A 57,671-nucleotide genomic window follows, 5' to 3' on the forward strand; every position below is an offset into this window, starting at 1 on the left:
AGGATAAAGAAAGCGATTTTTATCTTCATAATTAGGCTGTACCATTAATTTACTCCTGATAAAAAATCTGATTGGCTATTAGCTGATTGATTGCAGCGACCTGAAATAATCCCATTTGGCAATACTGTTTCACAAAGAGTCACAGAATTACGCTCCTGAATGTCGTTGTTTTTTGAAGCTTTGATGAAATTTGCATGGCTAAGATTGGCATTTCTCAAATCAGTTCCTTCTATGTTGGATGCTGACAAGTTCGCCTTTTGTAAATCAGCATTAGTTAGCAATGTATTCTTGAGGATAGCTCCAGTTAGATCGGCTCCTTGTAAATTTGCTTCCCGAATATCTGCCCACTGCAAATTTGCATACCGGAGATTAGCATTTTTGAGGTTAGCGCCCTGAAGATTTGCCGATCGCAAGTCAATTCTTTGTAAGTTTGCCCCTGATAAATTCACTCCCGATAAATTACAGCCAAAACATTTTCTTGTTTCTTGAAACTGTTGAATCAGATGCTCTCGAAGCCAATTATTACTTTGAGAAACTAAGGAGGGAGTAAGAACAAACGCCATCGGAATCAGGAGTCGGAAAAAGAAATTCATAAATACAAACTCAAGTCTCAAAGTGAGGAATTAAAAGTTATTTTCCTATAGCAATTTGGAAGGCTTCGGCAACTGGCCCTAAAACCAAAACAGGAAAAAATGTCAATGCTCCCAGAATCAAAATAGTGGCAGCAGTCACGCTAGCAAATAGTTTGGTATCTGTATTTAGGGTTGCAATTGAGGTGGGTACGGGTTGCTTGCACGACAGGCTATCTGCTAGGAGCAACAAAGCAATAATCGGAATAAACCGTCCCATCCAGAGGGTAAATGCTGTTGTCAAGTTCCACCACAAGGCTGTTGGGGCGGGTTGGGTGTCTGCCAAGCCTTCAAAACCGGAACCATTACCCGCAGCTGCCGAGGTATACTCATAAATCACCTGGGTAAAACCATGAAAGCCAGGATTGCTCATACCTGCAAGTTGGTCAGGAAAAGCTAAGGTAATAGCACTGGGGAGTAAAATCAATAGCGGGTGGATCAAAATAATTACGCTTGCGAGGGTAATTTCCCGTTTTTCGATTTTTCGTCCTAAAAACTCTGGGGTTCGTCCCACGATTAAGCCAGTCAGGAACACTGCCAAAAACATATACACTACCAAAGAAGCAGCCCCAGTGCCCATCGCTCCCCAGATTACTTGTAAAAATAGGTTGAGCAAAGCACAAAATCCACCGGATGGCATTAGTGAGTCGAACATTCCGTTAGCAGAACCAGTCATAGTTGCTGTTGTGGTGATGGCAAATAACGCAGTTTCCGCCCAGCCCAACCTGACTTCTTTACCCTCCAGATTGGGCTGCTGACTACCTAACAAGACATTGACGGTGGAATTGCCCTGATACTCGCCGATCGCAGTCACGCCAATTAAGACTACAAAAATGGTGAATACCATCCAGAACAGTAGGCGAGTCTGTTTTAAGTTACCAATGAAGATACCGTAGGTGTGGAGTAATGCTGTGGGAATCAGTAACATTAACACCACTTGCAGCAAATTCGTGCCACCATTAGGATTTTCAAAAGGATGAGCAGAGTTACCACCAAAGAAGGCTCCACCGTTTTCACCCAGCATTTTGATGCTTTCAAAGTGGGCAATGGGGCCACGAGCGATCGCCTGAGTTACTCTCTCTAAGGTGGTAATATTTACAGGCCCAGCAAGGGTTTCGGGAACACCTCCCAAGATTAACAATACCGTACTGCCAATAGCCAAGGGTAGCAATACTCGCGTTATCGAGCGAGTCAAATCTGCATAAAAGTTGCCCAAAGCTCTACCTGTTAAGCCGCGAATGAAGGCAATTCCCACCGCTAATCCGGTAGCAGGTGCAACAAACATCAAGAAGCCCAAAGCTGTTATTTGGCTCAGGTAGGACATTGTGGTTTCTGGCAGATAATGTTGCAAATCGGCAGCAACTAAAAAAGAAATGGTGGTGTGTAATGCTGTGTCCCAAGTGGGCATTCCTAAATCGGTGGGGTTCAACGGTAGTAAATTTTGAAACATCAGCAGTAGGAACACCAAAATTGCCATTGCTGTATTGCTGAATAAGACAGCGATCGCATATTCTCTGCCAGTCATGCTCTTTTGCGGTTCAATATCTATCAGGAGATAAATTAAGCGCTCCAATGGGTTGATTAGTGGATCGAGCCAGGTTTTGTGCATGAAAAAGACTTCAGCTAAGTAGTGTCCTAAGATGGGGACTGACACCACAACTAGGAACAGGGTGAGGAATATTTGCACAAAACCTTGGATCATAATTGGGAAGTATGGGATAAAGCGATCGCTTTATGTATAACGAGAAACTCACCTATTTAGGGCTGTAGTCAGAGCAATTGAGTGCTTGTTTTGTTAGAGCAGTGGTAGGATGTACTGCACACTTGAGAAAATAGTTATTGTTAAAAAATTGGCATTTTTTACAGGTATGTTCCTCTAAATCTTTGATGCTTACTATTTCGTCTTTATCTTGTGCCGCATTTTCTGGAGGATCTTCTAATGCCTTGCAGACAAATGAAACGAGAAAAACGACAATTGCCCAAATAAACATGAAGGAAATGTGAGCCAAAAACACTGCTACAAAGGGAATGTCTCCGTCATGTGGTTTTGTGTCAGTATGTGTTGCCTTTGACAGGTTAGCTTCAATCAGGGTAGACTGATTAACACTTTTTTGGGCGGATACATAAAGTCGGAAAAGCTCCGAAGTATGCATATTAAAAACCTTTAGTTAAGTCAAACTCAGATTCAGTAAAGTTAAGCAGGCAGGAGGCAGGAGGTAAAAACATATTTTCTTCCTCCTGTTGCAAGCTCGAACTGCCCTCTACCTTTCTTCGGTAAATATTCATCTGTCTAATAATATGTGGAATTGAAAGTAATTGATAGGTTTGAGTAATCTGAATTAACAGATTGGCTTTCTGTTGGTCGAGCTTCCAATAAGCAACTGTTGAGGGAATAGTAAACAGAATGGATTTTTTTAAGAGTAACTTTGAGAGCGGGAACCATCATGGGATGGGTTGCTATTGCTAAAATGTAATCTCCAGCGAAAATACTAGGATTATCTGTTGCTGAAATGACTTGGGTTTCTCTTAAAACTCCTAGAAAAACACATTGATTTGGCAACTTAATATCACTTAAATGAATGCCACAGTAAACGCTATTATCTTCGATTAAAGCACCAAACAGGCTTGGTTCTAAAGCTTTTTTGTTTTTTAACACAAAATATTTTTTTAACTCTAATAGTATTGTGCAATACTTTGCATAATAAATATGCTTTATTTAGGATATATTTTGAAGATATATAAAATGTATTAATTAAATAAAATATGTGTTTATTAATTAGCTAAACAGGTATATATTTAGAGATATAGATTTAATTTGTCTATCCTAAAAACAAGATTATCGACTTATTTAATAAATCGATAATCTAAGCCTTTCAATTTTAAGTAATCATAAAAGATTACTATAGATAACTATTCCAAATAAGAGGCATATTCACTATTTTCCAAGTCCTTATCCCTTAATCTTATCCAGAGCTAAATTCAGCTTTAACACATTAACTCCTGGTTCGCCAAAGATGCCGAGAAAGCGACCATCGGTGTTTTGAGCAATTAAAGTTTCGAGTTGGTTCAGTTGAACTCCCCGCGCCTTGGCTACTCGTGCAACTTGGGCGATCGCAGCTTCCGGGGTAATATGAGGGTCAAGGCTGGAACCGGAGGTGTAGACTAAATCGCCAGTCGGCTGCACACCTGCTTTTTTCAGACGATTGAAGTCACCCTCAACTTTTTTGCTGGGGTCTGGGTCATCTTTACCTTTAATGCGTTCCATTAATGCAGGATTACTGGGAGCCAAGTTACTAGCGCCAGAAACCCCAGTTCTCAAAACTCCCGCATCGTCCTTTTTGGGATCGGCTGTGCTGTAGCTCGTGGTACTGGGACGGCTGTTAAAATAGCGATCGCTACTAAAAGGTTGACCAATCAAAGCAGAACCGACAACTTGACCTGTGCTATTTTTCAGGAGACTACCGTTTGCTTGAAAGGGAAACACAATCTGCCCAATGGCAATCATCGCAAAAGGATAAATAATCGCTCCAATAACCCAGAGTACCAAGGTAGAACGAACAGCTCTACTAGCTTCACGTGCAAAACTCATTAGAATTTCTCCGGTACAAACATTACAAAAAATAAATAGATGGAAAGCCCTAGCGTCACCATTCCTAACAACCCCAATCCCCAAGATTGACTGCGGGAAAGTTGTTCATTAGTAGCGGCATAGACTAGAGGTGCAACCACTAGGTTGAAGCACATCGCCAAGAACAAATACAGTGGTAGCTTTTGTCTACGCCATTGACACCAGATTTCAGTTATTTCTTCTAATACTTGAGATGCAGGAATAGTGCGGCGGATCTGAATAGGTTTCATAGTAAATTAAGACAAAGGTAGGATAATATCTATTAGTTTGATGGCAATGAAAGGAGCAACGATACCGCCAAGACCAAAGATGAAGATGTTACGACGTAACAGTTGATCTGCTGTTAAAGGTAAGAACTTCACCCCTCTGAGTGCTAACGGAATTAGTGCTGGAATAATTAAGGCATTGTAAATCAGCGCTGAGATGATCGCAGATTGGGCACTCTTTAATCCCATAATATTAAGTGCACCGATTCCAGCAGCAGCAAAGATTGTGGGAATGATCGCAAAATACTTGGCAATATCGTTAGCGATGGAGAATGTTGTTAACGCTCCACGGGTAATTAGCAACTGTTTACCTATGGTTACTAGGTCAATTAGCTTCGTGGGATCTGAGTCTAAGTCCACCATGTTAGCAGCTTCTTTGGCAGCTTGCGTCCCTGAGTTCATTGCCACACCCACGTTTGCTTGAGCGAGAGCAGGTGCATCGTTCGTACCATCCCCGGTCATTGCCACCAGTTTACCCTCAGATTGTTCCGAGCGAATCACCTCAATTTTGTCTTCTGGAGTGGCTTCGGCAATGAAATCATCCACCCCAGCCTCTTCGGCAATTACTGAAGCGGTAATTCGATTGTCGCCTGTGAGCATGATGGTGCGAACACCCATACGGCGGAGTTGGTCAAATCGTTCCCGCAGACCAGGTTTGACAATATCTTTGAGGTAGATGACACCATAAATCTTGTCATCTTGGCAAACAGCCAAGGGTGTACCACCTAACCGAGAAACTCGCTCATAAGCTGCATCTATATCATCAGGAACGTTGCCACCACGGGAACGGACAAATCCCTTAATGGCATCCACTGCACCTTTGCGAATTTGTTTGCCATCGGGTAAATTTGTACCGCTCATCCGGGTTTTCGCGGAAAATTCTACACCTTCGGCTTTGTCAATGTTAAAGTCTACCCCAGCCTGAGATTTTTCTGCTAAAATCACAATCGATTTGCCTTCTGGCGTTTCGTCAAACAAGCTAGCAGCTAGGGAGACTCGCGCCACATCTATTATTGAGTGATTATCCAGGGGAATAAACTCGTCGGCCATCCGATTACCCAAGGTGATCGTGCCTGTTTTATCTAGCACTAGGGTGTTGATGTCGCCACAAGCTTCTACGGCTCGACCAGAGGTAGCAATGACGTTAAACTGGGCAACTCTGTCCATCCCTGCAATACCGATCGCACTGAGCAAACCACCGATAGTTGTGGGAATTAAAGCTACCAGTAGTGATATTAAAATAGCAACGCTAGCACCCGCTCGCAAACTGTTTCCCGCCTCAACTCCAAAGGCTGTGCTGATAAAGCTGGCGATGTAGCTCACAAAGGGAGGCATAGTTGCCACCACAATCAAGAACACCTGCGTTAACACTGCCAACAATACCGTCAAAGCAATCTCGTTGGGAGTCTTGCTGCGTTCTGCCCCTTCAACTAAGGCAATCATGCGATCAATAAAGCCTTGTCCGGGATCAGCACTAATGCGAATTGTTAACTCATCGGAGAGTAGGCGTGTACCACCTGTTACCGAACTGGCAATATCTGTACCTGGTTGCTTCAGTACCGGGGCGGATTCCCCAGTGATTGCCGACTCATCCACTGAGCCAATGCCTTTAATGACATCCCCATCGGCGGGAATCATATTATTTGCAACCACTTTTACCAAATCGCCCCGTCGCAGTTCTGTAGAATTGACTTTTACTATCGAACCATCGGGGAGGATTTTATTAGCGATCGTATCCGATCGCGTCGATCGCAGTGAATCAGCTTGTGCTTTACCGCGTCCTTCAGCTACGGCTTCGGCAAAGTTGGCAAAAATGAGGGTGAAAAAGAGAATAAAAGTAATCAACCCGTTTAACAAGCGTTGTTGGTTAACATCAGCCTGGATTGTGCCAAACAGATTTGGGTTAAGGGTAACAAGCAAGGTGACAATTGTCCCTACCCAAACAACAAACATAACTGGGTTTTTGACAGTAATTCGCGGATCGAGCTTGATAAATGACTCGCGAATTGCTCTTTGGTAAAGTCCCCGCATATCTGTTTTGGGGGTGTGTTTGCGCGAGTCACGAGTTCCAGATGGAATATGGGGAGAGGGAGAATCAGTAGTCATTGGCATAGATTAGATTTTAAGCATGAGTCTTTGAGGTGGATGAACGGAGTTCAAAGGTGGATGAACGGAGTTCAGAGGTGGATGAATCCAGTTCAAAGGTGGATGAACGGAGTTCAGAGGTGGATGAATCCAGTTCTAACTCTCCCCTGCTCCTCTGCCTCCCGTGCTCCCCTGCCTCCCCCACTACCTACCCAATACCTTTGGCGATAAAAAAGGCTTCACCAATGGGGCCTAATGCTAAGACTGGGAAGAATGTGAGTGCGCCCAGAATTAAAATTACGCCTGCGGTAACGCCTGTAAATAATCCGGTATCGGTTCGCAATGTACCAGTTGTGTAGGGAACAGCTTGCTTGCGAGACATACTATCTGCTAAAAACAGCAAACCGATGATGGGAATATAGCGTCCTGCAATTAAACTGAAGCAGGTACTCAAGTTCCACCACAAAGCAGTTGCAGTGGTTTTTGTACCCGTAGCGATCGCCAAAGGTGAAGGTTGTGAATCTCCTAAACCTTCAAAGCCAGAACCGTTGTTAGCAGCAGCTGAGGCGTATTCATAGATAACTTGAGCAAAGCCGTGGAAGCCCGGATTACTAATTCCTGATAGTTGATCGGGAAACGCTAGGGCGATACCTGCGGGAATCATAATTGCGATCGGGTGAACTAGCAGAATCAAAAAACTAGCAAGTACAACCTCGCGCTTCTCAATCTTGCGTCCGAGAAATTCTGGTGTACGTCCTACCATCAACCCTGTAGCGAACACAGCCAGAATTAGGTAAGCAAATAGATAAGCGGTTCCTGTACCCTGTCCACCCCAAATAATTTGCAAGAACATATTAGAAAGGGTGATAAAACCGCCGTTGGGCATGAAGGAGTCGTGTAAACTATTGACAGCGCCGCACATAGTACCAGTTGTACTGGTTGCAAATAGTGCAGATTGTGCCCAACCAAACCGGACTTCTTTACCTTCTAAATTCGGTTGCTGACTACCCAGCAGTCCATTCACAGCCGGATTACCGTTGTATTCACCAATAGCAGTGACGATGATAAATATTACATAGAGAATGCCCACCATACCGTAGACTAACCAAGCTTGCTTAGTGTTGTTTGCAAACAACCCGTAAGTGTAGATTAGGGAAGTCGGAATCGAAAGCATGGCGACAATCTGAATCAAGTTAGAAAATCCGTTGGGATTTTCAAAGGGGTGTGCTGAGTTGATGGCGAAAAAGCCGCCGCCGTTTTCTCCTAATTGCTTGATAATTTCAAAATGAGCAACTGGGCCACGAGCGATCGCCTGACTGATATTCGCATCTTCCAAGGTGGGGAATACAGCTGCACCCGCCAGTGTTTCGGGAACGCCAGATGCAATCAAGACAATGCTGCCCACAATACAAATAGGCAGTAAAATTCGGGTAATCGAGCGAATTAAATCTACATAAAAGTTGCCCAACGATCTACCCGTCAATCCGCGAATAAAGGCAATCCCCACTGCTAAACCAGTTGCAGCAGAGGTAAACATGTGATAACCAAGTCCCCACATTTGGCTGCCATAGCTCATGTAGGTTTCACCAGAATAGTGCTGCTGGTTAGTATTAGTAATAAAAGAAATAGTTGTATGCAGCACTGTATCCCAAGTTGGGGCATCTATCTTGGTTGGGTTTAATGGCAACCATCCTTGATTGATAATAATCAAGAAAATCAGTAACCCCATTGCTACGTTACTGTATAAGACTGCCCGCCCATACTGCCAGCCCGTCATATTTTCTTTGGTTTTAACGCCAACCAAAGCATAAAGCACTCGCTCAACCGGATTCAAAATCGGATCGAGAAAAGTCCTTTGTTCTAAGTAGACCCGCGCCATATAGCGCCCAAAAACCGGAGTAATTGCTACTACAATTAGTAGCGTTAATATAATTTGAATCCATCCTTCTAGCATGAGTTAATCAAACTCCAACCTAAGTAAATTTGAGATGTTTTCTTGTTAGCAATGGAAAATATTTATGAAGTATATTGGCATTCTTCTTAACTAACCAACTTATAGTTATGGGCTTTCTCAATCAATCATGGAGCTTTTTGTTAAAGAACACAAGGTATAAATTGATATTTGAACTAGGCTATATAAGAAATATATGTTTCTATGTATAAGAGCGTTTATCTCGATATATATCTGCAAATATAGAAGGATGGCTAAATACTAAACAAGTAGACATAGGAGTGAAAATTAATTCTGCGTTGCCCGAAATCCTTGGTAGGCACAATTCATGAATTGTGCCTACGTTATTTCTGGAGATGTCTAGTAGCTATTTGACACTAAAACTAGCTTGCTAATCAGGCATGGGAGGAGGTTGACGAGATTTACCCGAATCTGTCAAAAGAAGCAGGGGAGCAGGAAGAGAAATCAATTCAAAATTCAAAATTCAAAATTCAAAATTAAAGAACTCTGACTCCTGCCCCCTGCCTCTTCGGTGACAAACAAGGCTTGGGACGGGTAGGCTAAAAGTGATACATGTTATTCACGCTCTCAGATGCAACAATTGCGATCGCCACCGAAAAAAGCGGGTACACCATCGCGCTCTGTGGGCATGAGAAGAGTGCTATTATTTGCCGTGTTACACGGCAGTTGAGATGAAGAGTGCTGAGTAATTTTTCTTTCCCTCAGCACTCAGTACTGAGGACAGTAAACCTACTGTTCCAGGAATTGTGTAAAATAATTCCTCTGACCTGATGCAATAGCCCTTCATCCAAATGAAGGGTTTTGAAATCTTGAAACTTTGAGTTACCCTGAATAATCAAGCTTAAAGAGCGTTAGGTTAATTAATGACTAATAACTAATGATTCATAAGAGACATGAGTGAAAAAGAATGTAGAAATGTAGCATTGTTACGTCTCTATAAGAGTTCTGGATTAACACATATAGCAGTTCCCATGCAGATGCGGTACAACGTTATATCGCAAGTAGGGGCACGGCATACCATGCTCCTACGGCTGTACTCAGATAAATGAGAACCGCTATAGTTAATTTCACCAGATGTCTATTTGTTTTCAAGCTGTTAAGAGAGGAAAATTATGCAAAGTAATCGCAAACAAACGGCTCTTATTACTGGTGCATCTGGCGGCATCGGTTATGAATTTGTGAAATTATTTGCTCAGGATGGTTACAATCTTGTGTTAGTAGCTAGAAGCGTGGAAAAGCTGAATAAAATTGCCGATGAATTTAAAAATAAATTTGGCATTGATGTCAAAGTTATTTCCAAGGATTTATCTAACCCATCAGCCCCAGAAGAAATTTTCACGGAGCTAGAACAAGCATCGATCAATGTTGATGTGTTGGTGAACAATGCTGGGTTTGCTACCTACGGATTATTTAACGAAATTGACCTGAATGCTGAAATGCAATTGCTACAAGTCAATATTTTATGTCTGACACATTTAACCAAGTTATTCCTCAAGGGTATGGTTAAGCGGAGGTCTGGAAAAATATTAAACCTAGCCTCCACTGCTGCTTTTCAACCAGGGCCGCTGATGGCAGTATACTACGCGAGTAAAGCCTATGTCTTATCGTTCTCAGAAGCGATCGCTAATGAATTAGAAGGTACAGGCGTCTCGGTGACAGCACTTTGTCCAGGGCCTACAGAATCTGGTTTTCAACAAAGAGCCGCAATGGAAGACTCAAAGTTGGTAAGCGGTCAAAAAATTATGACTGCGGAAACAGTAGCTCAAATTGGCTATCGTGGTCTATTTGAAAACAAAACTGTTATTGTTCCTGGAATTAAAAATAAGCTCCTTGCTGAATCTGTAAGATTTACTCCCAGAAAGTTAGTGACTAAACTAGTCAGAAATATGCAGGAAAGCAAGTAGTAGGTCGGCGTAAATAATTAAGGCAGTTCTTGCTGGGGGCAGGGAAGAAGTTACAAACTGAGTAAAATTGCGAAAGCACCCTTGCTCCTTTTCTCACTAGAGTTATAGCAACAGCCTTAGTGGTTAGGACATCAAGAGATGATAAAACTTAGACACCAAAAGACTTTTCACCCAGTCCCCAGCTATAAGAATAATGATCTTTATGGGTGGTTTTTCTCCCCCTGCTCCCCTGCTCCCTGCTCCCCTGCTTTTTGACTAATCTCCCTGTGGATGCTCATCCCATAAGGTTGTCAGTTCCCGTAAACTTTGATGATTGCCATTGCCCAAAATCAGATGATCTAGTACCGGAATGCCCAAAAGCTGTGCCCCTGCTAACAACTGGCGCGTCAATTCTATATCTTCCTGGCTAGGTTCAAGGTTCCCAGAAGGATGGTTATGGGCAACTATTACCCGCGTTGCGCCTTGACGAATAACTTCCCGAAAAATATCACGGGGAGAGGCTAGGGTTTCGGTTGCGGTACCAATGGTAATTACTTGCGTACCCAATAAGCGATTCTTGACATCTAACAGCACCACTGCAAAACGTTCTTGTGTCTGCCACATCAAATCTTGACTGAGGGTAGCAGCAGCAGCAAGTGGGCTATCAATTAATGTGCGATCGTTAGGGCGAGATTGAAAGGCGCGTTTACCCAATTCGATTGCTGCTAAGATGCTTGTCGCCTTCGCTGGCCCAACACCAGAAATTTGCATTAACTCAGCAGGGCTAACTTCTCGCAGAACTACTAAAGGATCGCGTTGGTGTTTGGCTAGTTCGCTCAAGATATATTGTCCTAAACCCACAGCAGATAGTTTTCCTGGCCCTTGACCAGTGCCTAGAAGAATTGCGATTAACTCCGCTGTAGCTAAAATTTTTGCACCATGCGTCATTAATCGCTCACGCGGACGCTCATTTGTAGGTAGGTCGGCAATTCTGAGGCAATAGGTCATATTAATCTAAGAGAATAGCACCACACATAGAACTATCCTTAGTTATCCCTCGTTTGCTCTCAAAATCATCTTTATTTGACAAAATCTTTAATCTTTGGCAGTTTTCTTCTTTCGACACATCTTGCCTTCATAAGAATAACGGTTATCAATAGCAAGCTGTTACGTTTAGAGTTAGGCAGCTTTATCAATTGGTGAGGATGGGGCAATATCGGGCGAGAAGTCTATAAGTAAGTGAACATGATCTGATTCTCCACCAAACTCTATTAGCTCACTTTTCTAATTTTGGCATAGATGAGAAAATATATCTTTCAACCGATGAAGCATATCTGCTGTTATTACTTTTCGCCTGTATTTTGTTACAAACACTATATGTAAATTTATTTTATCAACACAGTGCCTATGAAAGTGTAGATTCGTTGACAAGGGTGTACACCATAGTTGAAATTATTGACATGAGTATAACGCGCCGCATTACAGCAACTAGCCGAATTGAAGCGTCAGAAACCTCGTCCATCTTCTTAGATGGGCGGGGTAGTTCATTTATTTAACTATTGACTTCTTCATCATGTTCAACAACTTCAGATTTATCTTGTAATGGCTTCACTACCCGTGCGATCGCTTCCTGAATAAAAACTTTAATAAACTCATCTCGGCGATTAATTTGAAACTGTCGCTGCACAACTTCCGTCATTCCACCATCACCCCAATCTTGGTCATGACGAAAATATTCAATAAAACTTTTACCGGCAATTCGCGTTAAATAAGCTGCTGTCACACCTTGAATCGCCCTACCAATAATAAAGGTAGCAACATTGAGTTGCAAAGCTGTAGATAATAATTGAATTGCTCCTTTGACAATGCCCAAACTAGCGATGGTTTTCGCTAAAGAAAGGGCTAATTCTCGTCCCCGTTCCATATTCAATTCGCAGCCATAAACTCTGCCAATTTCCACAACCATTTGAGCGTTGACAGCAGCTGTAGCCAATAAATCTACAACTGGTATCGGCGTGACTGATACCACACCAGCACCAATCCACTGAAAACGTTCCACGATTTTGTCAGCTTGACGGCGACGCTGCCCATCAATGAGTTTTCGCGCTTCATCTCCCAATCGCAGAGATTGCAAAAGAATATTATCTGCTACCAAATCTTCACCTTCAGCGCGTAAAACCGCAGCCGTGCGCCGCAGCAAAGGCACAATATCCGGTTCCGGTTGGAAGGTTTCGCCAGTTTCGAGTTGTGCAGGTTGAGGATTAGCAGCGATCGCTACCACATCATTAGTAGCAATAAATCCTCGTACCCGTTGACGTAACCTCGCGAGGATGGCTTCTTTATCTTCATCTGTATATAAATCAGTTTTGTTGAGAACTAGGAGCGATCGCTTCCCAATTTCTGCTAATCCCCGCAACGGCTCATATTCTGAGCGCCGTAAATCATTATCCACTACAAACAACAGTAAATCGGCTTCTGTCGCCAGTTCTCGCGCCATTTGTTCCCGTTCCGTTCCCGCCACCCCCGCTTCTAAAATTCCTGGCGTATCTGTAATTAAAATTTTGCGTTCTAATCCCTTCAACCGCAGACAATAGGTTTCTCCAACCTGAGTTGTACCCATTGGTGCATCTACTTGACCGACCATGCGCCCCATAATTGCATTCACTAGCGAAGTTTTGCCAGCACTCCCCGTACCAAATACCACTACTTGAATTTCCCCTCGTGCGAGGTTGGCTTCAATCTCTCGCGATCGACTTAATAAAGCTTGGCGTGTGACTTCATCTTGAATTTGCGCTACCTGTTGCCGCACAGCCTGGAGAGTTGTAGAAGCAGCGTCAGATTTAGCAGCCGGAATTTGTGCCGCAGTCACTCGCTTCGGGTTGCGACGCGATCGCTTTTCCCCAGATTGAATCACCAGTACATAATAAACGAAAGCGGCAACCAAGGCTCCAATCAAGACAATCAGCAGCAACAGCAGCAAATTCCCTAGCAACGGCGAATAGGACAATTGCCAGTAGAGGCGTGATAGGGAATCAATTAGCCATAGGGCTAGCCCCAAAATGACGATCAGACCAACAATCAGCGTTACTATGCGTGACAGAGGCATGGCTGGGAAAAATTAGTGAGTATTCAGTAGGCAGATGCTTCTAATCTTAATAGTTTCAGCATTTTTTACCAGAGTAGGAGACTTGCAAAGAGTCAACCGCCCCAGCCACTCTTGGGTTGGGGCTTGTAACTAACCGAAAGATTCGGCTGAAACGTACGGCATATTGACTGATGCCTGCTCCTCTGTCCCTTGGGTAGAGGAGAGAATATAGTCATCCCTGACATTTTTTGCAGCATTGAGATCCGCGTGTGTCCGATGTCCGCAGTTTTTGCAATGGAATCTGGACTTGTGGCGATTTGTCCTTTTGATGTGCTTGCAGATATTGCACTTTTGGGATGTGTAACGAGGATCTTGGTGTACCACTCGTTTGCCCAATGCTTCTGCTTTGTAAGTCAGGAATTGTTCTTGTTGGTAAAATGCCCAACTACCCAACCATTTATTCATTTTCTTGCCGCTTCGCTGAGTGCGAATACTTGACAAGTCCTCTAGCACAAAGACTGCAATTAAGGGTTGGTTGGCTAGTTTTTTACTTATTCAGCTTTGCGTCTAGCAAGTTCTTCTGGTGTTAAAGTACGTTCTGGAAAAATTCTGCCTCTGCGTGCAGGTTGTTTTGCAGTTGATTCAGTCATAGTAATTAATCCTATTTGTTAATGCTGCCTTAACTTTATTTTACAGGAAGACAAAGGCGATCGCTGGAATTTTCTATGTAATTATACTTTTTCTCAGTATTTAATACTACTTTAACTGTCCTCTCGTCTTCTCTAAAAAACGCTATACTTAGCTTTCTTCTCCGTAGGAGTATGCGGTTCATTTCAAAATAACTAAAGTACAGATTGCTTTACAATTAATTACTTCATAAATAATTAATACTATCTATTGACTTAATTTTATTTTATGATATTCAAATAAAAATCTTAGGTGCAGACCACCCCAAGGCATCGCAATCTTTCATCTTTTCCTCAGTAACTGTTATTTATAGTTATAAACTTTACACAACATTTATACTTAACCACTGTGTAACTTCATTTACATTATATCAAAGATTTAGTACTGTCGAAGAAACACATTATACTGACTACACTGGTGTTCATTAATTGCAAATCTCTACCAAGTTTACAACTTAGGCAAGATGACCCATGTATTATCAAATTTGGAATTTCTTTCTTAAAGAAGATAAATACATTTATTGGAAAGAACAAATAAAAGTTAACAAAAATTTTGACAAAGTTACATGGCAAAAGATTATTGATTTCTTGTCACTAGTAGAGCAAACTTTCCAGTTGAAAAGTCAACTAGCAGAAACCGATAGCCTTGAGCCGTTTCTCAAGTTAGCAAGAGAAAACGGTTACAATTTGACCGCAGAAGAACTTGGCTGGTTTCTAGTTACGAGAAGACAGATTTGGGATCTTTTTGATTTTGCACAAAAAACGCCATCTCTTAAAGAAGAATTGCTAATAGCTAAAGATCCACAGCAGTTCATAGATATCGCTACCGAAAATGGTTATTACTTTTCTGTAGATGAGTTAGCTTGGCTGCTAATTGATATCAAATCATCATCAGATTTAGTATCTATTAACAACAGCGTTGGAGAGATTCTCACAGTATCAAGCTACGGCAAAATTGAAACAGGATACTGGATTTGGCTAGCAGAACACTGGGGAATTGTGCCACCATTTTGTCATTTGGATAAACCCAGCACTTTCTTATGTCAAAATCTCAACAATCCTTTTTTACCCGATCGCTGTTTTTTACCCAAGAGTTACTTTAATCAACGCCTTATGGCAATTCATAATTAAAATAATTTGTAATTAGGCAAAGCAAGAAAAGAAAGCAATACTTAACCAAACGGTATTGAGTTATGAAACTTATAGCAAAGTGCTGAGTGCTGTTAGCGGAAGCGGGGCGTTTAGCCCGTGCTGAGTAAAAACCCAGTAATTTCAAGGTTTTGAGCAATCACCAATGTCCTAACTGCCTTGGCGGTTGCTATAACCCTCTTCTGTCACTCTCCGGGAGGGCAATCGCGCTTAAGCCTGATGAGGCAATAGATACAAGCTATACTATTAGAAAAAAAACGGTCTTGTATTTGTTATTAGAAAAGAATCGCGCGATGCCTGCGGTAAATGCTCGCCTACGCTTGCTATACAAAAGCTCTAGAATTCAGAAATGGTAAATGTTTTCGGAGAGTGACAGAAGAGGGATAATTACGAATTACGAATTATACAGTGAAGCATCCTAGATAGAAGATATATTTTCTATCTAGGATGCTTCACAATAAAAAATTGTTGCTGAGACAACAATTATGGACAAAATGTAAATTACCTACACCGTACCTGTACTCAGGTCGGTGTAACCTCTACTCAGGTCAGTGGGAGCCTCCTGCCGGAAATAGGTGAGATTTAGTAGACTAAAGCTATCAGCTAGCAGAAACGGTCAAACTACCGGGTTTATGAAGATCGCCTTGTAAAACTGCACCCCGTTGATTGGCATGAATGTGACGCAAAATCTTGTAAATTGCCTCAACTTGGTCTGATGCGCCTGCTTTCTCGGCGAGTTCGTCAAGAGTAAGGGGAGTTTTTTCTTTTTGTAGCACTGCTACCACTCGTGTTTGTAAATCAAGAATGGAAGCAGCAGCTTTTTTGCCAGCTTCTACGCCTGGTTGATGATAGGCGTTGATGTTGACCAAACTAGCATATAAACCAACAGCACGCTCATACAAAGCAATTAATGCCCCTACAATTCGGGGATTAACTTGGGGAATCGTGACCGTAATCGAATCGCGGTGATTTTCATAAAGCGCTTGTCGGGTTCCTTGGAGAAAACCGGAAAGATAATCGCCTGTTGTAACTCCTGGATCTATTTCAGTCGATGGGCCTTGACGATCTTCCAACACTTCGATGAAGGTAGCAAAGAAGTTCGCTACACCCTCGCGTAATTGCTGGACATAAGCGTGTTGATCTGTTGAGCCTTTGTTGCCATAAACGGCGATACCTTGATGGACAACGTTGCCGTCTAAGTCTTTCTCCTTGCCCAAGGATTCCATCACCAGCTGTTGCAAATAGCGACTGAATAAAAATAAGCTGTCCTTGTAAGGTAGAACAACCATATCTTTTTCGCCCTTTCCGTTACCTGCAAAGTACCAAGACAAAGCAAGCAAGGCTGCTGGGTTATTTTTCACATCTGGGACGCGGGTAGCGTCATCCATCTCTTTTGCACCATCTAGCATAGCGCGAACATCAATGCCCTGTAATGCTGCTGGTACTAGCCCCACAGCAGACATTTCTGAGGTGCGTCCTCCTACCCAGTCATACATCGGAAATCTCGCCAGCCAGCCTTCATCTTTGGCTAGTTTATCGAGGTTGCTATCAACGCTGGTAATTGCTACCGCATATTGAGCAAATTCCAAATTGTGTCCGGCGTAGGCTTTTTTAACTTCAATCATGCCGTTGCGAGGTTCCGGTGTTCCCCCAGATTTAGAGATCACCAATACCAAAGTGCTGGCGAGACTATTTCGGAGATGATTGAGAACGCGATCGATACCTGCCGGATCGTTGTTATCGATAAAGTGAATTTTCAGGGGCGGGAAATCAGGAGCGAGAGCTTCCGCGACGAATTGGGGGCCGAGAGCGGAACCACCAATGCCGATGGAGATAATATCCGTGAAGCGGCTTGCTCTAGGAGGATGAATAGCACCTGTTTGGACTTTTTCCGCAAAGGCTTCGATTTGTTCTAGAGTTTGGACTATTTCTTGTGTAAGTTCTGGAGCTGGCGCTAAATCAGGATTTCGCAGCCAGTAGTGTCCAACCATGCGGTTCTCGTCAGGATTTGCGATCGCACCCTTCTCTAGTTGAGCCATATCCGCAAACGCCTTGTCAAACTTCGGCTGCAACGATTCCACAAAGGCATCATCGAAGCGTATCCGACTCACGTCTAAGTACAGCCCCAATCCCTCGTGGAAATATAACCAGTTTTGGTATCGTTGCCAAAGTGCCCTAGCATCCATAGGGAAATCTCAAATAAAGTGTTTTTCAAAAACCAGTTTAATGTAAGGTTATAGCGATCCCTGCCTAGCCTTATACAGTTTACAGTTTTAAGTGTTCCCTTGACTCTTGACTTTAAACATCTGGCATAGGAATGACACGCAGAAATTTCACAATTTCACCCCTGATTTCTATACCAATCAGATAATTATCGAGGGTGAAGCGGTGAAAAATGCCTTCACTATCAAGCTGTCGTAGTTCTTTTAAATCACTCAGCTGCCACTTTTGGGCTAACTCAATAAAAACAAAATCATGCACCCGCTCGTAGGCGGCAGGTTCTAAATTTTTCAGGTCTAGTAAAAAAGACCTGGCATAGCGCATTTCCAGACTCACTGGGCGTTACCTTCACCAAAATTTGAGGGGCCACTGGCACAAGAGAAGAAAGCGCTGCTGAATCAGAAAAACATCAACAGTCTTACCGCTTCTTCATGGGTTAAAATATCCCACGGTTGCTGCGATCGCTTGACTTTTTGTATGGCTTTAAGCATATAAAAGTCATAATGTAAAGCTTCGAGAACATTCCAAATGTCTTGCAAATCGTCATCGCCTAACTGCTCGATTAAGTGATGCATTCTAAGCCGCAGCAAATTCATACGTTAATTATTCCCTACCACCAAACACCAACAATAAATAGTATTCCCATAAAATTAGTTACGCTCAAGCTACGCTAAAATTTATTCGCCCAGGGAGGAGGGCAGAGGGGCAGGGGAGCAGGGGAGGCAGGGGAGGCAGGGGAGAAAATAATTTTTAACTCCTAACTCCTAACTCCTAACTCCTAACTCAGCACTCAGCACTCGGAACTGTTTTGCCCAATTCCCAAATAATTTAATATGGTTGACTATCTAATTTTCTTAGCAATTTCTACAGCACTTTTTGCTCTATTCGGACTAGGACTGAATTTACAGTGGGGCTTTACGGGATTAATTAACTTTGGTCATATTGCTTTCATGACTCTGGGAGCATATACAACGGCATTGTTAAGCTTAAAGGGCGTACCCCTACTTGTATCGGCAGTGGCTGGGGCAATTGTCGCTGCTTTGTTGGGTTTGATAATTGGTTTTGTAACTCTCCGCTTACGGGAAGATTATCTAGGAATTGTCACCATTGGCACGGGCGAATTAATTCGTTTGGTGGTGAATAACCAGGATTTACCTGTGGGTGACACCTGGATATCTGGGACGTCTGGTGTACAAAGTTATCCCATACCCCTATCCACAGAGCCAATTTTGTTTGTCAGATTAGTAATGATTGGGCTTTTAACGCTGCTGGCTGCTGTAACTTTCTTTACGTTGTGGCGATGGATTCGTACCACCCAAATATCTCGGACTACTGATTTAGGCAAAAGGATGACTAGCAAGCAAGAATTTGCATCGCGCTTGGGTGTGGGAATTGTGCTAGCAGTTTTGGCAGCAGCGATTTATATTTCTGGGGTGATCCGACTGTACAACTACAACCCAAAAGCAGGTTTAATGCTGGTGTTGTTGTTGGTTTTAGCATTTGTATACTGGCGGTTAGAAATTTTGGTGCGATCGCCTTGGGGTAGAATTCTCAAAGCCATCCGCGAAGATGAAGAAATTCCCAAGGCACTGGGAAAAAATGTTTTTTGGTATAAATTACAATCTCTCATGCTTGGAGGTGCGATCGCGGGTATCGCTGGTGCATTCTTTGCTTGGCAACTCAGCGCTATTTACTCTGATAACTTCCAACCGCAACTAACCTTTGACACCTGGATAATGGTGATTTTAGGCGGTTCTGGGAATAATGTCGGCACCATCTTAGGCGCAGTAATTTTCTTTGCTTACGATGCGCTGACGCGAGAAGTCTTACCTAGAATCGTTCCCCTTGATGAAGCACGTTTGGGCGCATTTCGCATCATGGTAATCGGACTAATTTTGATGGTACTGATGATTTGGCGTCCTCAAGGTATCTTAGGGAAAAAGGAGGAACTCACCCTTGGTAAATAAGTATTCATCCCCACTTTCCCTTTTGGTAGCCACTGGACTTTCTAAAAGCTTTGGTGGTGTCAAAGCAGTAAATGAGGCCAGAATCGAAGTTGCTAAAGGCAGTATCACGGGTTTGATTGGCCCCAATGGTGCTGGTAAAACTACTTTATTTAACTTACTCTCAAACTTCATCCGCCCTGATAAGGGACGAGTGATTTTTGACGGCGAACCGATTCACAATTTGCAACCATATCAAATCGCCCAGCAAGGAGTAATCCGCACCTTTCAGGTTGCACGAACTCTCTCGCGGTTGTCGGTGTTAGAAAATATGCTACTGGCGGCGCAAAAACAAACTGGTGAAAATTTTTGGCAGGTGCAGCTACAACCGCACGTTGTCGCTAAGGAAGAAAAGGAACTCGAAGAACGAGCAATGTTCCTATTAGAATCAGTGGGGTTGGCAAAAAAAGCACACGATTATGCTGGTGGTTTGTCTGGTGGACAACGCAAGCTGCTGGAAATGGGGCGGGCGCTGATGACTAACCCCAAGTTAATTTTGTTGGATGAACCAGCTGCTGGGGTGAATCCGAAACTGATTGATGATATTTGCGATCGCATTATCACTTGGAACCGTCAAGATGGGATGACCTTTTTGATTATCGAACACAATATGGATGTGGTTATGTCCTTGTGCGATCGTGTTTGGGTGCTTGCTGAAGGGCAAAATTTGGCTGACGGTACACCAGCAGAAATTCAAACTAATCCCAAAGTTTTAGAGGCTTATTTAGGAAAATAAACTTATATGAAATGCCCAACTAATCTTGGCTAAAAGACAAATTAGTATATGCCCAAGAAAATTAGAGAACTGAAAAGTTTATTACTGCGATCGGGGTTTACTTATAAAGCTGCGAAGGGAAATCATAGCAAATGGATACATCCAAAATTATCTAAAGCTATTATCATTGCTGGTAAAGATGGTAGTGACGCTAAACTATATTTAGAAAAGCAGGTTAATGAAGCACTAGAAGAATTAAATAAGATAGAAACTGAGGAACAAGAGGAACCAGAACCATGAAATATACTATATTAATTCAATGGTCAAATGAAGATGGATGTTATGTAGTTTCATTACCTGATTTCCCAGATATTATGCAGCCTTGTACTCATGGAGACACTTATGAGGAGGCTTTAAAAAATGCTCAGGAAGTTTTAGAAATGTTAATCGAATCGTACTTAGAAGATGGTCAGCCTTTACCAGATCCACAAACATTAGATAAGTCTTTAAAAGTGGCTTAATGGCTCTTGTTAAAATTGAGTTGTATATCTCAGTGGAAAAAGCTTTTTATGTCAATGATGACAGTCAGAGATTTAGAGCAAGTTCAAACAGCTTTTACCGAAGCAGGTTTAGATTACCAGCTGGAACTCGAGAATGGGAAAATTTCCATAATAGGCCCGTCAGATATTGTATCCAGCGAAATCAGTAGTCGTCTCATCGCCTTTCTATTTGCTTGGATAAATCCTCGTCGTTGGGGAAGAGTATTTGATTCTGCAGGCGGCTTCATCATGCCAGATACAAACCTCAAAGCACCCGATGTTTCCTTTGTTCGAGCTTCCCGACTTCTCCAAAGTCCGCGTTACTTTGGAGAACTTGTCCCTGACTTGGTGGTGGAAATTAAATCTCAGAGTGATAAAATTAAACTTATAGTAGCCAAAATTCTGAAATTTATAGAACTAGGAGCGATCGTTGGGATTCTAATCGATCCTGATGAAGAGACAGTTACAATTTATCGCTCTACGGGCGAACCGACAGTTTTAGAAAATGGCGATATTTTAACTATACCAGAACTTTTTCCCGGTTGGGAATTGCCGATTACTGAATTGTGGCCTCCTATCTTTACAGAGGAAGAAACACAAATTTATTGAATAACTTTGGTAGCGACCGAACCTATCACTTGGAACCGTCCCAAACTATGAGAAACTCGAAGAGTGGAGACGTAGCATTATGGTAATCACTCCTAATACCGCATCTGAGGTCATCTACCTCGAAAGCGATGGAAAACCAATGGCGGATAATACCAAGCAATTTCGTTGGATAGTAACTATTAAAGAAAATTTAGAAATTTTATTTGCATCGCAATTAGATGTATTCATTGCTGGAGATTTATTTTGGTATCCAGTTAAAGATAATCCTAATATCAAACAAGCACCTGATACTCTGGTAGTGTTTGGCAGACCTAAGGGAGATAGGGGTTATTACAAGCAATTTGAAGAAGAGAATATTCCGCCACAGGTAGTGTTTGAAATATTATCTCCTGGTAATACAACTAAAGAAATGGCAAAGAAACTCCTGTTTTATCAACGCTATGGAGTTGAAGAATATTACATTTACGACCCAGACCGAAATGAATTAACAGGTTTTTTGCGCTCAGAAGATTGGTTGCAAGAAATTAACCAGATTTACGGGTGGATAAGTCCCCGTTTGGGAATCCGCTTTGAACTCACCCCACAAACTCTAGAAATATATCGCCTTGATGGATATAAATTTCTTACACCCGTTGAGCTTGACCAAATACGTACACAAGAACGTCAAGCCAAAGAAGCAGCTCTCCAACAATTGCAGGAAGAACGCCAACGATATCAAGATTTATTGACACGACTGCAAGAGCGGGGAATTGATCCAGAACAATTATTGTGAAAATCGAAAAGTTTCGATCTCCGACTTTTTACAGAAGTCGGGGATTTTGCTTGTTGTTGAGTTTAACTAAACTGCTCCCCTGCATCCAGATTAAATAGTATTGGCAGAGTTTGCATATCTTGCTGCGATCGCAATTACACCATTGTTTTAATCTTCATTATTTTCTGCAAAATTGACTTGCTCATAAAGGTCGCGCAATTCAATTTGAAAATCAACCGTTTGCAGTGATAAAGTTGCAGAATCATCTTCAAGTTCAGTAAATGACCATTGACTTTCCGCAGTTTTTATATACTGCATCACATGATACTGATATTGGTCAATTAAAATATATTCCTTGAATTCTGGAATAGACCGATAATAAAAAAACTTGTCGCCTTGGTCATAATTTTTAGTCGATTTAGATAAAACTTCAGCAATTAACATTGGATTCATCACCGTTGTTGTGCTGGTTCCTGTATAAATAGGTTGTCCCTCAATCACCATCACATTGGGATATGTATGCTGCCGATAACGAGGTATCCACAAACGCACATCACCAATATAGACATCATAATTTTTACGCCTGAAAGCAATTTTTAAGGATGCAGCTAAATTCAAAGCAATTTTATTATGATTTGTAGTGCCACCCGTCATCGGTACAATTTCTCCATCACGGTATTCGCTTTTATATTGAGCCTTTTCTTCAAGTTCTAAATACTCTTCAGGTGTGTAATAGAATTTTTGTGTTTCTAACTGCATAAAGATACGACCTATGGTTGTGCGGTTATTGCGCGGCTAAAATTTTTTGATTATATTTCCATTTTAAAATACTGTTTAAGTTCTTGGCTAATTTCTGCTGCTTCTGCATCACTTACCCACTTGCCTAAACCTAGCTGATTGAGTAACTTTTTTATTCGTAGATAAATTAACAGTTTGAGATTTCCTACAGGCATAGCTGATGAACGAGGAATAACGTGGAAGTGGATGTGGTTGACTTGTTCACCCCATGAACAAACATGAATTTTAGCTGGTTTAACTACTCGTGAAAGTGCTGAACAAGAGTTTTGAATAATTTCACCTAAAGCACTTGCTTCTTCTGATGTAAGTTCCGCTAAATGTTCACAATGTCGTTTGAGTTTGATAATTAAATATCCTGGCAATAAAACAGGATTCAATGAATGTTCTACAACCCAGTAATTATCTTCATAAATAACTCCACCAGGCGCTTGTACTTTTCCAGCCAGCACACTGCAAGCAAGGCATCCATCCACTAACATCCGTCATCTCCTTGTCACTGAAATCTAATACACAACTTTCATATAGCAATCCGATTTGATTTGTGAAAATTCTCGGTGTCCAGATCCCCGACTTCTCAAAAAAGTTGGGGATCTAACTTTTCACGAATGATTTAGGATTGCTATATGAAAGTTGTACGCCAATAAATCCCATTTTCTCGCTGCATTAACTGGCAAGCAATAAACTCCCGTCGCAGGGTGGCGCAGTCAGGATGGTAGCGTTTGAGAATGTCATTTAGAAGGCGTTCAGGGTAGTTGATTCCCACTTCAAACTGGTTTGCTAACCACTTAAGAATAACTAGACGCTTTTTCCGACTAGCAGGAATTTCTTTGAGGCGATTGTCCTCAAAATAGTTTTTCAACACTTTACTTTCCCAAGCTTCAGTATCCACATCCTCTATCAAGGATGCTATTTTCTCAGGTGTAAAAATTTCCTTGCTAATGCTTTGTAAAGCCTCGCTATCCAATTGATATAGACGGCTGTTACCATCAGGACGCATTGTCACCAAATTTAGCTCCTTAAGTTTCGCTAAATGATGGGATACTGTCGGTTCCTTGAGTTGCAGTAGCACCGCTAATTCTTCGACGCTGCATTCCTGATTCGCCAAAATACCTATAATCTTCAATCGGCTATCATCCGCTAATGCCTTGAAAAAGCGCAGTAAGATATTAAATTGCTCTGGTTGCATAACTAACTTCTAATTAGACATCTATCTAATTAGAAGTATATCTAATTTCAAAGCTCAGATTCCCGACTTCTTAAAAAAGTCGGGGATCTTGCTTGTTGTTCAATTTAACTAAACTGTTCCTCTGCATCGAGGTTGAACAGCATTTGCAGAGTTTGCATACAGCGCCGTCTAGCTTCCACATCTTGCTGCGATCGCAATTGCACCATCGGGTCATGTAAAATTTTATTGACAATTCCCCGCGTTAATGCTTCGATGACCTCTTGATGTTTTTCAGCGAATTCCGAACCCAATCTCGACAAAGCTTTTTCTAACTCTTGTTCGCGGATGGTTTCGACTTTATTTCGCAGACAGCTAATAGTGGTAACAGTTTCCAGAGAGCGCCACCAAATATCAAAGGCTTCCACTTCTTCCTCTAAAAGTTTCTCGGCTTCCTGTGCAATCTTGCGACGGCTTTCATAGTTTTGCGCTACTACTGCCTTCAAATCATCCACATTAAACGCTTGCACATTTTCCAATTCATTTACATCCGCATGAACATTACGCGGCACAGAAATATCAAATAACATTAAAGAGCGCTGAACTTCTAAAACCATTTCTAATTTGGCACGGTCAAGTATTGGCTCTGTTGCCGAAGTACTTGTAAATACCAAATCACTATCGGCAATTACTGCCATCATTTCTGATATTGGATGAATTTTGATCGGTTGTTGAGGGAACAGCTTTGCTAATTCATGGGCGCGATCGCGAGAGCGATTTACAATACTAATTTCCACAGCACCTTTAGAAAGTAGGTGTTGCACCAGCAGCCGCGACATTTTACCAGCACCCAAAATTACCACTCGGCAAGCAGCTAAATTTGCCACTTTTATCTGCGCTAACTCTACAGCCGCCGAACTGATAGAGACAGCGCCAGTACCAATACTAGTTTCAGTACGAACCCGCTTACCAGCTGTCAGTGCTTGTTTAAATAATCGATTCAAAATGGTTTTTATACCGCTATATTGCTGTCCCAGTTTGTGAGTAGTCTTCACCTGAGCCAGAATTTGACCTTCTCCAAGAACCAGACTATCTAAACCACCTGCTACCCGCATCACGTGCATCACTGCATCATCATGTAGCAGCATAAACAAGTGTTGTCGCAGAGAAAGCACGGGTAATTTGCTGTATTCCGCAAGAAACTGCGTTATTTCCCGGATACCTTGGTCTGCTTCACTGGTAACAATATAGATTTCCAGGCGGTTACAAGTACTAAGAATTGCAACTTCATCAATATGGGGATAACTGGCCAGATGAGCGATCGCACTTTCAATTTGTGGTTCTGGAATGCTCAGTTTCTCCCGGACTTCTACTGGGGCTGTTTTATGGCTTAACCCCACCACTGCTATATTCATTTGCTAAATCGTAGTTACTAATTGGTAGTTGGCAATCGGGCATTGAGTGAGAAATAGGGAATGGGGAATTACTATTTATTGGTTGATAGTTTTTTCAACCAACAAACAATAACTAATCACTAAATACTAACTACTAACTAGTGTAAGGATGAAACATTTGGGTGAATATTTTTCCATTTTATAGAAAGATTTATTTCCAAATGCTTTATCTTTACTTTTACATTTCCCATTCCCTAAAAATTAGTTCAGTTGGAGAACTTTTGGTTCACCAAACAAGTGAATTGTGTCAACAAATCGAGCAGTTTTCGACTGGTTGGAAATAACCAAGCTTTGAGTTCTTGCCCCGTCCTTGAAGAAACGTACACCTTGCATGAGATTACCACTGGTAATGCCGCTAGCAGCAAACAGAATAGTTTTACCAGATGCTAGTTCATGAGCATCATAGACCTTATCGGGGTCATTGATATTCATAGACTTTAAACGATCGAGGTTAGCTTCTTTGCTTTCTCCAATCAGACCTGTTTTTACTACTGCGGGGTCGTAGATCAGTTGACCTTGGAAATGTCCACCCAAAGCACGCATTGCAGCTGCCGAGATTACACCTTCAGGAGCCGCACCGATACCCATCAGCGCGTGGATATTAGTTCCAGCAAAACCGCAGCTTATAGCTGCACCCACATCACCATCTGAAATTAGGGCGACTCTCGCTCCAGCCTCACGGATTTCTTTAATTAAATCGTTATGGCGTTCGCGCTTCATGACTACTACTACAAGTTCATCAATACCCCGGTCTAAAACCTCAGAGAGAATCTTCAGGTTTTCCGTGGCTGACTTGTTGATGTCTACCTTGCCCTTAGCTGCGGGAGGTGCTGCTAACTTCTTCATGTAAAAGTCAGGAGCAGCAAATAATCCACCCTTTTCAGAAATTGCCAAGACAGCCATCGAACCAGGTTGTCCATAAGCTACCAAGTTCGTACCTTCACAGGGGTCAACGGCAATGTCAATTTCAATTAGTTCATCAGGGTTACACAAACTACTGGCATTTGGTTGGGTACAAATACCAACTTCTTCCCCGATGTATAACATAGGCGCATCGTCGCGTTCGCCTTCCCCAATCACAATGCGACCCCGCATATAGATTTTATTCATCCGCTCCCGCATAGCTTCCACAGCTACCTGGTCAGCGATGTTTTTTTCGCCTTTACCCATCCACTTTGCGGATGCGATCGCGGCTTGCTCTACTACTTCAATAATCTCTAACCCAAGTGTATTTTCCACAGAGTCTGCCCTCTCAACTGCTTGAATTTCCGCCGCTTTATCTGGCTATTTCAGTCTTCAAGTCTACCAAAGGGCGGATACACGTGGAAGAAAGTTAAGTTTTACTGCTAACTCGTTAGAAAAGTGCCAGTTAAGACATCCTGATTTTCTACCCCTACTACTCCAGTATAAAGCGTGTTCAAAAGCAACTAAGTTAAGAACTAGCACAAATGGGTAGCAGTGTATATCTAGAACATTGCTTTTCTTCAGTGTTTATCTTTAGGTCTAAAATAATAAATGAAAAAACTGGTAAATTCACTAAAAACTAAAAAACGAGGCGCAAAGTAACGAGGCGCAAAGTAAAGAGCTTGTCAAATTCAGAGGTTAATCGTGTTTATCGACTACATCACCCTCATGTTAATCAACATGGTAGCTGGGTTATTTCTACTGGCTGACTATGTGTACCGTGGTATAGATAATTCAAATCAAAGACCGTGGATTCCGGGATTTGGAATTACGGGTGCGATCGCACTCACAACTGGTTTACACATGACCTTCACCTGGCCAGTAGTGGGTAGCTTTAATATTGCCTTCGGTGAGACAAGTGTTTTATTTGGAATCTTGTTTATTGCGGCTGCGATCGCTCTTGCTCAAGGTTGGGATTTATTGACAATCGCAATTTACGGCTTCTTTGCTGGTGCAGTTGCGATCGTTGTTGGTATCCGCATCATCAACTTGAATTTGACAAAGCAACCGCTTTTATCGGGAATCGGCTTTATTTTAACTGGATTAGGTGGTATTTTTGCAGCACCAACTCTTTATTGGAAAACCAACCGAACTTGGCGACTAATTGGCGTAGCAGTGCTAATAATAGCCGCTCTAATTTGGGCATTAACTGGATATTTGGCTTATTGGAATCATTTAGAAAGTTTCCAAAAGTGGGTTCCAGCGCCGATGCGGTAAGCAATGATCTAGGCTAGAGACATAGTTAAAACTTTGCTTAAGCTCAATATGCTAGACTTTCTTAATCCCCTCTTAAATCGCCATCCAGAACGAGTCAAAGCCAATGTCGAACTTTACACATGGCAAACTTGTCCTTACTGCATTCGTGCCAAAATACTGCTGTGGTGGAAAGGTGTAAATTTTACTGAATACAAAATCGACGGCGACGAAGCAGCCAGAGCTAAAATGGCAGAACGCGCCAACGGTCGCCGTACCATACCACAAATTTTTATCAATAACCAGCACATTGGCGGCTGCGATGACCTCTATCAATTAGACACACAAAGTCAACTCGATCCCCTTTTAGCCCAAGCCGCTATTTAGAAATCAAATTAGCCGCCAACAATTTCCTTAGTAATGCGATGTTCGGCAATTTTGGATTTTAAATTGCTCGGTAAGCAAGTTCGTAGTAAGGACTTTAGTCCTTAATTTTCTAAGCACTTTAGTGCTTACCACAAACTTTTCATTACTAGCTTAGACATTGTGCCAATGAAAAGTGCTGAGTTCCGAGTTCCTCGGCTTAGAGTTAAAAGACCGCCCACCAGGGGCGGGGTATCAACCTTCTCTCGGATTGGAAGATTCCGCCCACTAGGGGCGGGGCATTAACCATAGTAATCAAGTGCTTAAGTAAGAAAAAATACTCAGCACTCAGCACTCAGCACTCAGCACTCAGTACTGAGATAGTAAACTGTAGCGCAAGTTTGCCCACCTTTAGGGCAAGGAGTATCGAATTGATAAAAATATGCTAACTAAGTATACAGAATATCTTATACATCAACAATGGATGAGTTATGCCTTAGAATTAGCAAAAACAGCAGGTGATGCAGGTGAAATCCCTGTAGGTGCTGTTATCATTGATTCAACAGGCAAATTGCTGGCACAAGGAGAAAACAGAAAAGAGCGCGACAAAGACCCTACCGCTCATGCGGAAATTATCGCTCTAAAAACAGCTGCAACAACTTTACAAAATTGGCATCTTAATGAATGCACCCTCTATGTAACTCTCGAACCTTGCCCAATGTGTGCAGGTGCAATCATTCAATCACGATTAGGACTACTGGTATATGGAGTAGACGATACAAAAACTGGCGCAATTCGTACAGTTATTAACATCCCCGATAGCGCTGCTTCTAATCATCGCTTACAGGTAATTGGAGGCATTCTAGAGTCAGCTTGTCGTCAGCAATTACAGACTTGGTTTGCTACTAGGCGGCGTCAGGTAAACTAACAGACAGAGGTAAAACTGTCCATCTAGTACGACACAAGTCACACAAGAGAATCTACGGTGTAACTAATCAGGCATTTCATTAAATTTTACCCGTCAATCTAGCTGCATCCGTCATGGTGGAATTTTACTCTTCATCCGATACCAGCCAGCAAACCTCGGCAAATCCTCAGGTAGATAGCACTACCTCAAGGGTTTCTCCTTGGTTAAGTCCCCTGGCATATTTATTAGGGCGTCACTGCCTATTACCACTATTCTTTGGACAAATTAGAATAACCGGACAAAAAAATATCCCCACAACTGGGCCTGTGATCCTTGCGCCTACACATCGAGCGCGTTGGGATGCCTTGCTTGTACCCTACGCTACCGCTTGTCTGAGAAAGCAAGACTTGCGATTTATGGTGACTATTGACGAATGCCAAGGTTTGCAAGGCTGGTTTGTTCGACGTTTAGGGGGATTTCCCGTAAATTCTAAGCATCCGTCAATCCGCACGCTGCGACATGGAGTAGAGCTACTTCAGCAGCAAAAAACCCTGGTAATCTTTCCAGAAGGTAACATTTTTCGTGATGGTCAAGTTCACCAGTTAAAGCCAGGAATTGCTCGTCTTGCTTTGAGTGCTGAATCTAGTCATTCCGGTCTGGGAGTGAAAATTATACCTATAGGCATTAACTACAGCCAACCTTATCCCAATTGGGGTACAGATGTGAGTATTGACATTGGCTCCCCAATCAGAGTCGCGGATTACATGAATGGCTGTATAAAACAAGATGCAAAAAACATCACAACTGATTTAGCAAAGGTACTGCAACAATTGAGCCATCAAGAAACAAAAATTACTAACCGCGCATTTGCAGAAATTACTAATTCTTGATATAGTCAAACCTGATAATCATTTGACCGTGCATAATTCAGAAACTGCACCTTTTCAATATTTGACACTAATTACTAACTGCTATATTCATTCTGAGTAAGTCACAAAAGATTAGTGGTGTTTTGCAACCTTTGAGTATGTATATATAGATTACCCTTTATTGATGATATATTTAGCCAATTTGGCATTTTTTTGAGCCAAGAGCTAATTAATTGCCTGCAAATTACTAAATTGCTTGATAAAAGTTGGGAAGGGCGGACTGAAGACATCGCTATTCTTAACTCGTTTGGTGCGATGCCTACGGCGGGCTACGCCTACGCAAATACTTCAAGCAGTGCTTTGGGAAAATTATTCTGCCTAAATATCCCAGTTAACCAGAGATAATTATTGGCGAGGAAAGTCGGTAGTTAAGCAGATGGGAACCTACTCCAGCGTAGGTATCGCTCGTCACAGCGATATAAGTTAGTTGGTATACAGAGGTAATGGGAACTCTATTAAACTGATTTTTAGTCTAAATCAGAGATACTTAGGATGTAACTTTGCTTTGTCCAAGACCAAAACAGAGTTAAGATACCCGAAGTTTCCATAACTCTTTTATATAGTTGTCGCACTAATTGATCCCATGAACACTGCTGTCGCTGTTACCTTGATGCACCGTACTGTTTTATCAGTTATAGCAGTCCTCAGCCTGCTATCACCTGTGAATGCTCAGGTATCACAGTCACCAGGCACTACCAGCCAACCACAACTCATTGACCCCAACGCTCCTAATAACCTCCGCCCCATAACCGAAAGTAACAGCCTCTTGAGCATTGCAGGTGGCGATCGCTTAGTAAAAGATGCAGAACAAGCCGTTTCTGCTCAAAACTACCCTTTAGCTGCCAAGAAACTGCAAGAAGCACGTCAAGTTTATAATCAGCTATCTAATTTTTATCAAGAGTTAAATTCTAGCTTTTCGGGAATTGACAACAAAGTTTCTGATTCTCAGCGTCAAAAAGCTTTATTAACAGCCCAAAAACGAGATGAGGCTACTTTTCAGCTAGCATTGGTACATCGGGCACAAAATCAGCCAGAATTAGCTGTACCATTGTTGATTCAAATAATTAAGAGTCAAAACCCAACGCGGGATTTAGGTAAGAAAGCTTATAAACAGTTGTTTGAGTTGGGTTTTGTTGATTCTCCCTATCCCAGAGAAGGTGGTAATTCATCCTCCTCATCCCCAAAAAAATAAATTAGATTATTGTTGCCTCTTTTTGCCTACATTTTCCTAAGCAGTTGCTTGGGAACGCCCCAGTGCTAGGATAGAGCTATCCGCCGTCACCTTGACCCAGCGTTCTCAAGCAATACACTCCAAAGGCGCCTCTATCTACAGCCTTGCCAAAGCCTGAAGTTGGCACAGGCATTTGCTCTATATCTGTTAATAATAGAAAAGTAAGTTTTTTCAGGAATTGCGATGATTAGTCCGCAACAGGTTGAGGAAATGATCAAGGCGGAACTGCCAGACGCACAAGTTCAGGTGCAAGACTTGACTGGTGGCGGCGACCACTATCAAGTGACAGTAGTTTCATCGCACTTTGCAGGTAAAGGACTAGTGCAACAGCACCAGTTAGTTTATGGTGCGTTGGGTCAAGCTATGTCAACTGAAGCGATTCATGCCTTGGCGGTGAAAACATACACTCCCGAAACTTGGCAAGCAACAGCAGGTTCCTAAAGTTAGGAGTTAGGAGTAGAGACGCGATTAATCGCGTCTGTACAAGAGTTAAGAGTTATGAATTATGAATTTTTAACTCCTCACTCTTCACTCCTCACTCCTCACTCTATTAATGCAACATAGGAAACATAAATACCATGACACCAGAACTCAAAGACAAAATTGATAGCTTGGTACAAGAAAACAAGATTTTAGTTTTCATGAAGGGAAACAAGTTAATGCCCCAATGTGGTTTCTCTAACAACGTTGTGCAGATTCTCAATACCTTGGGAGTTCCCTTTGAAACAGTTGACGTTCTATCAGATCCTGAAATTCGTCAAGGTATTAAAGAATACTCTAGCTGGCCCACAATTCCCCAAGTGTATCTCAATGGTGAATTTCTTGGCGGTTCTGATATCTTAATTGAACTGTACCAAAAAGGTGAATTGCAGCAAAAGGTAGAAGTAGCATTAGCTTCTTAATCTTTCTTTACGCAAACTAAAGGATATGCTGCTGAATTTGCCTTTCGCAATCAAGGCAATGTGCCGTTTTTAATACAATACGGTTCAGTTGAGGGAGACAGGGCTTGGTGGGGGAGACAAGGAAGAAATTTATTTCTTCTTGTCCTTTTTATCCTTGTCCCAGTGAAGAGAAAATGCTTAACCCAAGCGTATTGGTTTTTAATATCCTTGAAGGGAGAGACACTATATTCTCTCCTTTCAAGGTTTTTTAATCGGTTTCTGACAAAAATACTCTTTGTTGGACTTAATTTCATAGCTAGCCAACAATCCCCTCAGTCGCATTGGCAAAACCAATATAGGACTCAGGGGATGCGTTTAATCAATACAATATCTCCAAAATTTCACACCACGACAACCCGTTGACCAATACAAATAATATGCTATAATTATCTGCGGTAATTAACGGTTACTATCAATGACCAGGTAAATGGTACTTAGTAGTAATCGGGTTGTGGCTGTGGGACTGCAAAGTTCGATCCATCGTACAAGTAGCGGCTGGCTTCCTCTTCTAGGCGATGAATTAGAAAAGGTTCAATGACGTTGCTATGTCGCAGTGCGGCTAGATATCCATCCAAATACATCCGCATATCATCCGTGCGATAACCGCGATTCCATAGCTCGATGAAGGCATCGGTGAGTCTTTGGTAATAGCGGATGGTTTGTGTGTCTTGGAGCATAACTGCTGTATTAATCTCTTTGGAATGAGAATTGTAAATGATTCACGTTCAAATGTGAAGTGTAATTTCACTTTGGCATTAACTCAAAGTCAACACATCTACTTTGGGTAGTACCCTCATAGCAGCTACAAGCTACTTTAATCCTATTCCAGAAAACATCGATTCTAGTTAGCTGCTAAGTTATTTTTTTTGATTTTCACAATCAACAGCCCAATTGTATTGATGTTATATTCCTGGATAGAAGCACTGAATTTTTGAGAAAAAATCGACTTTCATCAGGTTGAAAAGCTGTTGTAGTAGTGCTTAACTGGTTGGGTTCTAGATATTTGCCACATAACACCCATCTAAAAGCAAAATGTTAAGCTAAAAGAACTTTTCATAAGTCTAACAACACTTTCGAGAAATTTAATAAAAACTTAATAATATTTCTAATCGCCTATGGCAAGGCATAACTTAAAGATATTGCCACTCATTTTATTAGGAAATGTAAAGTTAATTGCAATTGAAGTAACAAAGGCTACAAAACCTTAGAGATGGGCTTGTTACTTTGAAAGTCATCGATGCTAAGGGATCTTGCCACCGTGGGTTCGGTTTGTATAGAAATCATTGAGGGGAATCCCCATCTGAGGTCGTTGTTGGGTTGGCACTTGCAACAACTGGAATACCGCGTGCACCAAGCTGCCAGTATTTATCAAGCAAGGGAAGTATTTTTAAGCCATCAACCAGCACTGATAGTTTTAGATGCAGACCTGCCTGATGGTGATGGCATTGAGTTTTGTCGTTGGTTGCATCGTCAGCAGCAGCCTCTAATCTTAATGCTATCTGCCCGGAATAGTGAAGCTGATATAGTTGTAGGTTTAAAGGCGGGTGCAGATGATTACCTGAGCAAACCTTTTGGGATGCAAGAGTTTTTGGCACGGGTAGAGGCACTGATTCGCCGGAAGCGCACACCTACTGCACCAGCTTATTTGGATTATGGCACTTTGCAAATCGATTTAGTTCAGCGTCGTGTCCGCTTTCAAGGCGAGTTTATTGACTTAACGCCCCAGGAATTCAGTTTGCTGTACGTTTTAGCACAAGCTGGAGGAGTACCTCTAAGTAGATCGGAATTGCTGCGTCGTGCTTGGCCTGACGCTATTGATAACCCTCGTACTATTGATACTCACGTTTTATCGCTGCGGAAAAAGGTTGAACTCGATCCCCGGCAACCCAATTTGATTCAAACTATCCGCAATGTTGGATACCGTTTTAACATGGAAATTTTGAATACCAATATTTCACAGTCACAGACAACAAAGTTAGCTAGAGAGAGATTTAATAATCAACGTTCAACACTTACTAGTAGTCAAGTGTGAATGGGGCATTGGGCATGGAGGAGTTAAGAAAATGACTACTGATTCCTGTCTCATCCAAAATTTAAAATCCCAAATCGTCTTGATTTGCTGCTTGAATCAGACTTTTTCGTAATTCAATCCAGTCTATCTCTGAGGCTGTTTGATTTGCGAATAAATGACCTTGTTGCAGGTGTAATAACCGAGTACAAAACATCTGGGCTAGTTCCAGTTGGTGATTTACCATCAGAATCGTGGTTTGATGAGTTTGACTCAACTGAGTTAAGATTTGCATTAGATGAGAAGCCGTACCAGTATCAAGGGCAGAGGTTGGCTCATCTAATAATAATATTTTAGGTTGGATGAGTAAGGCGCGAGCGATCGCTACTAGTTGTCGTTGTCCTGCAGAAAGTTGCACCTCTGTTCGCTCTAACCATTCATTGGGAATGTGCAGTTGTTCTGTCCAGTAATCGACTCGTTGCTGAATTGTCTGTTTGGGCAAACCACGCAAAACTAAAGGATAAGCCAAGGCTTGCCCAACTGTCATCCCCAACAGCTTTGATTCTTGCAATACAAGTACAAGCATTTGCCGTAGCTGGATGACGGGAATTTGGCGATATTCTTGATTTTCTAGATAGAGTTTACCAGTGGTGGGTTCAATTAGGCGGTTGAGGAGACGTAATAACGAAGTTTTCCCAGCACCTACTGGGCCTACAATGGCAATGCGTTCGCCGCAGGCGTTGGCTTTGCCATCGCTCTGGAATACCTCTAAGGAAATATCCTGCAATATGGGGTATCCCTGCTGATTGCCGGGAAGTTGGGTTTTCAGCTTTGTAAACAGATTAACTTGCTCTAGCCTGAGTGTGGCTTTTGCTGTATTCAAGGGGAGTGAGGGAGATGAGGGAGATGAGGGAGATGGGGGGAGAGGGGCGGAGGAAGATGAGGGACAAGGGGACAAGGGGATAAATAAAACTCCTAACTCTTAACTCCTAACTCCTAACTCAGCACTCTTTTGCCCCATGCCCAATTTTAAGTTAATTGTGCAGTAGTTAAGGCTGTAGCGATCGTCCAGCTATCGACTAATAATAGCAGCAGAGTGAATACTAGTAAAATCAGGTACATCCAGGGCTGCGCTAAAGGGCGAACATCTGTGGTGTCAATGCTCGTTTTTGCTTGGACAATTTGCACCAAACGGGCAAATCCAGCTACACGCATCGGTAGTAAATAAGCTTTCCCATCGTGGCTAAGGAAGTAATAAACTAGCCCTCCTTGACCGGTGCTACGGGGTTTTAAGTCTTTCACCTCTGACCAAGGTAAAGACCAGCCTTTACGAAAAAAGCGAGGCACCCAGGCGGGGTAAGTAACCTGAATTCCCTCGTCATCTACCGTTACTTGTTCAGTCAATACAGCATACAAGGCAACGAAGCCGATGGTAATCCCTATCCACAATAATTCTGGAGGTACGGGTGCAGCTGTTACCTGCGATAAGAAGGGTAATGGAACTGTAAGTGCTATGTATAGACTCAGCAACGTTATCCGAATCAAAGGAGACAGACGAAAAACAGAAGCTGAGATATTGGCTGAGTTTGCTGTCACGGCTCAATTACAATGCTTTTCTTCATTGTAGGGTAGGTCTATGTCCCTGGTAGTTGGCGTGTGGTAATTCAGGGTAAATACTTTTGCACTACAATCCAACCAGTAAGAGATACCCAGGCAAATCCGATAAACAGAATAATATTTACGCTGATGTGTAAGGGTCTAGCCCAAGGTCGTCTAACACTAATTTGGGTGGCACTGAAAGCAGACACTAGAACTAGTGCGACCACTATTAATCCAGCGATTAAGTGTGATGAGTGACCTAAAGAACCAAAGTGCCCGAAAGTGCCAACAATGCCGATCGCTAGCAATAATAGCACTAAACTTACCATACTGATGCCCATTGTATAGTGGAGCGATCGCACCTCTTTATTACCGCCTATAAATGGGGTAATAAAAGGGAATTGCTGCGAAGTTCTTGCCCGAAACATCCAAACGCCGGTGACTGCTAACATCAGATATGCCAGCAGGGATAATCCCATTGACCAGGCCGCTATTTTCCACAACCAAAGAAATGAAGGCAGATTCATAAGATTGATTGTAGATGAGAGTCGGGAGATGAGGAAGTAGGGGGAGAATGCCAATGACAAATGACAAATGACCAATATATAAAAAGGGCTGCCGAATTCAGCAACCCTTAAATTTAGCTAAATTTTTTTTAATCAATCAACAGATGCTAAACTAGCCATTTGTAAGGGTTTTGTAGTATCTCCGATTTTTGTATTAATTTGCTGCACCATTGGTTTGATATTAAAAGGGTCTTCTCCATCTGATGAGTCTGTATCAAACTCATAAGTACTAGGTTCGTCGAGCATCAGGCGATCGCACGGAATCTTATCGGATAAAATTGCACTTGCCATCATCCCTGTATGAATCTCCACTTGACCTTTTCGCGGAGCTTCAAAAACTAAACGTTGTCCAGGGAAAACAACCCTTTCAAAGTACCAGTTGGGAATATTGGAGATGCGAGCTACCTGTATTTTGCTCGTGACATTAATGTAGCAGCAGAGAATTTTTCCCGATTGCTTAGGTGGTAGAGGATCTAATATTTGAGCCATAACTGCTGAGGAGCTTTACGCCACAATTTGACATTACACTAGTCAAGCCTAGCACTCACCGATCCCCACTTGCTGTAACTGCGAATACCAACTGAGTAGTTGTAGATTATTTCTGTCTAAAGATATATTTTTAGTTATGAAAATTTTGTTAGACTTCACACCTTTTTCGGAATTATACACTATAGATAAAAGTTTTTGATATTTTTTCTGGTATAAAAGTTTCAATTCTCTTAAAACAGATTGTTAGGGAATTGACACAACAACGATCCCCTTGCTTTTTGCGTAGCGAGGAAATGAGTTTTGCTGTTTCATCTATCCCACGATTAATCGGCTGGGATCGCCGCTTAATGAATAAACTCAATGTTATGGTAAAACTATATGAAAAAATATCTTCAGAAAGCTCTCTATAAATTCCATGTATGTTTTATGTACAGCAACTTTAGCGTTTTCCGCAGTTGCTAAGAGAATGTCAAGCAAAATTGTGATGAATAAAACCAAATAAAACAAGCACACACTTGAAAACTAGATGTTTCTCTCGCTTTCTCCACAGATTGGCAAGATGGAAGTTAAAACACAGATGATGGAAAATCGAATTCTTTATGTTCGCCTTCCTTGTAACCCCATCTTTCCGATTGGGGTTGTCTACCTGAGCGATCATGTGCACAAGCAGTTTCCTAATATTGAACAGCGCATCTTTGATTTGGGAACAGTGCCGCCTTTAGACTATAGTTCGGCTCTGGATCGTTGTATTGATGAATTTAAACCGACACTACTAGTATTTTCTTGGCGGGATATTCAAATTTATGCCCCAGTCGGCGGACGTGGTGGTAATCCCCTGCAAAATGCCTTTGAATTTTACTACGCCAAGAATCCTCTATTGAAACTACGCGGCGGATTGGGCGGTTTGCGAATCTTCATCGCTTACTATGTAGAGTTGTGGCAAAACCAAAGCTTAATCAAACGCGGTTTAAAACGTGCCCAAAAATATCATTCTGATGCTCGTGTAGTTGTCGGTGGTGGTGCAGTCAGCGTATTTTACGAGCAACTGGGTAGAAGTTTACCTCAAGGGACAATTATTTCTGTGGGTGAAGGCGAAACCCTGCTGGAAAAACTTTTAAGTGGCAGAAATTTTCGAGATGAACGCTGTTACGTTGCCGGAGAAACTCAACCACGAAAACGGCTAATTCACGAACAACCTACCCCCATAGAAAAAACAGCTTGTAACTACGACTATATCGAAAGCATCTGGCCGGAATTTAACTATTACCTGCAAGAGCAAGACTTTTATATAGGTGTACAAACTAAGCGTGGTTGTCCTCACAACTGTTGTTATTGCGTCTACACCGTTGTCGAAGGCAAACAAGTACGCATCAACCCAGCAGATGAAGTAGTTGCTGAGATGCGCCAATTATACGATCGCGGCATTCGCAATTTCTGGTTTACCGATGCCCAATTCATCCCCGCAAAAAAATTTATCGCCGATGCCATAGAACTCTTGCAAAAAATCGTCGATTCTGGTATGACAGATATCCACTGGGCAGCATATATCAGAGCCGACAATTTAACACCCGAATTGTGCGACTTGATGGCGAAAACTGGGATGAACTATTTTGAAATTGGTATTACCAGTGGTTCTCAAGAACTCGTGCGGAAAATGCGGATGGGGTACAATCTGCGAACCGTCTTGCAAAACTGCCGTGATTTAAAAGCAGCTGGTTTTAATGATTTGGTTTCCGTCAACTACTCCTTTAACGTCATTGACGAACGTCCCGAAACCATCCGCCAAACCATCGCTTACCACCGCGAACTAGAACGGATTTTTGGTGCTGATAAAGTCGAACCTGCCATCTTCTTTATTGGATTGCAACCCCATACCCATTTGGAAGAATACGCTTTTAAAGAAGGCATCCTCAAACCAGGGTACGATCCAATGAGTTTGATGCCGTGGACAGCCAAAAAACTTCTCTGGAATCCCGAACCCCTTGGTTCATTCTTCGGCGAAGTCTGCTTACAAGCTTGGCAACAAAATCCCAACGACTTCGGACGCGAAGTCATGAAAATCTTAGAAGAGAAACTTGGTTGTGCTGAATTAGAAGAAGCACTTTCTGCACCAATAAAAAGTAAAGAAAAACAGTTGGCTGGAGTTTTATAAACTCTTTTAAGGTAGGCATCTTACCCGCCATTTTCTCTTTCTAGTTCCCAGACTCTTTGTAGAAAAATTCAACCCCACCCCCTACCCTTAAGAGCTTGCTTTTAGGGAAGCGTTTGCGTAAGCCCTTAGGGGTGGGGTGACGACTATATAGCAAAGTGCTGAGTGCTGAATGCTGAGTAGAAACTCAGTATTATCAAAGGTTTCAGCAACCAACATAGTCCTAACCTATGCTTCGACTGCTATAATTCCAACGAAGTGAGAACCGCTATAATTTTGTCCTCCGATTGGGCAGCAAAATTTGCTACCAAAAAGATAGCAATAGTCGCACAGAAAATTGCTAATATTCGTAATATATCAACAGGTGAAAGTATGAAAAATTGGCTCTCCTAGACTAGTTATAAAAAATTAATACTTGATATCAGGTTAAATCCCTACATAGTAAGGGATTCAAGAAGAACAAAGCATATTTTTATTAAATCTTTGATTCTACTTGACAAAAACCTAGTTATATCAATTGTTTTAGCCGTTTTTTAGTGTTAATTTATCAACCGAAGTCTGGGAGAGCCGAAAAATTATTCACCTATTACTTGTGAATTGGGAGCCCATAGTAAATGCAGCGATAGAAAAGTAGAGGACCATTCTTACCCTGAATAGCATAACGTTTGCATACAGTATAGCTGTTGTTAGAAGGGAATGGAAGACAAAAATAGGGAGTGCTACAAAGGTTTTTTGGATATGGTGAACTACTATGGGACAACACATTCGGAGTTTCAGAATAGGCTGCGGAGGTAGAGACAGCTAAGGCTGTGGCTATAACAAAAGGAATGGATTTAATTGAAAATTTCATGTTTAATTCTCCGTTGTAAATCAACAACTTCATTTGATTGATTAGAAAGACTAAAGTAAGTTTTCAATCAAAAAAATTTGCTTCACCCGGTTATGTTTTACCCGTGTTTGCGCTTTTGGGTTTTATACGTGCGATCGCTCTTTGTAGCCGATGGTCTATAACTACATTCACCAACTTGACTTTCTACTTTCCAAGATGGCTTACTTTGCTTAGATTTCACCAGATCAGTTTTGGATCAGCGAGAGGTGATCTTAAGCATCAACTTTTTGCATAAATGGTAAACTCGGTGGTAATAGCTTATATATATCGCTGCAAAAGCCCACTTTTGCCATTATGATGTCTACTCTCAAAGCATCTTTATGGGGTATAGCTAGAATTAAACAAGCCAGAAAAGAAAAGGGTTGGACAATTGACGATCCAACATGGCTTGAGGAAGCAAGTAAAATTTTAGGTACAGATTGGCAAGAAGAAGGTTTTTTTGCTGAAGGGATTTCTCAAGGAACTTGGAAACGCTTTTTAGCAGGAAAATTACCCATTAATACCGGAGCTTTTAAAGCTTACTGTTTAGTTCTTGGACTTAACTGGAATGAGATTGTTGAGCGAAATAGACACCGAGATTGGGGTGAAGCACCAGATGTATCTATTTTCTATGGTCGTACTCAAGAAGTGCATCTTTTAGAGCAGTGGACTATACACGAAAACTGCCGCTTGGTAGTAATTTTAGGTATGGGTGGTATAGGTAAAACTGCTCTTGCTGCCAAACTGGGACAGCAATTTCAGCATGAATTTGAGTATATAATTTGGCGAAGTCTCCGTAATGCTCCTGTGGTGGAAGAAATATTGACAGAAATGATTCAGTTTCTCTCAGACCAACAGGAAATAGACTTGCCAAGGAACTTAGATGGTAAAATATTACGGCTAATATATTACTTACGTTTACGTCGCTGTTTGTTAGTGCTGGATAATGCTGAGGCAGTACTTAAAAGTGGCGATCGCACAGGTAACTATCGAGAAGGATATTCTGGTTACGGTCAGCTATTGCGATGTATTGCAGAAACATCTCACAAAAGTTGTTTAATCCTGACTTCTCGCGAAAAACCCAAAGGATTAGCAAGATTAGAAGATGAAATATCCGTTCGCTGCTTGCAATTAACTGGTTTACCCACACAAGCAGGAAGAGAAATTTTCTTGACTAAAGGCTCTTTTATTGGCTCACAAGATGAATGGCAAGTTTTAATTTCCCATTATGCCGGAAATCCCTTGGCATTAAAGATTGTGGCTGCGGCAATTAGAGATTTTTTTAAGAGGAATATTTCCGAATTCTTGCGATTTTTAAATCAAGGTACATTCATTTTTGATGATATCCGCGATTTATTAGATAGACAGTTTCATCGTCTGAGCAAATTAGAACAAGATATTATGTATTGGCTGGCTATTAATAGAGAGCCAATAACTTTGAGAGAATTGCAAGATGATTTGATTGCCAATCTACCGGATTGTGAAATTATACAGGCGATCGCATCTTTGCAACGTCGGTCATTGATTGAAAAAAATGCCGATGATTTTACCCAGCAGCCTGTCGTTATGGAGTACATTACCGCTCAATTAATTGAGCGTATTTGCCAAGAAATTATTGACGAAAAAATTGAGTTATTTCAAAGCCATGCTTTGATTCAAGTAACTGCTAAAGATTATATCCGAGATAGTCAAATTTTCCTGATATTGCAACCACTAATTGAAAAACTACTCGCTAGCTTCGGTTCTGCCAAAAATATTGAAAGCTATTTAAAAAAAATTCTGTTCAAACTAAAAAATGAATCTTCTATAGAAACAGGATATATTAGCGGGAATATCATTAATATTCTCCGTCAATTAAAAATAGATTTAAATGGTTATGACTTTTCACATCTCAGAGTTTGGCAAGCAAATCTTGAAAATATCAAATTGCATAATGTCAATTTTGCTTATTCAGATTTAACTAAATCCGTTTTTTCGGAAATTTTGGTTAACGTGATGTCTGTAGCCTTTAGTCCGGATGGTAATTTGTTAGCTACAGGTTGTGCCGATGCTAACATTCGCTTGTGGCAAGTGCAAACAGGCAAACATCTTCTTACCTTTAGAGGACACACCAACCAAATATTTTCAGTTGCTTTTAGTCCTCAAGGTAATATCCTTGCTAGCGGTAGTGTTGATTCTTTAGTGAAACTTTGGGATATTAGCACTGGCAAAGAAATTAGAACATGCAGGGGACACGATTTGGGAGTGTCTTCAGTAGACTTTAGTCCGGATGGGAAAATTTTAGCCAGTGGTGGTTTAGACAACATAGTAAAGCTTTGGGATGTCAGTACAGGACTTTGCCGAAATACTTGTAAAGGACATAGCAATCAGGTATTTTCAGTAGCTTTCAGCTTTGATGGTAAACAAGTTGCAAGTGGCAGTTTAGATACCACTGTCAAGCTTTGGGATATTATTACTGGCAAAGAAATTAAAACTTGCATCGGACATACTAACGTAATATTTTCAGTGGCTTTCAGCCCTGATAGTCAGCAGGTCGCAAGTGGCAGTTTAGACACTACTATCAGGCTTTGGGATATTACCACCTGCAAAGAAATTAGAACTTGCACCGGACACACTAACGGAGTATTTTCAGTAGCATTCAGCCCTGATGGTAGAACCCTAGTTAGTGGCAGTGCGGACAAAACAGTGAGGCTGTGGGATGTCAGCACCAGTACTTGCCTGAAAACTTGCACCGGACACATTAATAGTATTCACTCAGTCGCTTTCAGCCCAGATGGACACACAGTAGCCAGTGGCAGCATCGACCAAACGATGAGGCTATGGTCTATCGATAGCGGCATCTGTCTGAGAACTTCTAGAGGATATTGTAATATAATATACTCTTTATCATTCCATCCAGTGGAACTAAAATTAGCCAGTGGTAGTTCCGATCAAGCAGTTAGGCTGTGGGATATTAATACGGGTGAATGCCTGAATACTTTGTATGGTCATACTTCTCAGGTATATTCCGTGGCATTCAGTTATGACGGCAAGACCCTGGCAAGCGGAAGTTTTGACGCCTCTGTGAAGCTATGGGATGTCAATACGGGTGAATGTTTGAATACTTTCCAAGGACATACTAACTGGGTACATTCAGTAGCATTCAGTCCCGATTGCAAAATATTAGCTAGTGGCAGTTTTGATGCCTCAATTAAGCTTTGGGATGTCAGCAGTGGTGCGGAGTTAAGAACTTTATTAGGACACAGCGAAGGAGTGTTTTCAGTAGCATTCAGCAGTGATGGTAACAACCTAGTCAGCGGCAGTATAGATACCGCGGTCAAACTTTGGAATGCCAGAAACGGTTTAGAGGTTATGACGTTTAACGGACACAGCAATTATGTCTTCTCAGTCGCCTATAGTCCGGATGGTCATACTCTGGCTAGTGGCAGTGCCGAACATACAGTTAGACTGTGGGATATCATTACAGGAAAATGCCTCAGAATTTGTAGCGGACATAACAACTGGGTAACTTCCGTTGCCTTCAGTCCCTGTGGTAAATTCTTAGCTAGTGGCAGTGCAGACCATACAATTAAGCTGTGGGATGTGACTACAGGTGAATGCTTGTACACTTACCACGAACATACTCATGTAGTATCTTCAGTCATCTTTACTCCTCAAGGCAAAACACTTGCTAGTGGTTCCCAAGACCAGACAATAAAACTATGGGATATCAAGACAGGCAAATGTCTCAAAACCTTGAGAACTCCTAGACTTTACGAAGGTATGAACATTATAAAGGCTTATGGTTTAACATCAGCACAAAAAGCCAGTTTGATAACTCTCGGCGCGTTGGCTGAACCATAGTATTAGATATTACCATTTTCCGAGATAGCATAATTCATAGCTTAAACAGTAAACTAAATAGTTGTATAGCAGTTCCCGACCTAGTGAGATACGCTTTCAAAGCTACTAACCTTGGTAAAAAAGATTTGGGTGTACCTCAGTTGCTTAGGAAACGCTATAAGCACTAATTTCAAACTCTTTCTTAATCAACGCTCTTTGTGGTTCGTTTAACTCAACCTCCATGTTAGAAGGCTCAATACTCCAACAATTAGAAACATCCCATCGCCATACCACCAGGCCAATTCGATTCGGTGTTTACTACAAAAATACCCTAGTTGCCCTGTGCCACGCTCTAGAAGACCATATCTTAACCGACGACGGTACACCCCTAGTCATCACAGCCTTCCAGCAGGGTAAATGGTATCTACAAGAAGCTGAACGATATGCAGACATCGCCCAGTGCAGCCGCCAAATTGCCATCATGGCTGCCTCTGAATCCGGCTTTGCTGAACATCCTACCAGTCAGTTACCCAATGTAGATTTAGTAAGATTAGATCCAAGCGATCCAGTAGCGCAAGAGTGGCATTTAATTATTTTATCGCCAAAATACACAGCAATGGTAATTTGTCAAGAATTATCAGAGGCTGATTATGGCAGCGCTGGAGTACCGACATCAGACTTAGAGCGTAAATTCTATGGCTTGTGGACATTTGAGCCAGAGTTAGTGCAAGAGACAGCAGAAATAGCGATCGCTCACATCAAAAAATACAATCCAGAACTGGCGAAAAAACTCACAGCCGATAAAGAACAAATTGTACCGTCAATGGACAGCTCCCAAAATCTAGGTGCAGTTGTCTCCCGTGTAGTAGATTATCTCCAGACAGGGCAAGATAATTTATCCATCCCCACAGCCCTTCAGAAACAAATCTTAGATCGCAACTTGGTTTCTAACGAAATCCAAGCCTTTTTGCGGATGGCACAACTGATGGATATGGCAGATGTCAACAATCCAATGGCAGCTGCGGAAGTAGTGGTACTTGCTGAAGCGATCGCCCAGCTTTTGGATCTTCCCGCATGGCAAATTAAAAGATTGCGGCTAGCGGCTTTGTTGCATCGCATAGATCCATTACAAAATGCAGAAAGTGTCCTCACTTCTGGTAATATACCGACACGCTATCAACAAGACGCCCCCTGTTGTCCTTTAATACCAGGAGCGCAAGTATTGCGAACAATGCCACGACTGCGAGCCGTTGCCCAAATCATTACTCACCAAACCGAGTGGTGGAATGGCGCAGGGGAACCAGGAGGTTTAGCTGGAGATGAAATTCCTTTAGAGTCGAGAATTTTGGCATTATTGGCAGACTTTCAGTGGCGAATCAATCAGCGAAAATCGTCAAATCAAAGTCGGGAACAGATATTTACTCAAGCTTTAGATGAGTGCAAACAGAAAGAATCCGTCCGTTTTGACCCTAAACTTGTAGATACCCTAGCTTTGTTAGTTATGGGTTTGCAACAGGGACTAGACTTACCCTTGATAACACCCAAATTCAGCGCCGGCATCTGGATACTTGATTCCCAATGGGATAGCCACAGCAAGATCAGTGAGGAGATTGGTAGTTACTTTACATGAATATTGAAGCCATTAGATTAGGAAAACTCAAACAACTTCCAGGGGCAAATTTAGAAGACGAGGAACTCTCCCGACTGGATTTAAGCCGGATTAATCTTGCTGGTGCTACCCTTGTCGGCACTAATTTCGCTGCTTCCAAACTCGAAGGTGGACATTTGGAGGGGGCAAATCTGATGGGAGCCAACCTCCAAGCAACTGACTTACGGGCGAACCTGATGGGGGCAAACCTGATGCAAGCAGATTTAACAGGTGCTGACTTGCGGGGTAGTAATTTGCGTGGCGCTAACTTGATGGGAGCAAGACTCAGTGATGTGTCATTGGCGGGTGCTTTCTTAAGTGGTGCCAATTTGATGAATGTGAACTTGCAAGGCGTTGACTTACGGGGTGCTGACTTGCGCGGTGCAAACCTGACTGGGGCAAATCTCAAAGGTGCAGACTTGAGTCGAGCCGATTTGCAAGGGGCATTGTTGAGTGAAGCAAACCTGGAAGAGGCTGATTTGCGAGGGGCGAATTTGGCGGGGGCGAACTTGACGGGAGCAAATTTACTCTGTGCAGAGTTAGAAGGTACAAATTTGAGCGGCGTTAATTTGAATAAAGCATGTGTAGTAGGAACAGTTGTGGAGGCTGCGTTTTGAATAGGAGTTAATTTATACAAACTGCAATGAATAATATACTAGGCCACCTAAATGTATGCCTTTAAAGTAGCCAATTTTCTACACTTAGACCAGGTACGCGCTCAAATTCGCGGACATTTGCTGTAACAAGCGTCAGGTTAAGGGCTAGGGTCTGGGCAGCAATCAGCAAGTCATTGGGGCCGATGGGTCTTCCTGTTTGTCTACAAGAAGTTATATCAAACTAGCAAAGCAGCTTTCAACTGTGGACAAAGTACGTTTAATCCAGCAAATTGCTCCTGATGATAGAACGCGAATTAACAGATAAACTCTCTACCCTTCCCCGCTAATCTTTGTGGGGTCTATGTGCTGATTTAGGAAACGCACCTTCTACAGAGGAAATTGATCTAGCCTGTAGTGAAGAATGGGCTAGCTTTCCACGGGAGGATATTTGATGGTGCGTGCTGTATTATCAATATTTATCAATATATTCTTGTGAGAAAATTTGCCTTCCTAATACCAACGCTTCTTGCCTTTCCTCATCTGTCATATAATCATCTCCCTTGAGTCCCCTTGGGGTACATCGAGGATCTCCTCCAGCATCTAAATATCGTTGACGTGCGATCGCAAATAGTTCTAATATTCTTTGCGCTTGCTGCTGTTTAATGGTATTAGATTGCGTCATCGTTTTATTCCCATCCGAAGGTCACTACTTCGCCATTTTGTAATATCGTTGCCAAGGGTAAAACAGTGCTAGGAGTTTGAATGTGCCAATACCCTGTGTCTTCATCATATAATCTCCAAACAAGTAAATTTAGAACTTCTAGGGCATTTATTACCAAGTATTGCTCTTCTGTTGGTTCCACAAATGGTGAGTGTGTATGTAAGCCAGTGCTGATATTATCAGAGAGGCGATCGCTCACTTCGCCCTCGTATCCACAAAGCTAGTACACTCATTAACAACACCCCCATCACTCCTTGCAGAGGATTATTATTCACACCAGTTACCCAATCAGGAACCTGACCAGAACATTTCACTAATTTCCCAACATTAATAATGTAGTAACCCCAAACTAAACCACCATGCAAACCAATTGGAAAACCCAAGCATCCCCTCCGCCAACGCTTTCCCCATACCTGCGTTAACCCCAGCACTACTAAAGCTGGAAATTGCGGCAGTGTATGAATAATTGCTTCCAAGGGTTTAATAAAGTGCAATGTAGCAAAGGCAGTTGCATCTGTCCACAGTGCCACACGCGGACTGTAATCTCGTTGTAATTCATCTAACAACCAGCCTCGGAATAACAATTCCTCAGCAAATCCAATACCTAAGCCAACAAGTAAACCCTCTAAAATTATTTTCAGCAAAAAAACTTTCGGTTGTTGCCACACCAACCAACCCAACAAACCTTCTACTCCAAAAAGTATCAGAATATTAATTATCCCCATAGCCAAGCCACGCAGCAAATCCACACCATTCTGTCGCGTGAATTCTAAGCCATAATGCCGCAGAATTTGGGGCTGTTGGTAGACATATTTACCCCATAATCTCAAAATCAAAATAAACATTGCATATAACAATACCAATGTCAATATACTTTCTAAATTTGAATCATGCACTAGTAAGTATATTGGTGTAGCCAATGGCAACCATAGCAACAATAAAGTCAAAATAAAAGCACCCAGCCTAATAGGGGCAGGGCGTTCAGCTAAACGGACAAGGTTTTTTTTCATACTAAATAAGTCACTAATCAGCAGCCAATACTCTAAATTCCGACTAATGACCAATGACCAATGACCAATGACCAATGACTAATGACTATTCATCAGGTTCAATCGTGCTACTTAAACCGTGACTTTTCAATGTTTCGCAATAAAACTCAGCGTGTTCCAGGGCGCAAGTAATGACTAAAGCTAGCCCGTTAGTATGGGCTTCCATCATGATGCTCACAGCTTGGGGTTGGGTAAGGCTAGGTATAGTGACTATTAGTGACTGTACAACATGCTCCATAGAGTTGTAGTCGTCGTTATGGAGCAAAACGCGATAGCGAGGCGCGAGCTTGCGGGATGTGGAACGCTTTTCAATGGTTTCAACTGACACGGCTCTTTGCTCTTTTCTCGTTACTTCACTACAACAAAATCTCTGTCTTGCGATCGCTCAACAGTTCTTTACCTATTCTATAGTATTTCTGCTCAGATACTATGCTAGGAAAACCCTTTGCTGGCAGGGATTGGTTGTATTAGTTTTGCGTAGCCACTTGATCAGGCACACGTCTAAGACATGGCTGCCATAAGAGTGCTACCCTAATCTTACAGAAGCTTTTCTTAAAGGTAGCGCATTTTCACTTTTAAGATTAAGGAAGTTGCAAGCAAAATAATCCTTGCCCCTGCCCAAGATGGACATGAGCCTAGATTTTCTTCAAGCGGGACAAATTGTGTCTCTAGAGTATGGCGACAGAAACCTGTATGCAGAAGTCATTCAATTTGTAGTTTCCCGCCAGCTATGCTGGGTGCGTCCTTTATTAATGGTTACTTTCATAGAAGAATCACCCCTAATTACCGATTTGCGAGATGCATCAGACTTACTTTGGCCTGCCAATTTATTTCGCCCAGCATTAGACACAGAAGTAATTACCTTCTTGAGCCAACTTTTAGCGAAAGAACCAAAAACTGAACCTGATTCAGTCGCAAAGCAACAACTCAATCAGTTTATTCACCAACTTTGGCAAGCATATCAAGAGGGGTTGGGGATTAGGGATTAGGGATTAGGGCATTGGGCATTGGGGAGCCAGTGCGTTGGGCGGGCAATGCCCGACTTGTTCGCTTTTAGCGTTCCCGCTCTTTAGCAACTAGCGTCATTGAGCATGGGGAATAGACAACGTAGAGACTTCTTTAATAATTCTTCTTTATATTCTTTGTATTCCCAGTCCCCAGTCCCTAATTTCTAGTCTCTTCCTCAACTGTAACGAATACCAGCCTCTTTCATGCGTTGAAGAATGATATCGCCCTTATATCCCTCTGCTAAATTTAATTACAATTACCTTAGGGAGTCCTCGTACCCTTACAGGAAAGCAAAGTACAGGCAACTTATCGTAGAGAGCGTTGATTATGTTAGCGTAGCGGTAGCGAGTCCGCGTACTCTTATAGAGAAGCAAGTTACGCGCAGCATTTCGTAGAGAGCGTCATTATGAATTATTTTAAAATCCCAGGCTAGGAACCAACTGGATTCGTCCAGCATCCATCTCTGCCATTAATAATTCTAGGGCTTCGTAATCAACATCAGAAATGTAACCCAGTTCTGTCAGCTCTGAATTGATTTCATTCTCTATCTCAGGAGTTAGTTTTTTAATGTCAAGAGCTTTTTCTACCAATTTACGAATAGCGTACTGAGTTCTCATAAGTAATAATCCAACTGTAATATGACACTAATCATCCCAGATCAGCCTCAGTATAAAGAGTGATCCAAATACTAACTTAGTAGTGATATATATCACAATTTAATTAGTTAGATAGATAATTCACTATGACTTTGCCGTATGCCATCAGCAACGCTAAAGTGAGAGATTTAACCTCACGTTAAAACTTAGCTAAATTAGCTTTAGTTATAGACTAAGCAAGGTTTCTCAGCATAGTTACTGATAATTTATCTGCTCTATGACCGTCTATAGTTGATTGTTTTTGAAGTGACATAAAAAAAAAGTATATATAAACACATTTTAACCTGGAATTATAACAATCTTTAAACAGACATCCTAAAGCAATAAAGATTCAGCAAAGAGAGCTAAGACGTATGGTCGATGCGACAAAATAGAGTTTATGTTCAAATAATTTTTAGCTTGACGCTTCAAAATTCTTAATAGGATGTAACTATGCAGGCAGTGCTCAACTATCCCAAAATTGCAGTCATTCGCCCCCAAGGGTGTTTAAATGCTGCAAACGCCTTGCAATTTGAACGAGATATGACTACAGCGTTGGCGCAAAATGGTATTTCCATCTTGGTAGTAGACCTCGCAGCAGTAGAATCGTTAGACAGCGCAGGGTTGATGGCATTGTTATCTATACACAAGCTGGCTCTTACTTTAGGAAGAAGTTGCCGACTTTGCGCTGTTGCTCCACAAATTAGAATTATTTTTGAACTGACGCAACTCGATAGAGTATTTGAAATATTAGATGCTGAAGCCGAATTGGCCCAAACATAACTTTATGTAAAAGCACAAAGGTTCGCACAATAAATGGGCTTTTTGTAAAGGAGTTGTAAGTTGCAACAATAAACTCTGTCAGAAGACCTAATTCAATGCTAATGTTGGGGTTGGGTAGCTGTAATTAAGGTAGCTAGAAGATAGCACAGTGGTTGTTGCAGTTGAAAGATTAATAACGTCGGATATTTTAAAACCAGCCCGTTACCTGGGTAACGAGCTGTTAGCAGTACACAAACCTTGGGATACGGCAGCAATACGTTGGGTTTTAACCTACCCAGAAGTATATGAAGTCGGTGCATCTAATTTAGGGCACATCATCCTTTATAACATCTTGAATGCCCAACCGCGTCAATTGTGCGATCGCGCCTACCTTCCAGGAAAAGACCTGGCAGGCAAACTACGCAAAACGAATACGCCATTGTTTGCGGTAGAGTCAAAGCGATCGCTGACAGAATTCGACATTTTAGGCTTTAGCCTCAGTTACGAGCTGGGTGCAACTAATATCCTCGAAATGTTGGATTTGGCTGGAATTCCCTTGACGTGGCGAGAAAGGCAAAAAGCAGGGAAAGTAACAGGAGATGAGGAAGTAACGGGAGATGAGGAAGCAATACCACCCTCATCCTCCTCATCTCCTTTTCCCCTAATTTTTGCTGGTGGGCAAACAGCGACATCAAATCCTGAGCCTTACGCTGACTTTTTCGACTTTATCGCCCTTGGAGATGGAGAGGAACTACTACCAGAAATTGGTTTGGTGTTGGAAGAAGGCAAACAAGCACTCTTGAGTCGGGAAGATATATTACTGGATTTGGCACAGATACCAGGCGTATATGTCCCTCAGTTTTACGACATGGCAGAGGATGGCTCAGTTCATCCTTGTCGCCCAGACGTGCCAAAACGAATTCTGCGACGGGTTGCAACTCCCATACCAGCATACTCCATCGGGTTAGTTCCCTATGTAGAAACGGTTCATGACCGCTTGAGTATTGAGATTCGGCGTGGTTGCACTCGTGGCTGTCGCTTCTGTCAACCAGGAATGCTAACTCGACCAGCACGGGATGTAGAACCTGAAAAGGTTGTAGAAGCAATTGAACAGGGTATGCGGGCAACTGGTTACAATGAGTTTTCCCTCCTATCTCTAAGTTGTTCTGATTATTTGTCTCTACCAGCAGTGGGGATGGAAATCAAAAATCGCTTAAAAAATGAAAATATTTCTCTGACTCTACCAAGCCAACGGGTAGACAGATTTGATGAGAATATTGCCAATATCCTGGGAGGTACACGGCAAGGTGGACTAACTTTTGCTCCAGAAGCTGGTACTCAGCGGATGCGAGACATTGTGAATAAGGGGTTGACGAATGAAGAATTATTGCGGGGGGTAAAAACTGCTTGGGAGCAAGGCTGGGATAAAATAAAGTTGTATTTTATGATTGGCTTGCCCGGTGAAACGGATGCTGACGTTGTGGGCATTGCGGAAACAGTAAGCTGGCTACAGCGAGAATGTCGGGGCAAAAGCAGAAAACCTTTAAACTTTAATCTGACGATTTCTAACTTTACGCCCAAGCCCCATACACCATTCCAGTGGCATTCAGTTTCTACCGCTGAATTTAAGCGCAAACAAAACCTGTTGCGGCAAGAATTTCGCCGAATAAAGGCTGTGAAGGTAAATTTTACCGATGTTCGCATTTCGGCAATGGAAGATTTTGTCGGACGAGGCGATCGCAATTTGAGCAAAGTAGTCCGCCTTGCCTGGGAATTAGGTGCTGGTATGGATTCCTGGTATGAAAATTTAGATCGAGCTTTTAGTGCTTGGGGGTCTGCGATCGCCCAAGCCGATTTAGATTGGAAATACCGCCAAGTAGAAAATGGCGAATGGAATTTGTTTCATGCAGAGGGGCAGAGGAGCAGAGAAGATGGAGAAAATACCCAACTCCTAACTCCTAACTCCTCACTCTCTAGTACGATTAATCTCGTCTCTTCCCACTCCCTCGATATTCCCCTACCTTGGGATCATATTGATACCGGGATTGACAAAAAGTGGCTCCAAAAAGACTTGCAACGCGCTCTAGAAGCTGCAATTGTACCCGACTGCTCTTTTGAAGGTTGTTCTCATTGTGGTGTCTGTGGCACCGACTTTGGGCATAATATCGTGATTGAATCACCTGCCATCCCAAAATTTGCTGGCGAGTTTGTCCCCAACACAACTAAGACGCAAAGATTGCGAGTTTGGTTTGGGAAACAAGGTAATATGGCTTTGATCAGCCATCTGGATTTAATCCGTCTGTTTGACCGAGTTGTGCGGCGAGCAAGCTTACCAATTGCTTTTACTGGTGGGTTTCACCCAATGCCACGGATTTCTCTAGCAACTGCTTTAGCTCTTGGGGCTACTAGCAGCGGTGAAATTGCAGATTTTGAGTTAACAGTGCCAGTGGAAGTTGATACTTTTCTCGAAAAGTTGGCTGATGAAATGCCTACAGACATACCTATATATAATGTGGAGCAGATAGATTTAAAAGCTAGTGCCGCTACCCAACAGCTAGAGTCCGCAGAGTATTTGATTACTGTAGCAGCACTTGCAGAAACAACACCCATACAATGGCAAAACTGGATTGATACAATCAAAGCAAAAGAGGAACTTTGGTACGAGCAAATAACCAAATCAGGCAAGAGCCAGTTAATAAATCTGCGCGATCGCTTATTTGAACTGGAATTAGTAGAAACCCACAAAAGCGTTGCAGAATCTATGTCATCTGTAATCCGTTATCTAGGTAGCTATCGCCAGGACGGTTTGCTGTTGCGTCCCGAACAAATCCTGTTTATGCTAGAGACAGTGGCTGGTATAGAATTTCAACTCCTGCACATCCACCGCAATCGGCTAATTTTAGGGGTATAATCTCTGTAGGGCAACTTGCTAGTAGTTGTCCGAAGATGGCAGCTCCAGGAATTGATTTTTAGCAAGGTTGCGTTAGAATAGGGTGAAGAGAAATTTTCTGACGCTGATTGAATTAATTGGTTCACTACCCTGGTATTCAGGGGGCGAAAGCAAAGATATTAGAGTGCAACTTCTAGGATTTTATCCTAGACAAACAAAAAGGCAGATTAAAGAATGCACACTCTCTCTATAGCTACCTTGTGAATCAGTAATTAACAGCAGGCTCGGTTAGCTTCTCTAAATCCATGCTTTTTAAACAACTGCTGAATGTCTAATCCAGGTAGTGCCCAAGAGCTAGTGCATTACTTTTTTTAGAGTTAAAGCAACTGCTGTCGGTTATGCCGACTTGTAGATGTTCACGAGACGCGCAAAGCGCTGCTTATCTCAGGCTAGAGCGGCTCAAGGCAGGTTAGCAACTGGCGCAGCTAAGTATAACCCTAAGATAAATCCGGGGAATGGAAAATAGAAATAGTTTCTTTTTCTTAACGAATTCAGTAGGTTACTCTCAAATAAAGCATCCTGAGTTAAAATGCTCACTCAGGATTTAGAACTTTCAACTCAGAACTCTCTTGATTGAGGGTATTGCATCACAAATCAACCAAGGACGGTTGATTTAATTGCTTAAACGATATGCAGCAGTTCTGGAATAATCAGCCTTAGAAACGCTCTTAAGAGCGCCAATAGCTATTTAACTTAGAAGCTCAGATTTGCGATTTTTATTATCAGTAGCGCCTTTTGAGGGTTGCGAGGGCAGCGAAAGTATAATATCAAACCGAGAAAACACTAGTAATTAAAACTGAGGCGGAGACGCAAGTAGTTTTGAATTATTAAGCAATTAACCGGACTTGATACAACAAACCTCAAACCTGTAAGTGCTGCCAATTTTTGAGGAAATTGAATGCCAAAACAAATTATCATCGCGGAGCAGCACCAAATTGCTGCGGTTTTTTCTGAAGATCAAATACAGGAACTCGTTGTTGCTACGGGTCATCATCAAATAGGTGATATCTACTTAGGAGTAGTAGAAAATGTATTACCTGGGATAGATGCGGCTTTTGTCAATATTGGCGATCCAGAGCGCAACGGTTTTATTCACGTCACCGACTTGGGGCCATTGAAGCTCAAGCGTACCGCAGCGGCAATTACAGAACTACTGACACCACAACAGAAAGTTTTGGTGCAAGTAATGAAAGAGCCAACGGGGACAAAAGGGCCCAGGCTCACGGGTAATATTACTTTACCCGGACGCTACGTAGTACTGATGCCTTATGGTCGGGGCGTAAATTTATCCCGACGGATTAAAAGTGAAAGTGAGCGCAACCGCTTGCGAGCGCTGGCGATTTTGGTCAAGCCAGCGGGAATGGGTTTGCTTGTGCGTACAGAAGCAGAAGGCAAACCCGAAGAAGCGATTATGGAAGATTTGGAGTTGCTACAAAAGCAATGGGAGGCCATTCAGCAGGAAGCTCATTCCACCCGTGCTCCAGCACTACTCAACCGGGACGATGACTTTATCCAGCGTGTATTGCGGGATATGTACGGCGCGGATGTCAATCGGATTGTCGTAGATTCCAGTACTGGTTTGAAGCGCGTCAAACAGTACTTGCAGAATTGGAGTGGCGGTCAAACACCACAGGGGTTGTTGATTGACCATCATCGCGATCGCTCCCCAATTTTAGAGTACTTCCGCATCACTGCTGCGATTCGAGAAGCCCTGAAACCGAGAGTAGACCTACCTTCTGGCGGTTACATCATCATCGAGCCGACGGAGGCATTAACCGTAATTGATGTTAACTCAGGTTCCTTCACGCGATCGGCAACAGCTAGAGAAACAGTTTTGTGGACAAACTGCGAAGCAGCAACAGAAATTGCTCGCCAGTTGCGTCTGCGAAATATCGCTGGGGTGATCGTCGTTGATTTTATCGATATGGAATCGCGACGTGACCAACTACAAGTCCTCGAACACTTTAATAAAGCACTCAAAGCAGACAAAGCTCGTCCCCAGATTGCCCAACTTACCGAACTAGGTTTAGTAGAATTGACCCGCAAACGTCAGGGTCAAAATATTTATGAATTATTTGGTGAAATTTGCCCCACCTGTGGTGGTTTAGGACATACCGTGCGTCTGCCTGGAGAAATCGAAAACCGATTACCGATACCGGCAGAGACACCAGAGCGCGAGCGTTTTGTATCCTTGCCTCACCGAGAACCACGTCAGCCATCTGCCCGCATTCCAGAACCACGAGAAACCTATGATGGATTTGCGGAAGCATTTGACAGCGACTCGGAATTGAGCAACCTAAATCTGATCAATCATCCTAGTTATCAAGAACTTAATGATAAGCGTCGTACCCGGACTCGCCGTAGTCGAATTGGTGTTAATGGCTTAAACGGGAAAGATGAAGCTCGGATTGTTCCCAATCCCCTGGCTTTTGTTAACGAGCCAGATTTAGACCTGGATGTAGAACCCGAACTAGGAGTTGTATCAGAAGTTCCCTCACCCACCCTTGGTAAACCGGGCTGGAGTGAAAGAGTAGAGCGCACTAAAATTATCAAGGCAGAACCAGTTAAGCCAGTGGTAGAACCACCGGAGATTAGAACTGTAGAAATGAGCCTCCAAGAACAGGATATATTTGCCTTGATGGGAATATCTCCCTTGGTGAAGTTAGAGCAAGAGGTTAAAAATACCAAGTCTGTGATTATTAATGTGATTCAGCCCGGTCAACAGCCAACGACCCCAATTGAATCAACCTCAGAATCAACTATTGTCCAAAAAGCAACACCTGAAATAATCACTATTGCCCAAAAGGTAACACCGGAAATAACTCCAAGCAAAATACCGACACCAAAAGTTATTGAGCCAGAACAAAAATCTTTGATCGAAGAGACAACTGAACCATCGGAGTTGACTGTGAATCCTTCGGGACGCTTGTCTGCAAAAGCTGCTGCTGCCGCCAAAGAGATCGCAGATGAAAGTGAAGCTAATAGTAGCGCCACAGCCAGCCGTCGCCGCCGCCGTCGTTCCTCAGCGATCGAGGATAATTAGTTTGCTTTATGGTAGAAACATCACCAACGCCTTTGGAACAATCCACTTGGCTGGAGTTTTCTACCTTCTTGTCAGAGATTCCAGAGTTGGTTGCAGGTGTGGATGAAGTAGGGCGAGGTGCTCTATTTGGCCCTGTGGTGGCGGCAGCAGTGATCCTACCAGATGGCGCTTTGCCAATACTGATGGCAGCTAAAATTAAAGACAGTAAAAAGCTGTCTAGTTCTCGGAGAACTCAGCTAGCGCAGCAAATTTGTGGGCTGGCTATAGACTGGAAAATTGGATTTGCTTCTACTGCCGAAATTGACAAGATAAATATTTTGCAAGCAACGCTGTTAGCAATGAAGCGGGCTGTGCTGAAGTTAAAGGTACAGCCTGCACTTTGCTTGATTGACGGCAATCAGTCCATCAAAGATTTGCGATTGCCGCAACAAACAATAGTCAAAGGAGATGAGCGATCGCTCGCTATTGCTTCTGCTAGTATTGTCGCTAAGGTTTGGCGTGACGATCTGGTAATGCGTCTAGCATTAAAATACCCTATGTACAATCTGGAGTGTAACAAGGGTTATGGTAGCCAGCGGCATTTGCTGGCTTTGCGACAATACGGGCCCTCGCCCCTACATCGTCAGTCTTTTCGTCCTTGCCAAATCAAAGGTCTGAGTGCTGAGTGATTGAATAATTACTCAGCATTCAGGATTGGTAATTCAGTACTATCACTGTCAAGTCCTCTATCTTTGGTTTGTGATATCACCCAGTAGCGATAATCTGTCAAAAGTTGATTCAATAACCGTTGCTTGACCGACAACAGTACACTTTTGAGCAAACCATTGCCAGTAGTTTCTAAAATCGGCTTAGGAGTGAAGGAAAATGGCGGTGGGAAATCCACCAGCACTTCTAAATCAGCTTTTCCTTGCAGGCGAGTGCCAGTGCTAAACTCTTTGGGAGACAAATACCCTTTTAAATTGAGAGCAAAGCGCTGGTTAATATACTCGAAACCTAAAATTTCACAGTTTAGCGATCGCAAATAAATTATTCCATTTGATTCTGCCCAGACTCTCATATCTACAGTAGGTTGAATACTCAATGACATAAAAGTCAGCGGACGCATTTTCAAGCGAAATACTTCCTCTGAAAGTTGCTGAATCCGGCTATTCTCAACCAAAGCCTTAACCAGACGTTGAGGCTGGCGCAAGTAGTGCTGAATGGGAATAGGCTGCTCTGGAACAGCGATTTCAACCGATTGGGAGGCAGTAAACCGGGTAGCCATGAGCTAATAAAAATATCTGTTTCTTAATTTTAATATTTTTTAACAACTTAGTTCTGATTATTAGAAAAGTACAAAATTTATTGACTATAAAAACGGTTGTTGCTTATCAGCTATACATCATTAGCAAAAAGTTTATACACTCATTCTATCTTTAGTTCAATAAATATAGATTAGGATTTAACTATTGACACAAAATCAAGAATATGCTTATTTATTTGGGTAGAAACCAATATCTTTTGCTCTTAAATCTTCAGAAGATTTTAGCCAAAAACTGCTAGGAAATCTATCTGCTAGAAGACTGATTTCCATAACTTGTTTTTCTGGATACATAT

At 42.2% G+C, this 57,671-nt stretch carries 58 protein-coding genes and 2 pseudogenes (1 of these 60 cut by a window edge); 26 read left to right on the forward strand and 34 right to left on the reverse strand.

All coding sequences use genetic code 11. The annotated features are described in order from the left end of the window. From RMY63_RS01105 to kdpA (RMY63_RS01145), 9 genes are all read right to left on the reverse strand, one after another. A protein-coding gene (locus tag RMY63_RS01105; RefSeq protein ID WP_322726919.1) for a hypothetical protein crosses the window boundary here: on the reverse strand, positions 1-45 show its 5' end (the start). The gene continues 213 nt to the left of window position 1, outside the view; only the first 45 of its 258 coding nucleotides appear in the window; it begins with the start codon at positions 43-45; its stop codon lies beyond the left edge, outside the window. Beyond that, positions 45-593, reverse strand: coding sequence for a pentapeptide repeat-containing protein (locus RMY63_RS01110; RefSeq protein WP_322726920.1), 549 nt, complete (start codon positions 591-593; stop codon positions 45-47). Before RMY63_RS01110 ends, RMY63_RS01105 begins: the two co-directional genes overlap by 1 nt. 37 nt (positions 594-630) lie before the next feature. Further along, a complete protein-coding gene (kdpA, locus tag RMY63_RS01115; protein ID WP_322726921.1) occupies positions 631-2,331 on the reverse strand; it encodes a potassium-transporting ATPase subunit KdpA in 1,701 nt (566 codons plus the stop codon). A gap of 52 nt (positions 2,332-2,383) precedes the next feature. Then, the gene (locus RMY63_RS01120; protein ID WP_322726922.1) at positions 2,384-2,782 is read right to left on the reverse strand and encodes a hypothetical protein; all 399 of its coding nucleotides are present in this window, start codon (positions 2,780-2,782) and stop codon (positions 2,384-2,386) included. A gap of 137 nt (positions 2,783-2,919) precedes the next feature. Beyond that, on the reverse strand, positions 2,920-3,285 hold the full coding sequence (locus tag RMY63_RS01125) for a potassium transporter TrkA (RefSeq protein ID WP_322726923.1): 366 nt from the start codon (positions 3,283-3,285) through the stop codon (positions 2,920-2,922). A gap of 294 nt (positions 3,286-3,579) precedes the next feature. Continuing rightward, a complete protein-coding gene (kdpC, locus tag RMY63_RS01130; RefSeq protein ID WP_322726924.1) occupies positions 3,580-4,218 on the reverse strand; it encodes a K(+)-transporting ATPase subunit C in 639 nt (212 codons plus the stop codon). Continuing rightward, a complete protein-coding gene (locus RMY63_RS01135; protein WP_322726925.1) occupies positions 4,218-4,487 on the reverse strand; it encodes a potassium-transporting ATPase subunit F in 270 nt (89 codons plus the stop codon). The genes kdpC and RMY63_RS01135 overlap by 1 nt, the downstream gene beginning before the upstream one ends. A 6-nt stretch (positions 4,488-4,493) precedes the next feature. Further along, a complete protein-coding gene (gene kdpB, locus RMY63_RS01140; protein WP_416212476.1) occupies positions 4,494-6,635 on the reverse strand; it encodes a potassium-transporting ATPase subunit KdpB in 2,142 nt (713 codons plus the stop codon). Positions 6,636-6,816: 181 nt separating this feature from the next. Next, entirely contained in the window at positions 6,817-8,562 is a 1,746-nt protein-coding gene (gene kdpA / locus RMY63_RS01145) for a potassium-transporting ATPase subunit KdpA (protein ID WP_322726927.1), read from the reverse strand. 1,130 nt (positions 8,563-9,692) lie between these two features. Between kdpA (RMY63_RS01145) and RMY63_RS01150 the strand changes: the two genes are divergently transcribed. Continuing rightward, positions 9,693-10,484 carry an SDR family oxidoreductase gene (locus tag RMY63_RS01150; protein ID WP_322726928.1) on the forward strand — a complete coding sequence of 264 codons (792 nt, stop codon included), beginning with the start codon at positions 9,693-9,695 and terminating at the stop codon, positions 10,482-10,484. Between the two features lie 255 nt (positions 10,485-10,739). Here the strand turns inward: RMY63_RS01150 and radC are convergent, their stop codons facing one another. The 4 genes and pseudogenes from radC to RMY63_RS01165 all read right to left on the reverse strand — a co-directional run bounded on the left by radC (position 10,740) and on the right by RMY63_RS01165 (position 14,103). Beyond that, entirely contained in the window at positions 10,740-11,471 is a 732-nt protein-coding gene (gene radC / locus RMY63_RS01155; RefSeq protein ID WP_322726929.1) for a RadC family protein, read from the reverse strand. Positions 11,472-11,642: 171 nt separating this feature from the next. Further along, a pseudogene (gene tnpA / locus RMY63_RS41665) lies at positions 11,643-11,894 on the reverse strand (IS200/IS605 family transposase). Positions 11,895-12,015: 121 nt separating this feature from the next. Then, positions 12,016-13,569, reverse strand: coding sequence for a GTP-binding protein (locus RMY63_RS01160; RefSeq protein ID WP_322726930.1), 1,554 nt, complete (start codon positions 13,567-13,569; stop codon positions 12,016-12,018). Positions 13,570-13,698: 129 nt separating this feature from the next. Further along, positions 13,699-14,103: a zinc ribbon domain-containing protein gene (locus RMY63_RS01165; protein ID WP_322727038.1), complete on the reverse strand. Its 405-nt coding sequence runs from the start codon at positions 14,101-14,103 to the stop codon at positions 13,699-13,701. A gap of 602 nt (positions 14,104-14,705) precedes the next feature. On the opposite strand from RMY63_RS01165, the gene RMY63_RS01170 reads away from it, so the two are divergent. After that, the gene (locus RMY63_RS01170; protein ID WP_322726931.1) at positions 14,706-15,365 is read left to right on the forward strand and encodes a Nif11-like leader peptide family natural product precursor; all 660 of its coding nucleotides are present in this window, start codon (positions 14,706-14,708) and stop codon (positions 15,363-15,365) included. 617 nt (positions 15,366-15,982) lie between these two features. Here RMY63_RS01170 and RMY63_RS01175 read toward each other — a convergent pair. From RMY63_RS01175 to RMY63_RS01185, 3 genes are all read right to left on the reverse strand, one after another. Further along, entirely contained in the window at positions 15,983-17,569 is a 1,587-nt protein-coding gene (locus RMY63_RS01175; protein WP_322726932.1) for a glucose-6-phosphate isomerase, read from the reverse strand. Between the two features lie 112 nt (positions 17,570-17,681). Then, positions 17,682-17,939: a cytotoxic translational repressor of toxin-antitoxin stability system gene (locus RMY63_RS01180; protein ID WP_251959737.1), complete on the reverse strand. Its 258-nt coding sequence runs from the start codon at positions 17,937-17,939 to the stop codon at positions 17,682-17,684. A 62-nt stretch (positions 17,940-18,001) separates the two neighbouring features. Then, positions 18,002-18,199, reverse strand: a complete 198-nt coding sequence (locus RMY63_RS01185; protein WP_104907481.1) for a hypothetical protein — start codon at positions 18,197-18,199, stop codon at positions 18,002-18,004. 237 nt (positions 18,200-18,436) lie between these two features. Between RMY63_RS01185 and RMY63_RS01190 the strand changes: the two genes are divergently transcribed. The 6 genes from RMY63_RS01190 (at position 18,437) to RMY63_RS01215 (ending at position 22,241) form a co-directional block, all read left to right on the forward strand. Then, on the forward strand, positions 18,437-19,570 hold the full coding sequence (locus RMY63_RS01190) for a branched-chain amino acid ABC transporter permease (protein WP_322726933.1): 1,134 nt from the start codon (positions 18,437-18,439) through the stop codon (positions 19,568-19,570). Continuing rightward, positions 19,560-20,342, forward strand: coding sequence for an ABC transporter ATP-binding protein (locus RMY63_RS01195; RefSeq protein WP_322726934.1), 783 nt, complete (start codon positions 19,560-19,562; stop codon positions 20,340-20,342). The genes RMY63_RS01190 and RMY63_RS01195 overlap by 11 nt, the downstream gene beginning before the upstream one ends. 48 nt (positions 20,343-20,390) lie before the next feature. Then, complete coding sequence (locus RMY63_RS01200; RefSeq protein WP_322726935.1) at positions 20,391-20,621, forward strand: type II toxin-antitoxin system HicA family toxin; 231 nt, start codon at positions 20,391-20,393, stop codon at positions 20,619-20,621. Beyond that, on the forward strand, positions 20,618-20,842 hold the full coding sequence (locus RMY63_RS01205; RefSeq protein WP_322726936.1) for a type II toxin-antitoxin system HicB family antitoxin: 225 nt from the start codon (positions 20,618-20,620) through the stop codon (positions 20,840-20,842). The genes RMY63_RS01200 and RMY63_RS01205 overlap by 4 nt, the downstream gene beginning before the upstream one ends. A gap of 48 nt (positions 20,843-20,890) precedes the next feature. Beyond that, positions 20,891-21,469, forward strand: a complete 579-nt coding sequence (locus RMY63_RS01210; RefSeq protein WP_322726937.1) for a Uma2 family endonuclease — start codon at positions 20,891-20,893, stop codon at positions 21,467-21,469. 79 nt (positions 21,470-21,548) lie between these two features. Further along, on the forward strand, positions 21,549-22,241 hold the full coding sequence (locus RMY63_RS01215) for a Uma2 family endonuclease (RefSeq protein ID WP_322726938.1): 693 nt from the start codon (positions 21,549-21,551) through the stop codon (positions 22,239-22,241). 147 nt (positions 22,242-22,388) lie between these two features. Here RMY63_RS01215 and RMY63_RS01220 read toward each other — a convergent pair whose 3' ends face one another. The 5 genes from RMY63_RS01220 to glpX all read right to left on the reverse strand — a co-directional run bounded on the left by RMY63_RS01220 (position 22,389) and on the right by glpX (position 26,873). After that, entirely contained in the window at positions 22,389-22,979 is a 591-nt protein-coding gene (locus tag RMY63_RS01220; protein WP_322726939.1) for a Uma2 family endonuclease, read from the reverse strand. 50 nt (positions 22,980-23,029) lie between these two features. Further along, complete coding sequence (locus RMY63_RS01225) at positions 23,030-23,497, reverse strand: HIT family protein (RefSeq protein ID WP_322726940.1); 468 nt, start codon at positions 23,495-23,497, stop codon at positions 23,030-23,032. 140 nt (positions 23,498-23,637) lie between these two features. Then, positions 23,638-24,204 (reverse strand): metalloregulator ArsR/SmtB family transcription factor, encoded by a 567-nt coding sequence (locus RMY63_RS01230; protein WP_322726941.1) that lies wholly within the window; start codon positions 24,202-24,204, stop codon positions 23,638-23,640. Positions 24,205-24,308: 104 nt separating this feature from the next. Then, the gene (locus RMY63_RS01235; RefSeq protein WP_322726942.1) at positions 24,309-25,595 is read right to left on the reverse strand and encodes a glutamyl-tRNA reductase; all 1,287 of its coding nucleotides are present in this window, start codon (positions 25,593-25,595) and stop codon (positions 24,309-24,311) included. A 240-nt stretch (positions 25,596-25,835) separates the two neighbouring features. Beyond that, positions 25,836-26,873: a class II fructose-bisphosphatase gene (gene glpX / locus RMY63_RS01240; protein ID WP_292776153.1), complete on the reverse strand. Its 1,038-nt coding sequence runs from the start codon at positions 26,871-26,873 to the stop codon at positions 25,836-25,838. Between the two features lie 369 nt (positions 26,874-27,242). Between glpX and RMY63_RS01245 the strand changes: the two genes are divergently transcribed. The 8 genes from RMY63_RS01245 to grxD all read left to right on the forward strand — a co-directional run bounded on the left by RMY63_RS01245 (position 27,243) and on the right by grxD (position 32,123). After that, complete coding sequence (locus RMY63_RS01245) at positions 27,243-27,815, forward strand: DUF981 domain-containing protein (protein WP_322726943.1); 573 nt, start codon at positions 27,243-27,245, stop codon at positions 27,813-27,815. A 48-nt stretch (positions 27,816-27,863) separates the two neighbouring features. Next, positions 27,864-28,178 carry a glutaredoxin 3 gene (grxC, locus tag RMY63_RS01250; protein WP_322726944.1) on the forward strand — a complete coding sequence of 105 codons (315 nt, stop codon included), beginning with the start codon at positions 27,864-27,866 and terminating at the stop codon, positions 28,176-28,178. Positions 28,179-28,596: 418 nt separating this feature from the next. Beyond that, positions 28,597-29,082: a tRNA adenosine(34) deaminase TadA gene (gene tadA / locus RMY63_RS01255; RefSeq protein ID WP_322726945.1), complete on the forward strand. Its 486-nt coding sequence runs from the start codon at positions 28,597-28,599 to the stop codon at positions 29,080-29,082. A gap of 113 nt (positions 29,083-29,195) precedes the next feature. Then, on the forward strand, positions 29,196-29,951 hold the full coding sequence (locus tag RMY63_RS01260) for a 1-acyl-sn-glycerol-3-phosphate acyltransferase (protein WP_322726946.1): 756 nt from the start codon (positions 29,196-29,198) through the stop codon (positions 29,949-29,951). A 192-nt stretch (positions 29,952-30,143) separates the two neighbouring features. Continuing rightward, positions 30,144-30,335 carry a hypothetical protein gene (locus RMY63_RS01265; protein WP_322726947.1) on the forward strand — a complete coding sequence of 64 codons (192 nt, stop codon included), beginning with the start codon at positions 30,144-30,146 and terminating at the stop codon, positions 30,333-30,335. Between the two features lie 238 nt (positions 30,336-30,573). After that, on the forward strand, positions 30,574-31,182 hold the full coding sequence (locus tag RMY63_RS01270; RefSeq protein ID WP_322726948.1) for a hypothetical protein: 609 nt from the start codon (positions 30,574-30,576) through the stop codon (positions 31,180-31,182). Positions 31,183-31,404: 222 nt separating this feature from the next. Further along, the gene (locus RMY63_RS01275) at positions 31,405-31,662 is read left to right on the forward strand and encodes a BolA family transcriptional regulator (protein ID WP_322726949.1); all 258 of its coding nucleotides are present in this window, start codon (positions 31,405-31,407) and stop codon (positions 31,660-31,662) included. Between the two features lie 137 nt (positions 31,663-31,799). Then, positions 31,800-32,123: a Grx4 family monothiol glutaredoxin gene (gene grxD, locus RMY63_RS01280; protein ID WP_292859475.1), complete on the forward strand. Its 324-nt coding sequence runs from the start codon at positions 31,800-31,802 to the stop codon at positions 32,121-32,123. A gap of 473 nt (positions 32,124-32,596) precedes the next feature. Here the strand turns inward: grxD and RMY63_RS01285 are convergent, their stop codons facing one another. Continuing rightward, a complete protein-coding gene (locus RMY63_RS01285; RefSeq protein WP_322726950.1) occupies positions 32,597-32,839 on the reverse strand; it encodes a DUF6761 family protein in 243 nt (80 codons plus the stop codon). Between the two features lie 581 nt (positions 32,840-33,420). Here RMY63_RS01285 and RMY63_RS01290 point away from each other — a divergent pair. Next, positions 33,421-34,194, forward strand: coding sequence for a response regulator transcription factor (locus RMY63_RS01290; protein WP_322727039.1), 774 nt, complete (start codon positions 33,421-33,423; stop codon positions 34,192-34,194). A 61-nt stretch (positions 34,195-34,255) separates the two neighbouring features. On the opposite strand, the gene RMY63_RS01295 is transcribed toward RMY63_RS01290, so the two are convergent. The 4 genes from RMY63_RS01295 to RMY63_RS01310 form a co-directional block, all read right to left on the reverse strand. Next, entirely contained in the window at positions 34,256-35,053 is a 798-nt protein-coding gene (locus tag RMY63_RS01295) for an ABC transporter ATP-binding protein (RefSeq protein ID WP_322726951.1), read from the reverse strand. A gap of 146 nt (positions 35,054-35,199) precedes the next feature. Continuing rightward, on the reverse strand, positions 35,200-35,766 hold the full coding sequence (locus RMY63_RS01300; RefSeq protein ID WP_322726952.1) for a hypothetical protein: 567 nt from the start codon (positions 35,764-35,766) through the stop codon (positions 35,200-35,202). Between the two features lie 68 nt (positions 35,767-35,834). Further along, complete coding sequence (locus RMY63_RS01305) at positions 35,835-36,296, reverse strand: DUF4079 domain-containing protein (RefSeq protein ID WP_322726953.1); 462 nt, start codon at positions 36,294-36,296, stop codon at positions 35,835-35,837. Positions 36,297-36,428: 132 nt separating this feature from the next. Next, positions 36,429-36,824 (reverse strand): DUF1830 domain-containing protein, encoded by a 396-nt coding sequence (locus RMY63_RS01310; protein WP_322726954.1) that lies wholly within the window; start codon positions 36,822-36,824, stop codon positions 36,429-36,431. Between the two features lie 559 nt (positions 36,825-37,383). On the opposite strand from RMY63_RS01310, the gene RMY63_RS01315 reads away from it, so the two are divergent. After that, positions 37,384-38,976, forward strand: a complete 1,593-nt coding sequence (locus RMY63_RS01315; RefSeq protein ID WP_322727040.1) for a photosystem II high light acclimation radical SAM protein — start codon at positions 37,384-37,386, stop codon at positions 38,974-38,976. Between the two features lie 944 nt (positions 38,977-39,920). Here the strand turns inward: RMY63_RS01315 and RMY63_RS01320 are convergent. After that, the gene (locus tag RMY63_RS01320) at positions 39,921-40,043 is read right to left on the reverse strand and encodes a hypothetical protein (protein WP_322726955.1); all 123 of its coding nucleotides are present in this window, start codon (positions 40,041-40,043) and stop codon (positions 39,921-39,923) included. Positions 40,044-40,156: 113 nt separating this feature from the next. On the opposite strand from RMY63_RS01320, the gene RMY63_RS01325 reads away from it, so the two are divergent. The 3 genes from RMY63_RS01325 to RMY63_RS01335 all read left to right on the forward strand — a co-directional run bounded on the left by RMY63_RS01325 (position 40,157) and on the right by RMY63_RS01335 (position 45,928). Then, on the forward strand, positions 40,157-43,684 hold the full coding sequence (locus RMY63_RS01325) for an NB-ARC domain-containing protein (protein ID WP_322726956.1): 3,528 nt from the start codon (positions 40,157-40,159) through the stop codon (positions 43,682-43,684). 220 nt (positions 43,685-43,904) lie between these two features. Further along, complete coding sequence (locus RMY63_RS01330; protein ID WP_322726957.1) at positions 43,905-45,293, forward strand: DICT sensory domain-containing protein; 1,389 nt, start codon at positions 43,905-43,907, stop codon at positions 45,291-45,293. Then, positions 45,290-45,928 carry a pentapeptide repeat-containing protein gene (locus tag RMY63_RS01335; protein ID WP_322726958.1) on the forward strand — a complete coding sequence of 213 codons (639 nt, stop codon included), beginning with the start codon at positions 45,290-45,292 and terminating at the stop codon, positions 45,926-45,928. Before RMY63_RS01330 ends, RMY63_RS01335 begins: the two co-directional genes overlap by 4 nt. Before the next feature lie 61 nt (positions 45,929-45,989). On the opposite strand, the pseudogene RMY63_RS41670 reads toward RMY63_RS01335, so the two are convergent. The 5 genes and pseudogenes from RMY63_RS41670 to clpS form a co-directional block, all read right to left on the reverse strand. Further along, a pseudogene (locus RMY63_RS41670) lies at positions 45,990-46,121 on the reverse strand (VapC toxin family PIN domain ribonuclease); the annotation flags it as partial. 255 nt (positions 46,122-46,376) lie between these two features. After that, positions 46,377-46,589 carry a hypothetical protein gene (locus tag RMY63_RS01340; RefSeq protein WP_322726959.1) on the reverse strand — a complete coding sequence of 71 codons (213 nt, stop codon included), beginning with the start codon at positions 46,587-46,589 and terminating at the stop codon, positions 46,377-46,379. Between the two features lie 4 nt (positions 46,590-46,593). Continuing rightward, positions 46,594-46,827 (reverse strand): hypothetical protein, encoded by a 234-nt coding sequence (locus tag RMY63_RS01345; protein WP_322726960.1) that lies wholly within the window; start codon positions 46,825-46,827, stop codon positions 46,594-46,596. Further along, positions 46,808-47,638, reverse strand: a complete 831-nt coding sequence (locus tag RMY63_RS01350) for a type II CAAX endopeptidase family protein (protein WP_322726961.1) — start codon at positions 47,636-47,638, stop codon at positions 46,808-46,810. Before RMY63_RS01350 ends, RMY63_RS01345 begins: the two co-directional genes overlap by 20 nt. 85 nt (positions 47,639-47,723) lie before the next feature. Next, entirely contained in the window at positions 47,724-48,005 is a 282-nt protein-coding gene (gene clpS / locus RMY63_RS01355) for an ATP-dependent Clp protease adapter ClpS (protein WP_322726962.1), read from the reverse strand. Between the two features lie 295 nt (positions 48,006-48,300). Here clpS and RMY63_RS01360 point away from each other — a divergent pair, with 295 nt between their 5' ends. Next, positions 48,301-48,666 carry a hypothetical protein gene (locus tag RMY63_RS01360; protein WP_322726963.1) on the forward strand — a complete coding sequence of 122 codons (366 nt, stop codon included), beginning with the start codon at positions 48,301-48,303 and terminating at the stop codon, positions 48,664-48,666. Between the two features lie 435 nt (positions 48,667-49,101). On the opposite strand, the gene RMY63_RS01365 is transcribed toward RMY63_RS01360, so the two are convergent. After that, positions 49,102-49,302, reverse strand: coding sequence for a hypothetical protein (locus RMY63_RS01365; protein ID WP_094349495.1), 201 nt, complete (start codon positions 49,300-49,302; stop codon positions 49,102-49,104). A gap of 471 nt (positions 49,303-49,773) precedes the next feature. Between RMY63_RS01365 and RMY63_RS01370 the strand changes: the two genes are divergently transcribed. The 4 genes from RMY63_RS01370 (at position 49,774) to RMY63_RS01385 (ending at position 56,743) form a co-directional block, all read left to right on the forward strand. After that, the gene (locus tag RMY63_RS01370) at positions 49,774-50,103 is read left to right on the forward strand and encodes an STAS domain-containing protein (protein ID WP_322726964.1); all 330 of its coding nucleotides are present in this window, start codon (positions 49,774-49,776) and stop codon (positions 50,101-50,103) included. A 148-nt stretch (positions 50,104-50,251) separates the two neighbouring features. Then, on the forward strand, positions 50,252-52,993 hold the full coding sequence (locus tag RMY63_RS01375) for a TIGR03936 family radical SAM-associated protein (RefSeq protein WP_322726965.1): 2,742 nt from the start codon (positions 50,252-50,254) through the stop codon (positions 52,991-52,993). Between the two features lie 937 nt (positions 52,994-53,930). Then, positions 53,931-56,075: an Rne/Rng family ribonuclease gene (locus RMY63_RS01380; protein ID WP_322726966.1), complete on the forward strand. Its 2,145-nt coding sequence runs from the start codon at positions 53,931-53,933 to the stop codon at positions 56,073-56,075. A gap of 8 nt (positions 56,076-56,083) precedes the next feature. Beyond that, on the forward strand, positions 56,084-56,743 hold the full coding sequence (locus RMY63_RS01385) for a ribonuclease HII (protein WP_322726967.1): 660 nt from the start codon (positions 56,084-56,086) through the stop codon (positions 56,741-56,743). 8 nt (positions 56,744-56,751) lie between these two features. On the opposite strand, the gene RMY63_RS01390 is transcribed toward RMY63_RS01385, so the two are convergent. Next, complete coding sequence (locus RMY63_RS01390) at positions 56,752-57,339, reverse strand: DUF1997 domain-containing protein (RefSeq protein WP_322726968.1); 588 nt, start codon at positions 57,337-57,339, stop codon at positions 56,752-56,754. Positions 57,340-57,671: the final 332 nt, after the last annotated feature.

It is taken from the genome of Nostoc sp. ChiQUE01b (genome assembly GCF_034531255.1).
Lineage (GTDB): Bacteria > Cyanobacteriota > Cyanobacteriia > Cyanobacteriales > Nostocaceae > Nostoc.

Bases quoted from the DNA above. Each gene is read 5' to 3' on its own strand.
- RMY63_RS01170 (WP_322726931.1), top strand. From the start codon at position 14,706: ATGTATTATCAAATTTGGAATTTCTTTCTTAAAGAAGATAAATACATT.
- RMY63_RS01225 (WP_322726940.1), bottom strand. From the start codon at position 23,497: ATGTTAGTGGATGGATGCCTTGCTTGCAGTGTGCTGGCTGGAAAAGTA.
- RMY63_RS01120 (WP_322726922.1), bottom strand. From the start codon at position 2,782: ATGCATACTTCGGAGCTTTTCCGACTTTATGTATCCGCCCAAAAAAGT.
- RMY63_RS01335 (WP_322726958.1), top strand. From the start codon at position 45,290: ATGAATATTGAAGCCATTAGATTAGGAAAACTCAAACAACTTCCAGGG.
- RMY63_RS01185 (WP_104907481.1), bottom strand. From the start codon at position 18,199: ATGAATTTGCTGCGGCTTAGAATGCATCACTTAATCGAGCAGTTAGGC.
- radC (WP_322726929.1), bottom strand. From the start codon at position 11,471: ATGACCTATTGCCTCAGAATTGCCGACCTACCTACAAATGAGCGTCCG.
- RMY63_RS01270 (WP_322726948.1), top strand. From the start codon at position 30,574: ATGAACACTGCTGTCGCTGTTACCTTGATGCACCGTACTGTTTTATCA.
- RMY63_RS01210 (WP_322726937.1), top strand. From the start codon at position 20,891: ATGTCAATGATGACAGTCAGAGATTTAGAGCAAGTTCAAACAGCTTTT.
- kdpA (WP_322726927.1), bottom strand. From the start codon at position 8,562: ATGCTAGAAGGATGGATTCAAATTATATTAACGCTACTAATTGTAGTA.
- RMY63_RS01175 (WP_322726932.1), bottom strand. From the start codon at position 17,569: ATGGATGCTAGGGCACTTTGGCAACGATACCAAAACTGGTTATATTTC.
- tadA (WP_322726945.1), top strand. From the start codon at position 28,597: ATGCTAACTAAGTATACAGAATATCTTATACATCAACAATGGATGAGT.
- RMY63_RS01235 (WP_322726942.1), bottom strand. From the start codon at position 25,595: ATGAATATAGCAGTGGTGGGGTTAAGCCATAAAACAGCCCCAGTAGAA.
- RMY63_RS01310 (WP_322726954.1), bottom strand. From the start codon at position 36,824: ATGGCTCAAATATTAGATCCTCTACCACCTAAGCAATCGGGAAAAATT.
- kdpB (WP_416212476.1), bottom strand. From the start codon at position 6,635: ATGCCAATGACTACTGATTCTCCCTCTCCCCATATTCCATCTGGAACT.
- RMY63_RS01370 (WP_322726964.1), top strand. From the start codon at position 49,774: ATGCAGGCAGTGCTCAACTATCCCAAAATTGCAGTCATTCGCCCCCAA.
- grxD (WP_292859475.1), top strand. From the start codon at position 31,800: ATGACACCAGAACTCAAAGACAAAATTGATAGCTTGGTACAAGAAAAC.
- RMY63_RS01315 (WP_322727040.1), top strand. From the start codon at position 37,384: ATGGAAGTTAAAACACAGATGATGGAAAATCGAATTCTTTATGTTCGC.
- kdpA (WP_322726921.1), bottom strand. From the start codon at position 2,331: ATGATCCAAGGTTTTGTGCAAATATTCCTCACCCTGTTCCTAGTTGTG.
- RMY63_RS01340 (WP_322726959.1), bottom strand. From the start codon at position 46,589: ATGACGCAATCTAATACCATTAAACAGCAGCAAGCGCAAAGAATATTA.
- RMY63_RS01365 (WP_094349495.1), bottom strand. From the start codon at position 49,302: ATGAGAACTCAGTACGCTATTCGTAAATTGGTAGAAAAAGCTCTTGAC.
- RMY63_RS01215 (WP_322726938.1), top strand. From the start codon at position 21,549: ATGGTAATCACTCCTAATACCGCATCTGAGGTCATCTACCTCGAAAGC.
- RMY63_RS01325 (WP_322726956.1), top strand. From the start codon at position 40,157: ATGATGTCTACTCTCAAAGCATCTTTATGGGGTATAGCTAGAATTAAA.
- RMY63_RS01150 (WP_322726928.1), top strand. From the start codon at position 9,693: ATGCAAAGTAATCGCAAACAAACGGCTCTTATTACTGGTGCATCTGGC.
- RMY63_RS01220 (WP_322726939.1), bottom strand. From the start codon at position 22,979: ATGCAGTTAGAAACACAAAAATTCTATTACACACCTGAAGAGTATTTA.
- grxC (WP_322726944.1), top strand. From the start codon at position 27,864: ATGCTAGACTTTCTTAATCCCCTCTTAAATCGCCATCCAGAACGAGTC.
- RMY63_RS01160 (WP_322726930.1), bottom strand. From the start codon at position 13,569: ATGCCTCTGTCACGCATAGTAACGCTGATTGTTGGTCTGATCGTCATT.
- RMY63_RS01260 (WP_322726946.1), top strand. From the start codon at position 29,196: ATGGTGGAATTTTACTCTTCATCCGATACCAGCCAGCAAACCTCGGCA.
- RMY63_RS01305 (WP_322726953.1), bottom strand. From the start codon at position 36,296: ATGAATCTGCCTTCATTTCTTTGGTTGTGGAAAATAGCGGCCTGGTCA.
- RMY63_RS01200 (WP_322726935.1), top strand. From the start codon at position 20,391: ATGCCCAAGAAAATTAGAGAACTGAAAAGTTTATTACTGCGATCGGGG.
- RMY63_RS01230 (WP_322726941.1), bottom strand. From the start codon at position 24,204: ATGCAACCAGAGCAATTTAATATCTTACTGCGCTTTTTCAAGGCATTA.
- RMY63_RS01360 (WP_322726963.1), top strand. From the start codon at position 48,301: ATGGACATGAGCCTAGATTTTCTTCAAGCGGGACAAATTGTGTCTCTA.
- RMY63_RS01275 (WP_322726949.1), top strand. From the start codon at position 31,405: ATGATTAGTCCGCAACAGGTTGAGGAAATGATCAAGGCGGAACTGCCA.
- RMY63_RS01380 (WP_322726966.1), top strand. From the start codon at position 53,931: ATGCCAAAACAAATTATCATCGCGGAGCAGCACCAAATTGCTGCGGTT.
- RMY63_RS01350 (WP_322726961.1), bottom strand. From the start codon at position 47,638: ATGAAAAAAAACCTTGTCCGTTTAGCTGAACGCCCTGCCCCTATTAGG.
- RMY63_RS01385 (WP_322726967.1), top strand. From the start codon at position 56,084: ATGGTAGAAACATCACCAACGCCTTTGGAACAATCCACTTGGCTGGAG.
- RMY63_RS01190 (WP_322726933.1), top strand. From the start codon at position 18,437: ATGGTTGACTATCTAATTTTCTTAGCAATTTCTACAGCACTTTTTGCT.
- RMY63_RS01390 (WP_322726968.1), bottom strand. From the start codon at position 57,339: ATGGCTACCCGGTTTACTGCCTCCCAATCGGTTGAAATCGCTGTTCCA.
- RMY63_RS01330 (WP_322726957.1), top strand. From the start codon at position 43,905: ATGTTAGAAGGCTCAATACTCCAACAATTAGAAACATCCCATCGCCAT.
- kdpC (WP_322726924.1), bottom strand. From the start codon at position 4,218: ATGAGTTTTGCACGTGAAGCTAGTAGAGCTGTTCGTTCTACCTTGGTA.
- RMY63_RS01135 (WP_322726925.1), bottom strand. From the start codon at position 4,487: ATGAAACCTATTCAGATCCGCCGCACTATTCCTGCATCTCAAGTATTA.
- RMY63_RS01110 (WP_322726920.1), bottom strand. From the start codon at position 593: ATGAATTTCTTTTTCCGACTCCTGATTCCGATGGCGTTTGTTCTTACT.
- RMY63_RS01285 (WP_322726950.1), bottom strand. From the start codon at position 32,839: ATGCTCCAAGACACACAAACCATCCGCTATTACCAAAGACTCACCGAT.
- RMY63_RS01205 (WP_322726936.1), top strand. From the start codon at position 20,618: ATGAAATATACTATATTAATTCAATGGTCAAATGAAGATGGATGTTAT.